At 45.0% G+C, this 53,613-nt stretch carries 49 protein-coding genes and 1 pseudogene; 40 read left to right on the forward strand and 10 right to left on the reverse strand.

Going from position 1 to position 53,613, the window contains the following annotated elements; all coding sequences use genetic code 11:
• Window positions 1-273 precede the first annotated feature (273 nt).
• Window positions 274-1,446, reverse strand: a complete 1,173-nt coding sequence (locus tag PAEAM_RS18475) for a mannitol-1-phosphate 5-dehydrogenase (RefSeq protein WP_100528524.1) — start codon at window positions 1,444-1,446, stop codon at window positions 274-276.
• Between the two features lie 47 nt (window positions 1,447-1,493).
• Entirely contained in the window at window positions 1,494-2,162 is a 669-nt protein-coding gene (locus tag PAEAM_RS18480; protein ID WP_100528525.1) for an HAD family hydrolase, read from the reverse strand.
• A 508-nt stretch (window positions 2,163-2,670) separates the two neighbouring features.
• On the opposite strand from PAEAM_RS18480, the gene PAEAM_RS18485 reads away from it, so the two are divergent.
• Both PAEAM_RS18485 and PAEAM_RS18490 read left to right on the forward strand, forming a co-directional pair.
• Window positions 2,671-3,597, forward strand: coding sequence for an ADP-ribosylglycohydrolase family protein (locus PAEAM_RS18485; protein WP_100528526.1), 927 nt, complete (start codon window positions 2,671-2,673; stop codon window positions 3,595-3,597).
• Window positions 3,598-3,627: 30 nt separating this feature from the next.
• On the forward strand, window positions 3,628-4,875 hold the full coding sequence (locus PAEAM_RS18490) for an MFS transporter (protein ID WP_100528527.1): 1,248 nt from the start codon (window positions 3,628-3,630) through the stop codon (window positions 4,873-4,875).
• A gap of 66 nt (window positions 4,876-4,941) precedes the next feature.
• Here PAEAM_RS18490 and PAEAM_RS18495 read toward each other — a convergent pair whose 3' ends face one another.
• On the reverse strand, window positions 4,942-7,353 hold the full coding sequence (locus PAEAM_RS18495) for a galactose-binding domain-containing protein (RefSeq protein ID WP_133120458.1): 2,412 nt from the start codon (window positions 7,351-7,353) through the stop codon (window positions 4,942-4,944).
• A gap of 652 nt (window positions 7,354-8,005) precedes the next feature.
• Between PAEAM_RS18495 and PAEAM_RS18500 the strand changes: the two genes are divergently transcribed.
• From PAEAM_RS18500 to PAEAM_RS18520, 4 genes are all read left to right on the forward strand, one after another.
• Complete coding sequence (locus PAEAM_RS18500; RefSeq protein ID WP_370511457.1) at window positions 8,006-8,818, forward strand: alpha/beta hydrolase; 813 nt, start codon at window positions 8,006-8,008, stop codon at window positions 8,816-8,818.
• A 219-nt stretch (window positions 8,819-9,037) separates the two neighbouring features.
• The gene (locus PAEAM_RS18505) at window positions 9,038-9,217 is read left to right on the forward strand and encodes a hypothetical protein (protein ID WP_100528529.1); all 180 of its coding nucleotides are present in this window, start codon (window positions 9,038-9,040) and stop codon (window positions 9,215-9,217) included.
• A 130-nt stretch (window positions 9,218-9,347) separates the two neighbouring features.
• A complete protein-coding gene (gene sigK / locus PAEAM_RS18510) occupies window positions 9,348-10,046 on the forward strand; it encodes an RNA polymerase sporulation sigma factor SigK (RefSeq protein ID WP_017687130.1) in 699 nt (232 codons plus the stop codon).
• A 684-nt stretch (window positions 10,047-10,730) separates the two neighbouring features.
• Window positions 10,731-12,092, forward strand: a complete 1,362-nt coding sequence (locus PAEAM_RS18520; RefSeq protein ID WP_100528531.1) for an amino acid permease — start codon at window positions 10,731-10,733, stop codon at window positions 12,090-12,092.
• A 58-nt stretch (window positions 12,093-12,150) separates the two neighbouring features.
• On the opposite strand, the gene PAEAM_RS18525 is transcribed toward PAEAM_RS18520, so the two are convergent.
• The gene (locus PAEAM_RS18525; RefSeq protein WP_100528532.1) at window positions 12,151-13,335 is read right to left on the reverse strand and encodes a serine hydrolase domain-containing protein; all 1,185 of its coding nucleotides are present in this window, start codon (window positions 13,333-13,335) and stop codon (window positions 12,151-12,153) included.
• A gap of 170 nt (window positions 13,336-13,505) precedes the next feature.
• On the opposite strand from PAEAM_RS18525, the gene PAEAM_RS18530 reads away from it, so the two are divergent.
• Window positions 13,506-13,958 (forward strand): Lrp/AsnC family transcriptional regulator, encoded by a 453-nt coding sequence (locus PAEAM_RS18530; RefSeq protein WP_100528533.1) that lies wholly within the window; start codon window positions 13,506-13,508, stop codon window positions 13,956-13,958.
• A 94-nt stretch (window positions 13,959-14,052) separates the two neighbouring features.
• On the opposite strand, the gene PAEAM_RS18535 is transcribed toward PAEAM_RS18530, so the two are convergent.
• The 4 genes from PAEAM_RS18535 to PAEAM_RS18550 form a co-directional block, all read right to left on the reverse strand.
• Complete coding sequence (locus tag PAEAM_RS18535; protein WP_100528534.1) at window positions 14,053-15,258, reverse strand: MFS transporter; 1,206 nt, start codon at window positions 15,256-15,258, stop codon at window positions 14,053-14,055.
• A 125-nt stretch (window positions 15,259-15,383) separates the two neighbouring features.
• Window positions 15,384-16,244: an alpha/beta hydrolase gene (locus PAEAM_RS18540; RefSeq protein WP_100528535.1), complete on the reverse strand. Its 861-nt coding sequence runs from the start codon at window positions 16,242-16,244 to the stop codon at window positions 15,384-15,386.
• A gap of 56 nt (window positions 16,245-16,300) precedes the next feature.
• Window positions 16,301-16,723: a MarR family winged helix-turn-helix transcriptional regulator gene (locus PAEAM_RS18545; protein WP_100528559.1), complete on the reverse strand. Its 423-nt coding sequence runs from the start codon at window positions 16,721-16,723 to the stop codon at window positions 16,301-16,303.
• A gap of 116 nt (window positions 16,724-16,839) precedes the next feature.
• Window positions 16,840-17,904: an ABC transporter substrate-binding protein gene (locus PAEAM_RS18550; RefSeq protein ID WP_100528536.1), complete on the reverse strand. Its 1,065-nt coding sequence runs from the start codon at window positions 17,902-17,904 to the stop codon at window positions 16,840-16,842.
• Between the two features lie 166 nt (window positions 17,905-18,070).
• Between PAEAM_RS18550 and PAEAM_RS18555 the strand changes: the two genes are divergently transcribed.
• Together PAEAM_RS18555 and PAEAM_RS18560 are read left to right on the forward strand one after the other, a co-directional pair.
• Window positions 18,071-19,147, forward strand: coding sequence for a FecCD family ABC transporter permease (locus PAEAM_RS18555; RefSeq protein WP_165789965.1), 1,077 nt, complete (start codon window positions 18,071-18,073; stop codon window positions 19,145-19,147).
• Between the two features lie 2 nt (window positions 19,148-19,149).
• Window positions 19,150-19,917, forward strand: coding sequence for an ABC transporter ATP-binding protein (locus PAEAM_RS18560; protein WP_100528538.1), 768 nt, complete (start codon window positions 19,150-19,152; stop codon window positions 19,915-19,917).
• 149 nt (window positions 19,918-20,066) lie between these two features.
• On the opposite strand, the gene PAEAM_RS18565 is transcribed toward PAEAM_RS18560, so the two are convergent.
• Entirely contained in the window at window positions 20,067-20,699 is a 633-nt protein-coding gene (locus tag PAEAM_RS18565) for a DUF421 domain-containing protein (protein WP_165789962.1), read from the reverse strand.
• Between the two features lie 154 nt (window positions 20,700-20,853).
• Between PAEAM_RS18565 and rnhA the strand changes: the two genes are divergently transcribed.
• The 3 genes from rnhA (at window position 20,854) to PAEAM_RS18580 (ending at window position 23,998) form a co-directional block, all read left to right on the forward strand.
• Window positions 20,854-21,507, forward strand: a complete 654-nt coding sequence (rnhA, locus tag PAEAM_RS18570; RefSeq protein WP_100528540.1) for a ribonuclease H — start codon at window positions 20,854-20,856, stop codon at window positions 21,505-21,507.
• Between the two features lie 332 nt (window positions 21,508-21,839).
• The gene (locus tag PAEAM_RS18575) at window positions 21,840-22,709 is read left to right on the forward strand and encodes an alpha/beta fold hydrolase (protein ID WP_100528541.1); all 870 of its coding nucleotides are present in this window, start codon (window positions 21,840-21,842) and stop codon (window positions 22,707-22,709) included.
• Window positions 22,710-23,008: 299 nt separating this feature from the next.
• On the forward strand, window positions 23,009-23,998 hold the full coding sequence (locus PAEAM_RS18580) for a serine/threonine protein kinase (RefSeq protein ID WP_100528542.1): 990 nt from the start codon (window positions 23,009-23,011) through the stop codon (window positions 23,996-23,998).
• 182 nt (window positions 23,999-24,180) lie between these two features.
• On the opposite strand, the gene PAEAM_RS18585 is transcribed toward PAEAM_RS18580, so the two are convergent.
• Window positions 24,181-26,196 carry a vWA domain-containing protein gene (locus tag PAEAM_RS18585; RefSeq protein ID WP_165789963.1) on the reverse strand — a complete coding sequence of 672 codons (2,016 nt, stop codon included), beginning with the start codon at window positions 26,194-26,196 and terminating at the stop codon, window positions 24,181-24,183.
• Between the two features lie 615 nt (window positions 26,197-26,811).
• Between PAEAM_RS18585 and PAEAM_RS18590 the strand changes: the two genes are divergently transcribed.
• The 28 genes and pseudogenes from PAEAM_RS18590 to PAEAM_RS18710 all read left to right on the forward strand — a co-directional run bounded on the left by PAEAM_RS18590 (window position 26,812) and on the right by PAEAM_RS18710 (window position 53,459).
• Window positions 26,812-28,980, forward strand: coding sequence for a transcriptional regulator (locus PAEAM_RS18590; RefSeq protein ID WP_091013787.1), 2,169 nt, complete (start codon window positions 26,812-26,814; stop codon window positions 28,978-28,980).
• Between the two features lie 183 nt (window positions 28,981-29,163).
• On the forward strand, window positions 29,164-29,589 hold the full coding sequence (locus PAEAM_RS18595) for a hypothetical protein (RefSeq protein WP_056695746.1): 426 nt from the start codon (window positions 29,164-29,166) through the stop codon (window positions 29,587-29,589).
• A gap of 125 nt (window positions 29,590-29,714) precedes the next feature.
• Window positions 29,715-30,176, forward strand: a complete 462-nt coding sequence (locus PAEAM_RS18600; protein WP_100528544.1) for a J domain-containing protein — start codon at window positions 29,715-29,717, stop codon at window positions 30,174-30,176.
• Between the two features lie 42 nt (window positions 30,177-30,218).
• Entirely contained in the window at window positions 30,219-30,770 is a 552-nt protein-coding gene (locus tag PAEAM_RS18605) for an FHA domain-containing protein (protein ID WP_100528560.1), read from the forward strand.
• Window positions 30,771-30,813: 43 nt separating this feature from the next.
• Window positions 30,814-31,347 (forward strand): FHA domain-containing protein, encoded by a 534-nt coding sequence (locus tag PAEAM_RS18610; protein ID WP_091013796.1) that lies wholly within the window; start codon window positions 30,814-30,816, stop codon window positions 31,345-31,347.
• Window positions 31,332-32,213 (forward strand): PP2C family protein-serine/threonine phosphatase, encoded by an 882-nt coding sequence (locus tag PAEAM_RS18615; protein WP_228469530.1) that lies wholly within the window; start codon window positions 31,332-31,334, stop codon window positions 32,211-32,213. Before PAEAM_RS18610 ends, PAEAM_RS18615 begins: the two co-directional genes overlap by 16 nt.
• 40 nt (window positions 32,214-32,253) lie before the next feature.
• Window positions 32,254-34,098, forward strand: coding sequence for a SpoIIE family protein phosphatase (locus PAEAM_RS18620; protein ID WP_100528545.1), 1,845 nt, complete (start codon window positions 32,254-32,256; stop codon window positions 34,096-34,098).
• Complete coding sequence (locus tag PAEAM_RS18625) at window positions 34,098-35,390, forward strand: normocyte-binding protein (protein WP_100528562.1); 1,293 nt, start codon at window positions 34,098-34,100, stop codon at window positions 35,388-35,390. The genes PAEAM_RS18620 and PAEAM_RS18625 overlap by 1 nt, the downstream gene beginning before the upstream one ends.
• A gap of 7 nt (window positions 35,391-35,397) precedes the next feature.
• Window positions 35,398-36,087 (forward strand): iron-dependent peroxidase, encoded by a 690-nt coding sequence (locus tag PAEAM_RS18630; RefSeq protein WP_100528546.1) that lies wholly within the window; start codon window positions 35,398-35,400, stop codon window positions 36,085-36,087.
• A gap of 32 nt (window positions 36,088-36,119) precedes the next feature.
• Window positions 36,120-38,771 carry a molecular chaperone gene (locus PAEAM_RS18635; RefSeq protein WP_100528547.1) on the forward strand — a complete coding sequence of 884 codons (2,652 nt, stop codon included), beginning with the start codon at window positions 36,120-36,122 and terminating at the stop codon, window positions 38,769-38,771.
• Between the two features lie 31 nt (window positions 38,772-38,802).
• Entirely contained in the window at window positions 38,803-39,576 is a 774-nt protein-coding gene (locus PAEAM_RS18640; protein WP_100528548.1) for a DNA and RNA helicase, read from the forward strand.
• A gap of 31 nt (window positions 39,577-39,607) precedes the next feature.
• Window positions 39,608-40,243, forward strand: coding sequence for a hypothetical protein (locus tag PAEAM_RS18645; RefSeq protein ID WP_133120460.1), 636 nt, complete (start codon window positions 39,608-39,610; stop codon window positions 40,241-40,243).
• Window positions 40,244-40,264: 21 nt separating this feature from the next.
• Entirely contained in the window at window positions 40,265-41,680 is a 1,416-nt protein-coding gene (locus tag PAEAM_RS18650; RefSeq protein WP_100528550.1) for a phage baseplate assembly protein V, read from the forward strand.
• Between the two features lie 38 nt (window positions 41,681-41,718).
• Complete coding sequence (locus PAEAM_RS18655; protein WP_100528551.1) at window positions 41,719-42,825, forward strand: pentapeptide repeat-containing protein; 1,107 nt, start codon at window positions 41,719-41,721, stop codon at window positions 42,823-42,825.
• On the forward strand, window positions 42,825-43,340 hold the full coding sequence (locus PAEAM_RS18660; RefSeq protein WP_100528552.1) for a hypothetical protein: 516 nt from the start codon (window positions 42,825-42,827) through the stop codon (window positions 43,338-43,340). The genes PAEAM_RS18655 and PAEAM_RS18660 overlap by 1 nt, the downstream gene beginning before the upstream one ends.
• Window positions 43,341-43,355: 15 nt before the next feature.
• Window positions 43,356-43,790 carry a DUF4280 domain-containing protein gene (locus PAEAM_RS18665; protein WP_100528553.1) on the forward strand — a complete coding sequence of 145 codons (435 nt, stop codon included), beginning with the start codon at window positions 43,356-43,358 and terminating at the stop codon, window positions 43,788-43,790.
• 2 nt (window positions 43,791-43,792) lie between these two features.
• Window positions 43,793-47,266, forward strand: coding sequence for a hypothetical protein (locus PAEAM_RS31610; RefSeq protein WP_133120461.1), 3,474 nt, complete (start codon window positions 43,793-43,795; stop codon window positions 47,264-47,266).
• Between the two features lie 18 nt (window positions 47,267-47,284).
• On the forward strand, window positions 47,285-48,253 hold the full coding sequence (locus tag PAEAM_RS18675) for a hypothetical protein (RefSeq protein ID WP_100528554.1): 969 nt from the start codon (window positions 47,285-47,287) through the stop codon (window positions 48,251-48,253).
• A 17-nt stretch (window positions 48,254-48,270) separates the two neighbouring features.
• On the forward strand, window positions 48,271-48,726 hold the full coding sequence (locus PAEAM_RS18680; protein WP_100528555.1) for a DUF6630 family protein: 456 nt from the start codon (window positions 48,271-48,273) through the stop codon (window positions 48,724-48,726).
• A gap of 314 nt (window positions 48,727-49,040) precedes the next feature.
• A pseudogene (locus PAEAM_RS18685) lies at window positions 49,041-49,133 on the forward strand (HNH endonuclease family protein); the annotation flags it as partial.
• A gap of 20 nt (window positions 49,134-49,153) precedes the next feature.
• Entirely contained in the window at window positions 49,154-49,630 is a 477-nt protein-coding gene (locus tag PAEAM_RS18690; RefSeq protein WP_100528556.1) for a DUF6985 domain-containing protein, read from the forward strand.
• 367 nt (window positions 49,631-49,997) lie between these two features.
• Complete coding sequence (locus tag PAEAM_RS31850) at window positions 49,998-50,165, forward strand: hypothetical protein (RefSeq protein ID WP_165789964.1); 168 nt, start codon at window positions 49,998-50,000, stop codon at window positions 50,163-50,165.
• A 111-nt stretch (window positions 50,166-50,276) separates the two neighbouring features.
• Entirely contained in the window at window positions 50,277-50,351 is a 75-nt protein-coding gene (locus PAEAM_RS32745; RefSeq protein WP_354437613.1) for an HNH endonuclease, read from the forward strand.
• Window positions 50,352-50,412: 61 nt separating this feature from the next.
• Entirely contained in the window at window positions 50,413-50,703 is a 291-nt protein-coding gene (locus PAEAM_RS32525; RefSeq protein ID WP_279303095.1) for an SMI1/KNR4 family protein, read from the forward strand.
• On the forward strand, window positions 50,700-50,888 hold the full coding sequence (locus PAEAM_RS32530; protein ID WP_279303096.1) for an SMI1/KNR4 family protein: 189 nt from the start codon (window positions 50,700-50,702) through the stop codon (window positions 50,886-50,888). The genes PAEAM_RS32525 and PAEAM_RS32530 overlap by 4 nt, the downstream gene beginning before the upstream one ends.
• Window positions 50,889-51,266: 378 nt before the next feature.
• Window positions 51,267-51,740 (forward strand): SMI1/KNR4 family protein, encoded by a 474-nt coding sequence (locus PAEAM_RS18700; protein ID WP_100528557.1) that lies wholly within the window; start codon window positions 51,267-51,269, stop codon window positions 51,738-51,740.
• A 203-nt stretch (window positions 51,741-51,943) separates the two neighbouring features.
• Window positions 51,944-52,525 carry a hypothetical protein gene (locus PAEAM_RS18705; protein WP_100528558.1) on the forward strand — a complete coding sequence of 194 codons (582 nt, stop codon included), beginning with the start codon at window positions 51,944-51,946 and terminating at the stop codon, window positions 52,523-52,525.
• A 37-nt stretch (window positions 52,526-52,562) separates the two neighbouring features.
• Complete coding sequence (locus tag PAEAM_RS18710; protein ID WP_243391402.1) at window positions 52,563-53,459, forward strand: nucleotidyl transferase AbiEii/AbiGii toxin family protein; 897 nt, start codon at window positions 52,563-52,565, stop codon at window positions 53,457-53,459.
• The last annotated feature ends 154 nt before the right edge of the window (window positions 53,460-53,613 follow it).

A 53,613-nucleotide genomic window follows, 5' to 3' on the forward strand; every position in this document is an offset into this window, starting at 1 on the left:
GAGTGAAAGTGACAAATAACACTGAGCCTGAACAGCCCTGCTGTCAGGCTAGCGTCTTTAGGCGCAGTTTGGCAACAGGGGGTTATACCCCAAGAGCAAACCACCCGTTGGACGGGTGGTCCTGATTAACGTTACTACAATATAGATAGGATGTACCGTGCCGTGCATAGACAAATAGCCGGAAGGAGCGATGCAGCTGCATAGGTTCCTCCCGGCTTCTTGGCCGTGCTTCTATTCAGTTTGCAGGATCGAACCCATGCCCTGATCCGTTAATCAGGTTAGTATAGTCGATTCCTTGCGCCCTCTGAGTTCTTGATAACGGGCGATTACATTCTGATGAACGGGATGTTCGTCGGGAATTCCCATGCGTTCACGGATGAAGGCGGAGACGCCATCTTCGCGAATCATGTGTTGTAGCTTCATGGCTTCCTCGTCGCGTTTGTCATTAAACAGCATTGCGGCCGCCATAGCAGAAGTTAAATGAGGAATTTCAATTCCGAATTCACTGGCCTGCAGCGCTGGGCGAACAAGCCGATCATGAGGCGAAAGCTTGCGAAGGGGGGAACGTCCGACCCGGGTGACCTGATCCGTCAGGTTGGGATTGGCGAAGCGTTCCAGTATGGTGTCGATATATTTGTTATGCTTCTGAGCGTTGAATCCGTGCTTCTGGATAAGCATCTGACCGGTCTCTTCCATAACATGGCGCACTTTGGCCCGAAGGGTGGAATTACTCATCACCTGGCGGATCGTCTTGAATCCTTCGAGATAGCCGAAGTATGCGGCGACACAATGGCCTGTATTGACCGTAAACATTTTACGCTCGATATAAGGTTCAAGCGAATCCACATAGTGGACGCCATCTATTTTCTTAAATCCATCCAGAAGTGCTGGACGATGAACGACCCATTCGTAAAAAGGTTCAACAGTGACCTGCAGCGGGTCTTTGTGGTTTTGAGCCGGAACAATCCGGTCCACAGCTGCATTGGGGAAAGAAACATAACGTTCGGCTTTTTTGCGAGTTTGTTCATCCAGAAACGGATAGATGCGTTTCTTCAACCTGGTGCTACCACCGATGGCATTTTCGCAAGCGATAATATGCAGTGGAGCCTGATTATTGTTTTTCATGCGAAGTTGAATGCCTTTGGCGATCGGTTCGGCGATATCTCCGAGTGCAGATACCCCCACCGCGGTTGTGATCACATCGGCTGAAGCGATCTCTTCAGCAACGAGATTCTGCTCATTCACATTGATAGCCGTCACGTTGTTGACAATCGTAGTGTCCTGATCTCTATTGGCAAGTGTAATCGGATATTCCTGCCTCTCTTGAAGCATGGAGATTTTCTTCGGGTTACGTGCGACAAAGCAGACTTCGTAGTCGGAAGCGGACAACATATGACCGATAAAACCGCGGCCTATATTGCCCGCACCAAAATGTACAGCTTTCATGTGTGAACTCCCCCTTTAAGGATTGAATCGCGAAATTCGTGCAGACCTTAGACGGTAGTGACGAGTGGCTTCGAAATCAAATCATTAAATGTAAGGTCGGTCAAGCAAGATAACCGTTGGTGAGGCATATCGAATTCCAGTGTTCCTGTGATGGTATTCGAGATGACTACGCAGTGCATACCAGCCGCAGCAGCTGCACGCGCGCCGTTAGGTGAATCCTCAATCGCTACGGCTTCGTCTGCAGTTACTCCAAGGGCTTCAAGCGCTTGAATATAGAGTTCCGGGTCAGGCTTCACATTTGCAACATCATCTGCCGTACGAATAACTTCAAAATAATCTTTCAGTTTCAGTTGTTCCAGATGTTGTTCAACCCACTCCCGTTTGGAGCTGGATGCTACAGCCAGTTTCAGTCCGGCTTCACGTGCTTGTTCAAGATATTCCTGAATACCAGGACGCACCTTTTCTTTGTTCATCAATGCAGCGTGCTGCAACTGAACGGATTCCCTGAACTCTTCCCGATCGATCGGAAGATTCAAATCTGTGATGAGGTACTCATACGGATTAAATGTTTTCAGACTGGTACCGATGCATTGTGAATACATCTCCAGGGTTAAATCTACGCCGTGTTCCTTGTAAGCATCACGAAAAGCAATATACCATGCTGTCTCTGTATCAATAATCGTTCCGTCGAAATCAAACACCAGTGCCTTAATCATAAATTTGTTCCTCCTGTTTCAGAATTAGTTTGGGGATAAAATAAAAAAATGAAAATTTTCTGCAAATTCATTCCCTGTATTCATTAACCTGCGGGATATTAGTTGACGCAATAAACCGAAAAAAATTAATATTAATTTGGGAAAAAATATGCGTTTGAAGCTAATAAAACCGTAACATAGGACAAACCGAAGGGTCAAGCGCGTCATGATTGTTTACATTGAAAATTTTCACGTGTATGATTTGTTTTCAGAAAATGATGAACGTTGCAAACCGTTAACCCTTTTGCATGTAAGCGGTGTACTGAATAAACTGTTTTTACAGCTCAAAAAAATAAAAATTTTTTTATGAAAATTGGATAGTCTGGCCGTTCAACAGCTTTCGACACTTTTATAATAGAAGAAATGGAGCTGAATTTATTGGATTTTATTAGCTTTACGCCAGATCAGGCCCTGTGGGAGAATGGAAGAAAGATTCTGAAAGTATATGGAGTAAGGGAGGAAGACAAGCATGTTGCAAAAGGACCGTTTCAATGGCTGCTTCATCGGGCTTGCAGCGGGTGATGCGTTGGGAACTACCGTGGAATTCAGCAGCCCGGGCACATTTGAACCCGTAACGGATATCGTGGGTGGAGGTGTATTTGGGCTGGAGGCAGGGCAGTGGACAGATGATACATCCATGGCTCTGTGTCTGGCAGAAAGTTTGGTACGTAAAGCAGACTTTGATCCTGCGGATCAGATGCGCAGATACACCAATTGGTACAAGGTCGGGTATATGAGCAGCACAGGCGATTGCTTCGATATCGGCGGGGCCACACGAAGTGCCTTGGAGAGGTTTGAGATAACTGGAGAAGCCTACAGCGGATCAACTGACCCGATGACGGCGGGCAATGGCTCTATCATGAGGCTTGCACCTGTCGCGATGGCTTATGCTAATCAACCAAACGAGGCGGTTCGTTATGCCGGGCTGAGCTCCCGGACAACACATGCTGCAACGGAAAGTGTGGAAGCATGTGAAGTGCTGGCCGCCATAATTGTTGCCGGTCTGCGCGGAGCGAACAAGAGCGTCATGTTGATGCCGGAGACATGCAGACAGTGGAGGGAAGAACCTACTTTTTCGCCCGCTATTGAAGAGGTTGTTATGGGTTCCTATCAGAGCAAAGAACCGCCGGAAATTAAGGGCAGTGGTTATGTGGTTCGTTCACTTGAGGCAGCACTATGGGCGTTCTATAAGTCCTCAAGTTTTGGGGAAGGCGCGTTGTTAGCTGTTAATCTGGGTGATGATGCGGATACCACGGGTGCGGTGTACGGACAAATCGCAGGTGCTTATTATGGACTGAGTGGTATTCCGGCACACTGGCGGGACAAGCTGGCCATGCGTGGAACGTTCGAACAACTAACAGATGCCTTGTGGTTGAAGGCGATAGAAAATCGTTGATAAAGAGACAGACAGGAGAAAAGAACATCTATGAGCACGACTGGACACACAGTACAACCACAGGTTTCACCGTCAGGTAAACGAGGGGCGTTTCCAATATCCCTGTTATGCCTGACGATAGGGGCTTTTGCGATTGGTATGACTGAATTTATTATTATGGGCTTACTGCCTAATGTAGCAACAGACCTGAATGTAAGTATTCCGCAGGCAGGACAACTCATTACGGGATATGCACTTGGTGTAGCGGTAGGTGCGCCGATATTGACCGTATTTACACACAAGATTCCGCAGAAAAAACTGCTGGTGCTGCTGATGTGCATTTTCATTATCGGTAACGCATTGTCTGTCATTGCTCCCACCTATGGGTTGTTAATCTCGGCACGGATCTTAACGGCATTTGCCCATGGTACGTTCCTTGGTGTAGGTTCAATCATGGCGACGCGGCTTGTTGCGCCCGAGAGAAGGGCAGGAGCGGTATCGGTTGTTCTCGCGGGGCTAACGATTGCCAACATTATTGGCGTTCCGTTTGGTACGTTTATCGGGCAACAGCTTGGATGGCGGTCATCTTTCGGGGCGATTACGATCTTGGGCATCATTTCGTTGATTGGTATCATTCGTTTCATTCCCGTCCTCCCGCAAGGAGCACCAGCGAACCTCGGACAGCAATTTCGGAATCTGGTTCGTCCACAAGTGTTGCTGGTTCTGCTTATTGGGGCGTTGGGGTGCGGAAGTTTGTTTACAGTCTTCACCTATATTACGCCGATGCTTGTGGATATCAGCGGCTTTGCAGAGCAAAGTGTGACCTGGATTCTGGTGTTGTTTGGCTTCGGTGTAACCTTGGGCAATTTGGTTGGCGGCCGTCTGGCAGACTGGAAGCTGATGCCTTCGTTAATCGTCAACTTTGGGATCTTAGCTGTTCTGTTAGCTGCACTTACGATTACACTAGAGAATCCTTATCTCGCGGTAATCACCATATTCTTCTGGGGTGTAGCCGCGTTTGGTATTATGCCGGGACTTCAGATTCGGATTATGAATATGACCCGCGAAGCGCCGCTGCTGGCGACAACCTCAAGTCATTCGGCATTTAACCTGGGAAATGCCGCTGGTGCCTATATGGGTGGGTATGCAATTACGCATACAGGACTTATCTCAGTGCCTTTGTATGCCGCAGTAATTGCTGCACTGGGTTTGTTGGGTTTGTTCATCAGTCTGTTGATGAAAGACAGACTGGCTTCACCCGAGGGTGCAGAGGTAGTTAATCCAGTATCCGTACACTAAACAGATGTCAAGCAAGCCTCAGCCATCCTGTGTAACCAGGGGCTGAGGCTTTTTGGGCATGATGTTTTAATAGATTTCAAGCTCATTGATTCGCACATAGGTTGGCTGATGCGAAGGACCTTTACTCGCTACGACACGGATCTTGGAGGTACTGACCGCTGAAAATGTGTGTGAACGCGTTAACTCTTGATTGCCTGTAATCTGTACAAGATTCACCCAATTTGAGCCATTCCAGTATTGCAGCTCATAATTGGCAAGCGGGTATCCCTGTGTGGTATACAGATCAATTCGCTGGATTGAACTCGATGCCGGCAAATCAATGACGACATATTGGGGAAGTGAGGAATTACGGTTATTGGCCCAGCTATAACTTTCCCCCAAGGCCGTGTTACGATCCCCGTCATTGATTCGGGCTGCTGAATACCCGGGATAGGTGGAAGTTACCGTTATGGCAGCATTTCGTGCCAGGTTCTGTCCGGTTCCCGGATTGGTAGGGGTTTTCACCAGATTCACCAAATTCCAGCGCAGCTCGAAGAGTTTGAAGGACTTATTAAATACAGCTCCTTCTCCTTTGACGAGAGCATCAATCTTTAGAGACATGGTACTGGGCACATTATTGCTGCTTGTCCATTTCCCTGTGCCTTCAATGCCGGCAAAAACACTTACCTCAAGTATTTTTTTGCCGGCAATTTTCAGACCGACTTCCGCTTTGGCTCCTGCCCAAGCAGTGATCTGTCCTTCAATTTTATGGGTTACCGTAAGATATCTGTTCACACTGCTGTAAGGCTGGATCTTCACGGGAATAAAGACACGTGTTTTCCCTTTGACTCCCGCGGTAACCGTGTATCCCTGATCGACCTGAAATTCAAAGGTGACGTTGCCGTCAATACCGATGACCAGAAAAACGCCGACAGATACGGCTCCGAGATTGCCAGCACCAATGTTGAAGCCCATGATTGGAACTTTGACCTCTTTTTTGAACTTGGCATCACCTTTGATATAGATGTTGGCTTTCTCACCAGCAGTAAATTTCAGATCATATTTTCCCCAAAATCCGTATTTCCCCGTAACTTTGGGTGCAATCAAGGTGAGCTTGCCACCTGCTTCAACGAACACTTTGTTACCGTTTGCATTTTGTTGATTTACAAGTACCTTCTTGAAATCACAGACAAACTCATTGCCGGATTTTTTGCAATTGGCAAAATCACCTGCTCCAGCAGCACGAATCACATCATTCAGATCCGTTGAATTAATATCAGTTAATTCCGTGGAGTTTATTTCATTCAGATCCATATCATTTGTATCATTCATGTCCATGGAGTTCACATCATTCAGATCCATGGGTGCGATATCCGTGGAAGCGATATCCATTGTTTCCGCATCCGCAACCATGTCCGTATTTGCATCCAAATCATTTTGAATCGTGTTGTCGATGTTGAACTGTCGCATTTCAGCATCGTCAGTTATATCGGTCTCTAACAAGGAAGGGGTTTCCTGAACAAGCCATTCCTTGCTATCCAATACCATCTCAGGATCAGGCATGACGATATTGCGCTCTTCGAACGAGACCTCCTGCTCGGGAATATCATAGTAATCGAACAATTCCTCCACACCCGGAGTGGTGTAATCTACCCGCATACCACCAGAGCTTCTATTGACGCTTGTAACTTTGATAGCCCGGGCAGAGGACTGATCGAGAAAGATCTGACCAGGAGCTAGGTTATTACCGATCTGGGCAGCCTCTTGGGTGCTAAGTTCTATAGAACCTTTCTCTTCCACCGTTTCAAAGACGGCATTTACCACGGGAAGTCTCTTCACCATGGAAGCAGGCATGGGTTGGGTCGGTTTTAACTGATAATCGACTTGCTCGAATTGACCTGAAGAAGAAATGGGATTGCTAATAGCCAGTCCATCTTCGGAGATGTTAAATGAGATTCGAAAATATGCTTCTGAAACTGGAGCATTCACATTGGTCTTGCCTGCCCAGATCCAGCGTGCACTGGTCTCCTCAGGCATGCCACTAATCTGTTTCCAAGGATCACTGCCATACCGTCCGAAGTCAGTAGCACGTGACCATGACGAATCATCGAAATTGGGTTGCTCCCAACCTTCGATATATCGTTCAGATACTTTCCAGTTGAAATCCGTAACCAGATTCTCATCCCCGTAGCTAAGGTCTGCCAGCAGTCCCGCATAGAGGCCTATATCCTTCGCTTGAACTGCAATCACATTGATGCCAGATTGAATCGGCACAGGGAACGTATAGGCTTTGGCCCAGTCGGTGCCTTTTCCCGTCTGTCTGCCGTTTATAAAAAGTGTGAATTCATCATCTGCGGTTATGGATATTTTTCCTTCATTGTTAGATGCAGCATAGACATTGGATGGCCATAACCCCACAAGTAAAGGCAGCAATAATGTAATAACCAGGAATGAAGCCCATGCTTTTTTGATCGAAAAGCGTACATTGAACATCATCATTTTCCTCCCAGAAAATAAAGTAGTTGCAAAAGATATTGGTGGCCGAAACGTTGAAACTTTTGCGTAAGCATATCTCAGAAGAAAAATATTATGAATCTATTGAAATTGTTCATAGACACCCCCCTATGGAAGCTATAATAAGGTAAAATATTCAATTTAACAACAGTATTTTACAATTTTTAATTATGATTCGAAAATAAAGAAGAAAGAAGAAAAACTCTGATGCTATAAGATCATTGAATTGAATCGCTAGAAATGAAAATATTGTTGCAAAAAATGGATAAATAAGTTTAAATATACTATATAAGTAATTCTATGTCGGGAAAACAGAGTAAAATCTACATGTTTCAGTGTTTTTCTGAAGGGAAGGGAGGTGATCTAACTCGTTTGTTGTAAGGGCTTTCAATATTGGGTTGAGAGGAAGCTTGCTTCACCGCGTTAGAAAAAAGTTGAACTTCAGCATCAAGCGTAATCCAGTGAAACTTCGAGAAACGCATACTTAAGTTTGACAAAATTGAGAGGAGAAATTGAGATGAAAAAACGTATTACAATCCTTTTAAGTCTTTCGATGATCGTTGCCATGATTGCCCCAACAATGGCTTTTGCTACGGATTCCAGCGAGGTTGGTGCTCAGAACACAACGTATGAATCTATGAATGTATCCGGCAATGACGCAAACAATGCGCTTGCTAATACTCCGGTGGTGCCGGCACCACCGGGTTTTGATGGCTATCGAAACAATATTCCGCACGGAAATACCAATCTGATATCCTATTACTCCACAACGGTGGGCAATACACGGAAAGCGACCGTGTATACACCGCCAGGATATTCTCCGAATAAAAAGTATAACGTCTTGTATCTCCTGCACGGCATCGGCGGGGATGAGCATGAGTGGGTCAATGCAATGAAACCCAAGAACATTTTGGACAACCTGTATTCTGAAGGTAAGTTGTCCCAGATGATCGTTGTCATGCCGAATGGCCGTGCCATGAAGGACGACCGTCCAGTCGGTGACATTTTTGCTCCGGACAAAGTGGCTGCGTTTGAACGGTTTGAGCAAGACCTGCTCAAGGATCTGATTCCTCATATCGAGGCCAATTATCCGGTGTACAAAGACAAGAATAGTCGTGCGCTAGCCGGACTGTCCATGGGTGGTGGGCAGTCGCTTAACTTCGGATTGAAAAATCTGAATACCTTCGCTTGGGTAGGGGCCTTCTCGGCTGCACCGAATACGCAATCTGTATCACAGCTGGTTTCCAACCCGGGACAAGTAGCCAGCCAACTCAAATTGTTGTGGATCTCCTGTGGATCAAGTGACGGTCTGTTATGGGTCAGCCAGAACTTCAAAAACGGCTTGAGCAGCATGAATATTCCGCATACCTTTTATCTGGATGTAGGTGGACACGAACCATCTGTCTGGAACAGTGGACTGTATCAGTTCTCTCAACGCATTTTCAAATAACTTAATTTGAATTAGCTTCTTGAAGCAATCGACAGGAGAAACAGGAATTCATATCGATATGTAGCCTCAGTTCTGTTCTGCACAGGGCTGGGGCTTTATGTTGGTTAGTGTGCGAATATGACATGATGAATGAGAGAGAATATGTTAGCATGAAGGAAGCAGATCCACATGGAGCGGGTAGTTAATTACATAGGTAGATACATGAAGGAGAGAAATAGGATGTTCTATTACAAAGGTGCATTCCGGGAAACGGACAATGTGATTTATTTCAAAAGTGAGGTTACCTTAACGGAGAACGATGTCGTTATATTTGGGGAGAAAACATATTTTATCGAAAGTGTGGAAAAAGAATTTCTCCTGCTTCAGCGGGTGGGCTCCATTGTTTCTGTGAGTCTGTGAAATCTTCGCAAGATCATCCCCTTTTTCAAGTGTACGTGCACTTCTGGGCCTCTGCCTACATACAATAGATCGACCCTGTTCCCACATGTGCTCAGGCCAGATCGTTGTAAAACTGCAGGAGGTGTCATCTGTGCCCGGATTGTTTACCGCAATTGCTCTATTCATTAAAGAGTTAACGTTACTCGTCTCGTATGTCAAAAATAATGCGTTCCCCCAGCCACTGGCTGAGGGTGATGAAGCCAAACATTTACGCCTTATGGCTGAAGGCAATGCCCACTCTCGCAATCTGCTCATTGAACACAATCTGCGCCTCGTCGCGCATATCGTCAAGAAGTTCGACAATACGGGTGAAGATCAGGAAGACCTGATTTCCATCGGAACCATTGGTTTGATCAAAGCCATCGAAAGTTTTCAACAAGGCAAAGGTACAAAGCTTGCCACATTTGCGGCGAGATGTATTGAAAACGAGATACTTATGCATCTGCGTTCTCTGAAGAAAACACGCAAAGATGTATCCCTGCACGACCCTATCGGTACGGATAAAGAAGGCAATGAAATTACATTAATCGATATCCTTGGCACAGAAGCTGATGATGTTGTAGATCGGGTACAGCTCAAGATTGAAAAAAGCAAAATTTATCGCAATCTAGACATCCTGGATGATCGGGAGAAGGAAGTTGTAATCGGTCGATTTGGCCTGGAGGCAGGCGGGGAGGAACGAACTCAACGCGAAATTGCGAAGGAACTGGGCATCTCACGTTCTTATGTATCACGGATTGAGAAGCGGGCGTTAATGAAGCTGTATCATGAGTTTTATAAGCAAAAGTAGTTGTTGAACAGACCAGAGGGCGCCTTTATCGGGAGCCCTTTTTACTGTGAAGATACTTAAAACTGGATCTAACTAGTATTAATTATTTGGGATTATGACCTAAATAAAGGAATTTCCATTCCCGTTGAAGAATATCTTGTACACAGACCAATTTAATATATAAGGAGTACATCATAATGAAGCAGCTTTTTCAAAAGATTCCACTGTGGTATTTGTTAATCTGTATCATTGGGATGATTATGATCGTTTATAACATGTTCCAATCGTATTCAAGTGTTCTTAACTATATTGCGCTATCGATGATTAGTGTTGCAAATGCTATTCGAATTTGGAAAAACGAACGTTCATTAGCAATTACCTTTTTAGTCGTTGCCGCTCTATGCTTGGCTTATATTTTAGTATACTTCTATAGATATGTATAATCAGCATGACATGGCATGAGAATAACAACAAAGGAATATACATAGGCTGATGATAGTATGGATTGGATGCAACTTAAGATTAATAAAAGCCAAGGGCATGAAATAGGAGCATATGAAGTGGTCACCTTTTACAAAGGTGGCCTCTTTGCTGTGCAAAAAAATATATAAAAGAGGGATATGTATTCTGGGCAGATTATTATATGATGAGTAATAATATTTTACATCGTAGAGAGCATTTGCAGAAAGAGAGTGGTGGTTGATCATGCAGCAAGAAACGTTAACAAGGGGATTAAAGAACAGGCATGTGCAGTTGATGGCGATCGGAGGTGCGATCGGTACAGGGCTGTTTCTCGGAGCAGGCAAAACGATCCAGCTAACAGGGCCATCCATCTTGCTGGCCTACATTATTACGGGTGTTGTGTTGTTCCTGATCATGCGTGCATTGGGGGAGCTGCTGTTAAGCAACTTGCAGTATCATTCCTTTGTCGATTTTGTGCGTGATTACCTGGGAAATATGGCGGCATTTATTACAGGCTGGACCTATTGGTTCTGCTGGATCTCCATTGCCATGGCTGATATTACGGCAGTTGGATTGTATACACAGTTTTGGTTTCCAAATGTACCTCAATGGATGCCAGGGTTAATTGCGCTGGTCATTTTGCTAATCATGAACTTGGCAACGGTCAAGTTGTTCGGGGAGATGGAATTCTGGTTTGCCCTGATTAAAGTCGTGGCTATTCTGGCACTTATTGTTGTAGGTTTATATATGATCTTCAAAGGTTTTACGACGGATCAGGGTCCAGCAAGTTTCACCAATCTGTGGAGTCATGGGGGATGGTTCCCGAATGGAATGCATGGATTCATCATATCGTTCCAGATGGTGGTGTTCGCCTTTGTAGGCATGGAACTGGTGGGACTCACAGCAGGGGAAACGGAGAACCCGGAGAAGGTTATTCCGAGAGCCATTAACCAGATTCCGATCCGAGTACTGCTCTTCTATGTTGGCGCACTGCTGATTATTATGAGTATTTATCCGTGGAACGCCATTGTGCCTACTGAAAGTCCGTTTGTACAAGTGTTTGCCGCTGTAGGTATTGCAGCCGCAGCAGGTATTGTGAACTTCGTGGTACTGACTTCCGCAGCGTCAGCGTGTAACAGTGCCATTTTCAGTACAAGCCGTATGGTGTTCTCCATGGCAAAGGATCACAACGCACCTGAATCATTTGCAAGACTGAACAAGAGGAAAGTCCCTTCCAACGCGCTGTTTTTCTCCACGATTGTTATTTTGATTGCAATTGTTCTGAACTATATCATGCCAGAAGGCGTATTTACGCTGATCACGAGCGTGTCGACCGTGTGTTTCATCTTTGTATGGGGCATCATGGTCATCTGTCATCTCAGATATCGTCGTACTCAGCCGGAACTGGCGAGTCGCAGCCGCTTCAAACTGCCACTATATCCGTTTTCGAACTACTTGATCCTGGCATTCCTGGCGTTTGTGCTAGTGGTATTGGCATTGGCCGATGACACGCGTGTGGCACTGTTTGTCACGCCGGTGTGGTTTATTCTTGTTGCGGGGATCTACCTTTTTAAAAAGAAAAATTTGAGCAGTAACAGACAGTAGGTCTTACCATCGTTGCCAAATAAATAGCCGCCCAATGATATTGGGTGGCTATTCGTATTTAAATTCTTGCAGCCTCTTTGCCTTCACGAATGCTCGCGTAGATGGCATCACAGATATCGGTGGTATACTGGCCCGACATCCCTTCAAGTGCCGTGTTGGTGAATGCTGCAACACTAAGTTCTTCTTTTGGATCAACAAACCAGGAATGGCCGTAAGTTCCACCCATTCGCCACGTACCCGGGGATTCCGGTGTACCAGCTGTGACAGGATCTTTAAGTACGGTAAAACCAAGGCCAAACCCTCTGCCTGGCCAGTATGGCATCACGAGATCCCCGATTTGATTGGTGGACATCTCAGTCGCAACGGCTTCTGTAAGGAGAGGCTGTCCTCCTTGTCGCAATGCTTCAAGTAAAGTAAGAAAATCTCCGGTACTTCCAACCATACCCGCTCCGCCTGATAAGTAAGCAGAAGTATGATTCGCACGATTGGGTGACAGTCGGAAGCCAGCAGTACCCTCAATAAAAGGAATCAGCTCCAACTCCTTATGAAGGAGACGTGGTTCTTCAGAACCATTAGCATATGCGGTTGTCAATCGTTCCGAATCCACCGCAACAAAGTCAGTGTCGGTCATGTGGAGTGGATGAGTAACCAGCGTTTGGACAGCTTCTCGTAGTGACATCCCAGTTACCTTTTCGATAAGGGCACCAAGTACATCTGTCGCAATGGAATATCTCCACATGTTGCCTGGCTCATACAGAAGAGGAGCAGAAGCCAGTCTTTGCAGATTCTCCTCCAGACTAATTTCAGACCAATCCATTCCGTCCGATACTCCTGCAAGCTCATAGGTTCCCTGATCTTCTTGGAAGAAACGGTATGTCAAGCCTGCGGTGTGTGTCATCAACTGATGTACTGATATTAAAACGTCCTGACCATTGGCAAGTTTAGGCCGGAATGCAGGAAGCCAGCGGGTCACCGGTTCATGGAGACTCAGCTTTCCTTGTGAGATTAATGCCAGAGCTGCTGTCGAGACAATAGGTTTGGTTACGGAAGCAAGTCGAAACAGAGCGTTTTCCGACATGCTGCGCTTTTGCTCCCTGTCCGCGAAACCAGCAGCCCGGCTGTATATCAGTTCCCCTCTTAAAGCAACTTGTACAACTGTTCCTACGATTCTTTTTTCGCTTAGAGCGCGGTCAATGGCTTCATCCACATAATTATGCAATGTCGTCATGTCTTTTTTTCTCATGCTTATCTTCCTCTCACCAACTGATGTATTTGATTTCTCGTGATAACTGTGTTTATTATATAAATGATTGATCTTGTATTACATGGTTTGTTAAAGGCATTATAATGAATTAGCGAATATACTTAAGGTAATTTCTGAATATATCTTATGTATTTAAAGGAGTGGATTACATGGACGAAATAGATCAGCATATTCTGTATCACTTGGAGAATCACGCGAGATTATCCATGACCGAACTAGGCAAATTGGTGGGGTTATCTCAGCCCGCCGTTACTGAACGAGTCAAACGAATGGAAGAAAAGGGGGTTATCGAGGAATATCGAACCGTGATCTCCCCATCCAAATTGGGCAAGCAGAGCACAGCCTATGTTCTTTTTCGTACGCGGGATTGTTATCCTTTCCTGGATTTCTGTCGTGCGTCCCCTGAAGTTGTGGAGTGTTATCGGATAAGCGGAGAGTACAATTACTTGCTGAAAATCCTCACAGATACCATTCAGGGACTCGAGGAGTTTCAGAACAAGTGTGATCCGTACGGTACTTACATGACTTTAATCACCATGTCTTCTCCAATTGCACATAAGAATCTCGTGGAAGGACCAAATCTGTTGGCACAGGCAGAATAAGATTCTGGTCTTTAAAATGAAAAACAGAAGAGGAGTCCACATCAATTGAACTCCTCTTTCCTCCTGCATGTAACTCATGCAAAATGCCTTCCTGTTAATTTGCTCTGGTAAATCCATATTTATAAGCACGCATAGCTACAAGCAACGCAGGAATGAGCAAGATAAACAGTGCCCCAGAAAGGTATCCTGCTCCAAATAGCTCAAGAAGGATGCCCCCGATAATGCCTCCTCCGCCAATCGCCAGATTCCATGCTGTAACCAGCATCGATTGGGCGACATCTGTGCTTTTGCCTCCGGCTTGAGCGATGGCAGTTTGTAACAGTGTGGCAGCCCCGCCAAACGTAAGTCCCCAGATCATGACGCCAAGGATAATAATCATAGGTTGATGAGTAGCGATTCCCATCGCGACAGAGGCCAGAGCGAATGATGCCAAGCTAATGATAACCAATCTCCTCAAAAATCGGTCAATGAGCATGCCGGTTAACCAAATTCCAACAATGGAAGTAATACCGAAAATGAGCAAAATCAAGTCTACTCTGTTAGCAAATACGGTCTGGACAAGGTAGGGAGAAATATAGGTATATAGGATGTTATGCGCAAGCATCCAGGCCAGAACAACAAACAGAATAGGCCTAACTCCCGGAATTAAAAACACCTTATGCAGTGGAAGACGTTCACCAGCTGGCTCTCCGGCAAAATCCGGCATTCTCCAGAGAACCCATACGATTAAAGCTACGGTCAGAAGAGATACAATCGCGAAGATGAGGCGCCAGCCGATATAAGAACTGAGAAAACTACCGATTGGAACACCAAGAGCTAGTGCCACGGGTGTGCCGACCATAGCCACAGCCATGGCTTTACCTTTTAACGAATCCGGGACCATTCGACGAGCATAACCAGCTGTCATGCCCCATAACACACCCGCAGAGACTCCCGCCATGAAACGAGCAGCAAGTGTAAGGATATAATCTGACGATAAGGCGGTAACGGTGTTAAAGACAAGAAAACCACTAATGCATACTAACAGTAGAGGTCGGCGTCTCCATCCGCGTGTAGCAGCAGTCAATGGAATGGCAGCAACAAGTGATCCAATGGCATAAAGAGTCACCAACTGTCCTGTGAGGGCTTCTGTGATCCCCAAGTCTTTTGCGATTTGCGGCAGCAGTCCCGCAGGCAAGCTTTCAGTGAGGATGCAAATAAATCCCGCCATGGCTAATGCAAGAAGCCCAGCCCACGGAAGGCGTTCTGAAGATATGGAAGGTAGCTCCCTTTGCTTTGGGAGGGATGTGTTAATGGCCATGAATAAAAACCTCTTTTCTTATCGTTTAATCCTATCCAGAACTATGCATATAAGCTTATCTAAAAAAAATAAACTTTTGCATACAGGATTAAAGGTAAAAAGGAGGTCTTAACATGGTATTTATTTTATTTTGTGAGTTTTTCCATTAATTCAAAGGGGAACTGTCTGTTCATCCATTCAAGGATGATATCGACAGGTTCCATGTACCGTTGGCCTACCAGTAAACCCGTATGGGTCGTATCCCACAGTCCGGCATATGCAGCATGCAGTTGCTTGGCGGTTAAGTTGCCTCTCTGATCTTCGTCTTCACTGGAGACAGCCTTGATCACCAAGCTGGGGCAGTGGATCAGGTCACCATTAATGGATACTCCATCGGCTCCACAAAGAACAGAAAAGGTAGCAAATGCCTTCGCGGACTCCGTTTGCAGATATTTAAGCTGAAAAGCAATGTCTTCTGCCGTCTCATCTATACTGGTTAGTTCATCACGGACAGGTGCAGGCATGATAATTCCAGGTGTGATACGATTACTTTCCGGGTAGGGGATTAGCTCATGCACTTCCTTGCTCAGACTGGCGTCGATCACAACCAGGCCTGCCAGAGTAACGGTTTCTGCAATCTTTTGACTGAGAATCCCACCCATGCTAAAGCCAATGAGGACGGGAGGCTCGTTGAACTCGGCTAACACTTCACGAATATCCTCTAAATAATCGTCAAATGTAATCATTGTCATATCCATGGCCCGACTCTTGTAGTGACTTCTCAGGTTCATGACATAACAGGTCCAACCGTGCTGGACAAAGTGGGGGATATATTTGCTCCACATCCAGCTGCCTGTGTATGCACCGTGAACGAACAGCAGTGGGGGCTTCTGGGTCGTTGTTTTTTCGTCATGAGGCGGGGTTCCTGCGAATATCTCCAAGTGTAAATCATGTTCTCCGATCTTCTTTACTTCATGTTCCGGTAACAATTGAGTGTAGTCCGTCATACCAAAAACCTCCTCTAAATTATTAGTTTGATATCAAACTATTTCTTCAAAAAAAATTAGAAGTTGCTATGGATTTTCATTAAAATTCGTAGCAGTTCTTTTTTCTCCGCTTCCGTAACGTCCGCATAGAACACGTTCAGCATGCGCTGTGATATCTCTTCGAAGACTGGCTTTAATTGTTCGCCTTTGGCAGTCAAAGCCACATGAACAACTCGTGAATCTGTTGCATCACGCTCCTTGAGGACGTATCCTGTCCGCACCAATTTGTCCACAAGTGCAGTCACCGTGGATTTATCCTTGCCAATTTTTTTGGCGATTTCAGCCATGGTCATCCTGTGATTGTTGTACAGGGCATAGATGATATCCCCATGGGACGTGGCGAGATCCTGGATTCCCTGCTCAGCCATCTCAGTAAGGATGAAACGGTTGACCTTCTCTTTAATTTTGGATATGAGTGAAATAGCGTCTCTTGTTTTCATATGTGTAATATAGTTTGTTATCAAACTAATGTCAAGCTTTGATCCATCGTTTATTGCATGCGCGGTATAAAAAAAGAGCAGTGAGAATGTCTTCTCCTGCTCATTGGCTCAAGTCATTACTTCATCGGATTAGCTTTCATTTCCTGTCCCATTTTCTCAATACCGTCCAGAATTTGATATCCATAACCCCAGAACTGGCTGAAATCTGTCACATAGATTTGTTTGTTCTTGATCGCGTTCATGCTTTGCAGGGCAGGGTTGGCATACAGGTTCTCAATTAGCTTATCGATATCCGGTGAACCGGCATACGCGGACAAGAGCAGGTAGTCCGGATTCGCTGTGATCAGTTGCTCAACACTTACCTCACCTTGCACACCATCAAACGTATTTTTCAGCTTCAACAGGCCAAGTGCATCAAGCTGATACGTATCGTTCTGCATGCTGCTTACCGTAATGGTGTCTTCCGTAGCGGGTACGATATAGGCAAAACGTTGCTCAGGCTGATCGGCTACACTTGCCTTAATAGCTTCAACACGAGTCTTCAGACTTTCGGTGAATGTTGCGGCATTATCCTGAACGTCGAAGATTTGTCCAAGTTGTGCAATATCGCTATAGAGGGTTTCGAGTGTGCCTTTGTGATTCGTCGTTTGCAGAAACGTGCGGATATTCATGTCATTCAATCCATCGACGGTACCCACGCCCCAGTCTGCATCAGCGAAAAGGTCGCCCCGTCCGAGAACCAGATCCGGGCTTGCACCTACAACCAGCTCTTTACCTACATAATCCTTGGACAATACCGGAATTTGGGCGAAATCATCAGCCACATCCGGTGTAACGGAACCATATAGAGCAGCAACACCGACCATTTTATCGGTCAGACCTAATTTGATGAGCATCTCAGCCGCAGATTGGGTATTCGCAACAACACGTTCAGGTGCTTTATCGAATACTTGCACTTTGGGTTTCCACTCGCCGCCCTCACCCGAGATCGTGAAATTCTCAATGGTGAGCGGGTACGTCGTTTTATTTGTATTCTCAGTAGGAGCTGAAGTTTCTGTCGTGTTAGTAGTTGAAGTTGTTTCTTCGGCAGGGGAAGAAGTTGAAGCGTTCGAACAGGCTGCAAGCAGCAGTAACAGGAGATTTAGAGCAGCGATGCCAATGGTTCTGGATGTGAATTTCATTAAATGATGAACCCCTTTTCTATGTGTTTTAAATTGACAAAGATAATCATTCTCAATTATAATCCGAGAAAACACATTGTAAATAGCTAAATTTAATTTGTTCTACATTTTACGCGAATTGATGGGGGAAGAGATGGCACAGACGGTTCAGGTTCAGACACAGCGTATGGGGAAAAGAGAGTCTCTGATTCATAGTAAATCCGGGTTTGCTTTACTGATTGCAGTTTTAATCATGATTACGCTTATATCCGTAGGTATTGCAGTTTCCATTGGACAGGTACAAATTCCACTGGCGGAGTCATATCGTATTCTTTTATACAAATTAACGGGATTTCAGTGGGGGACAACACCCATTGAGGCAGGTTCCTTTACCGATATCATTTGGCAGATTCGTTTCCCGCGTGTGCTGATGGCGATGTTTATCGGTGCAGGCTTGGCCTTGTGCGGTGCTGTTATGCAGGCTGCTGTGCAGAATCCGCTGGCTGATCCTTACATACTGGGTATATCCTCAGGCGCTTCGCTTGGAGCAACCTTTGCAATTCTTATTGGATTCGGTGCGATTGGGTGGCTAGGTCAGACGGGGGTGGCTTTCTGGGCCTTTGCCGGTGCGATGGGTGCGTCCTTACTGGTCCTGACTTTGGCAGGGATTCGGGGGAAAATGACGTCGGTCAAGCTGGTGCTTGCCGGAATGGTGATTAACGCGCTATGCAGCGCTTTTTCGAACTTTATTATTTATTTTGCCAACAATGCTGAAGGTATCAAAACGGTGACGTTCTGGACCATGGGCAGCCTGGCGGCTTCCGGATGGAACAAGCTTCCACTCGTGGGTATCGTCGTGCTGGTGGCGATTCTATTTTTCCTTTTACAGTCCAGAGTTCTTAATACGATGTTATTGGGGGATGAAGCAGCCGTTACACTGGGCATTAATCTGAGTGTGTACCGCAGGGTGTACATGCTGTTAACCGCTTTGGTGACAGGTGTTATGGTGGCGAGCTGTGGCATGATTGGTTTTGTCGGCCTCATTATTCCGCATATCGTCAGAGGTCTCGTGGGTTCCGACCATCGTAAGGTGATGCCTGTATCTGTGCTGTTTGGAGCCATTTTCCTCATCTGGACGGATGTTATTGCACGATCCCTCATATCCAGCGTGGAGTTGCCAATCGGTATTATTACGGCCATGATTGGTGCACCAATGTTTATGTATATGCTGGTCAAAAAAGGCTACGGTTTTGGAGGAAATTAAAGATGAAGCTGAACGTAGAAAATGTATCCATCTCTGTGCTGAACACGGACATCATCAAGGATATTTCATTACAGGTGAACGGTAAACAGTTCGTTGGACTGATCGGACCCAATGGTTGTGGCAAGTCAACACTGCTCAAGAGCATTTATAAAGTGATCAAACCGCAGCAAGGTAAGGTTTTTCTGGACAATACCGATATTCTCAAATCTAGTCCAAAGCTTGTTTCCAGACACATGGGCGTTGTTGGCCAGTTTAATGAATTGAGTTTTGATTTTACGGTGCGTGAGATGGTCATGATGGGCCGTACCCCACACAAAAAAATGCTGGAGACGGATAATGAACGGGATCATGAAATCGTAGAGCAGGCTTTGGAAAAAGTACATCTGACTGGACATGCAGACCGCAATTACGTGTCTTTGTCTGGTGGAGAGAAACAGCGTGTGGTCTTGGCGCGTGTCTTGGCACAGCAACCCCAATTCTTGATCCTGGACGAGCCAACGAACCATTTGGACATCAAATACCAACTTCAGATTCTAAATATTGTCCGTGGACTCGGCATTGGCATACTGGCAGCGCTGCATGATCTCGAACTCGCCACAGAATATTGCGATTATCTCTATGTAGTGAAAAAGGGCCAGATTGTGGTCCATGGCAAACCGGCAGATATTCTGACTCGCGAGATGATTGGTGAGGTATTTGATGTCGATTGTGAAATCTATACAAATCCAGTTACGGGTGGCCTGGGTATTGCATACCTGAGTACACGTTGATTGGGGCTATATCTTTGTTTGGATGACGTGGAGAAATATTCGAAATAATCAATTGAAATGAACATAGACCGTACCTGTTGGAGCGATGTTGTTGTTGTTGTTGATTGCTCGCAGGGCCGGTCTTTAATTTTTGATGGGGCTAGGAGCGTCTATTGAAGCTTAGGATCAACGGGATGAGCATGAGCACCTTTGCTGACTTCTTGGAAGACATCTGAGGAGTTATCGATATGCGTTGAAGACTTACTGCTCTTGTCTTGTTGGGAGTGTTCTCCCGGTGCTGGGCTACTACCTGTAATCGCATAACTTCGTAAGATCTCTTCCAGATCTCCAATCGTCACAGGACGAGCATGTCGTTTCAGGACATAACCGAGTTGACCATTGGGTTCCACCGTCGCCGTCTCCAGATCATCTACACTTGTAATTCCGTGCTGTCGCATATGCATCTCAAGCTGATCCATCGTATAACGCATGCGTTTCAGATTCGGGATAATGACCTTTCCGTCCTCTACCACGATTTTGGAACTGCCACTCATTAACCGTTCAAAAATATTAAATTTCAATTGCAGTTGTTCCACTACAAGCAATGTCAAAATGAAGACCGATGCTGATCCAATCGCTTTGCCAAGCTCATGATTTGCGATGGGTTGTACAATCGTTGTTCCGATGGAGATCATGATGACGGTTGTGGCAACACTCATCTGTGAGATCGACTTGCGTCCTGCAATTCGCAGCAGAATCATGCCGATAAGTACAAGTAAAACAGATTTCCATATCCAGTCCATACGTATATTCCTTTCTATTCCAGTATGCGCTTTGCTTCTATGGCTGTTCTGGAGTTGGAGGAATTATACAGTTGGCTAAATCCATAGCTTTCATTCCGCCCACCGGATCGTTTACAATAGGGTATTGATTAAGTAAACAAAGGAGCGGGTTACAGTGGCAAAACAGAAATACTATGTTGTCTGGGAAGGCAAGAAGCCGGGTGTGTATAACACATGGGCAGATTGCAAAGCGCAGACGGATCATTATACCGGAGCAAAATATAAATCCTATGAGTCCAAAGCAGCCGCAGAAGAAGCGTATCGTGCTGGATGGAAAGGGAACTGGGGTTCAAGTGCAGGCGGAGCGTCGAAGACAAAGTCGGCTACTAGCGGAAGAAGTGCTGGCATGGAAACGTCAGAGGAAGTGGATTACGACAGCATCTCTGTTGATGTGGGCACACGAGGTAACCCCGGACCTGTAGAATACAAAGGGGTAGACACCCGCACTGGTGAGGTTATTTTCTCCGTCGGACCGATCTCCAAAGGCACGAACAATCTGGGCGAATTTTTGGCCATTGTACATGCCCTCGCACATCTGAAAAAAGAAGGCAGCACCAAAACGGTGTATACCGACTCGGTCAATGCCATGAAATGGCTGAAGCAGAAAAAAGTAGCCACGACCTTACCAAGAGACAACTCCACAGAAGAAATCTGGCTGATGATTGATCGTGCGGAGCAGTGGCTCCAGACGAATACGTACAGCAATAAAGTGCTAAAATGGCAGACCAAACAGTGGGGCGAAATCAAGGCAGATTACGGCCGGAAGTAGGTATTTATCCGTATTAATTTCATAATACCTTTCGCTGCTTCAATTAAGGCTAGATATAGATCAAAGCGGTTTAATTTGTCTATATCTAGTTACAAAAATCCATTTTTAGTGAGTTATGAAATTGATTTTTCCAAAGGATGCCTCCTTTATTTCTTGTCTATTAGAATCGATATTTACAATTTCCAGTTTCCGCTCTATAATCATCTGAATATGATTAGTTAAACATATGGAGGAGCCTGTCATCTGCAGGCCCTCTTTATCTTTTTGGTCCATTGATTAGCAAGTCCGTTCAATAGAATGGGTTATTTGAGTATATATTGCAGGAGGCAGACATGAGTTCCATTTATAGAAGTGAAGAAGGCAAGAGCAGCATACTTGCAGAGTATGAGATTTATTTGAATGAGTTGGGTGAGAAATTTACTCGAGAGTATGTAGAGACGCGTTTTGGAAAGACACATGTTTTACTGACGGGTCCTCTAGATGGCAAGCCGTTATTTATTCTCCAGGGCGGTAATTGTGTGAATCCGATGACGTTGTCATGGTTTTCTTCTTTATTTAAAGAATACCGGATTATTGCTCCTGATACGATTGGTCATCCTGGTTATAGTGAGGAAGCGAGTATCTCGACACGGTTTGATAGCTTGGCATTATGGGTGTCGGATCTGCTGGATCACTATGATATCAAAAAGAGTGCATTTATCGGTCCATCGTTTGGAGGAGGCATTATCCTCAGACTGGCTACCTATATTCCGGAACGCATCTCGTGTGCCGTATTGGTTGCTCCTGCGGGTCTTGCGGTCAATTCCAAAATTAAAACGGCTCAGGATATCACGCTGCCACTCGTCAAGTACCGCATGACGTCTTCACCATCTTCTTTGCAAAAAATTACGGACAACATGTCGTGCAACTGCATGAAAGAAATGGATAAAAACATTATCGGTAAACTTTTTAAATATGTCAGCATAGATCAGGATCTGCCCAAGCTCACAGAGCGAGAAGAACTGGTGAATTATACGTCACCAACCTTGTTATTGGTAGGGGAGAAGGATGTCTTTTTCCCTGCGGATAAGTGTATTGAGCGAGCTCAAAAGATTATTACGAATGTAAAAGCCATCAAGTATGATACAGGACATTTTCCTTCACAGGACGTATTGGTTCAGATGAACGAGGAAATCGGGCGTTTTTTACAGAATAATTATTAATAAAAGCTGTAAATGAAGGATGAGAAATGTTTTTCTCCAGTTTAATAAAGTAATTACATCCATCTGTCGATACTCTATATAAGAGAATCCTTTTCTTCTATAGAATAGTGTGGATAGGGATTAGCGGTATATCGTAGAAGGCTTGATATCATTAATATTTAAATATTTCGCGTGAAGGTGTTTCAAATTGCATCATTTGGTTTATATGTATAGTTGGCGATGAATTGCTGACTGGTTGAACCAAGTGATGCATTTACGCGGAAAGTCTTCCGATCGACAAGGTTGAAAAGAGGTCTGTTATGAGAAAAGACAATTGTAAAATGGCATTGCAGCGCAATGTGATTATAAATGATACATATCAGGTAAGACAGGTATTAGCCAGCAGTGAGTTGGCTATTGTATATGCAGGGCGAGATCGTAACACAGGTGCCAAAGTAGCCATTAAGGAATTTTTCCCACAGAGAATGGCTGAACGGCAGGCAGACAAGCGAGGGGTGTTCTGCTCTTCACGAGGATACGGTGGGCAATATCAGGAGTTACTGGCTGCATTTCTGCTCGAAGGTGAACTATTATCGAAACTAGATCATCCCCATATTGTATCGTATATGGATCATTTTGAAGCGAATGGTACGGGGTATCTGGTTATGGAATACTGCACGGGAATCACATTGACCGAGTATTTGAATGAACATAATCATGCTCTTGATGCTGCTTTCATAACGGAGACGCTGCTTCCACTGGTGGATACATTGGATTACATACATAAGCAAGGCATTCTTCACCGGGATGTGAAACCTTCCAACATTATGGTTATGGAGGATGGTACACCCAAACTTCTGGACTTTGGCTCAGCTACCCGTTGGCCTATGCAATCCGGAGAGAAACAGGTGATATTTACATCGGCAGGTTATTCTCCACTGGAGTTTTATTCGGAGAAATCCAGTCAGGGACCGATGTCGGACATCTATAGTTTGGCGGCTCTGCTCCATTATTGGACATGCGGGCAACCCCCTATGGACGTGAAACAGCGGTTGTTCCAGGATGAATTGCCATCTGTTCGCTCACATAATGAGTATGTGAATCCTTGGCTCGCTCGTGTTATTCATTGGGGGTTGACGGTTCGTTCTGAGAAACGCTGTGCTTCCTTAGCTTGGGTCAGAAGCTCGCTGCGAGTTCAAGCCTGGGTATGGAAAGTGCGCAAGCCAGGTACAGTGGAGTGGTCTTTAGCCGAGAATGAACATACGCAGGTCTATGAAGTGGAGTCGAAAAAGCAACATGAGACGGCGTAAGCAGTCATGACCTATGTTGATAAAGTAGACGTTTCAATGAAAGCATAGCCGTTAAATAGGTGTAAAATAGAAACAAGCCAGTTCTTACCCGTACATATGGGGCGAACTGGCTTGTTTCTTTTATATTTTCAGAGAGAACATACATCAGCGTGCTTCATTTCCACTTAGTTAACACACAATGTTTACTGTGGATCTCTCTTTTGTCCTACATAGATATTGGTACTTGGTTTGATGGCTTTGTAACGAATTTCGATCTCCGTAACACCATCCTCAAACGTGATATACAACTTTTCATTGTACTCCATAGCTTCCGTGTGTCTGCGTTTCACTGGCGTTCGGCCTCGGACAACCGTACAATTCGTATCGTGCCGTACCAATAACGTTTCTTTTTTACCCGCTTCCAGCCAGATTCGTCCCGCTTCTAGTACTTTGACCCCGATGTCCATGCGATCAAACAGTTCACTGAGACTTACTTTTCGGCGTTCCAATGAAGTGAGAGGCCAATTGGTCACTGGTATATCCTCGCCGTTCGCTGTCGCTAGAAAGTATCCTTCCAGTCTTCCCCGGAATACGGGTTTTGGCTTCATTACGAACCAATACAGTGCGAAAATACCACCAGCAAGAAGCAGGCCCAATCCTGTATATAGCAGTACCTTTTCACGTAAAGAATGAATTTGCAACGAAATGTCTGTAGTTATACTTGCTCCCTCAGAATCCGTTGCTGTCACCTTGATCGTTGAACTTCCGGTGTGTAGAGAAGACCATCGCAACAGGTTGCCTTCAATGATGGCATCTCCAAGTTTGCGCTCACTTCCACCGTCTGCAAGGACATACGTTAATGGATCATTATTGGCATCCTTAAAGTAGTTGTTCAGGTCGACATCTGTATTGCTGTCATCTTTGGATAACACCATGGATTCGCCGGTGGCTACGGGTGCTTGATTCGTAATGTCTACTTCAACCGGAGTAATTTCCCGATAAAAGTCCGGACCGTCGATTCGTAGTCCCCATGTGTACAAATCCGACTTGGGAAAAGTGTATTTTCCCGTAAATCCGCTACCTGTATTGGTCAAAGGGATACGTTCTGTTTTTCCATCAGATGGAGTTACAATGAGTTCCGCTTCCAGTCCCTTGTACACATCCAAGTCCTTAATGGGTTTAGGGTCCACAGCCTGATCGTAGAGTGATGCCTCAAATGTGATGCTCTTCCCCTTGACGGGCTGCTCCGTTGCCATATTTGCGACCGCAGAGACGTTGTAGTTCCCTAATAGGTTAATCTTCACCAGATCACCGCTACGGCCTTTGAATTTCAGTTTAAACTGTCCTTTGACCGGACGAATGATCTTCATCAGAGCATATTTATCAGACCGTATGAAGCTGACATTGCTCGATTGATAATAGAGCTGAGCTTCCGAGACAGCATGATCAGATAGCATGATAATGTTGGCATCCGCCATGCTGGAGTTAGGAATATCCACGGTTACTTCCTGCATTGCTCCTGTTGCAGTTACAGCCGCTACAGATACAAGAACGGATTGAATCTGATCTGCAAAAATCCGATTGAAGATTTCAGGCAGATCGTCCGCACTTCCGGTGATAAAGGAAGAACCACCCGTTTCTTTGGCGATACGCTCCAGTTCTGCCGGGTTAACGGTACCGTCGCGGTTTAGTCCCACAGTATAGATGGGATAACCAGCTTGTTGTGCCATCTCAATAACTTTGTCCACATCTTTGGAGGAGTCAGCAGGTGTTCTGCTCGTCGATCCTCGCAAATCCGTTTCTCCGTCAGAGAGCAAAATCATAAATGGTTTACGTTTGTCCGTCTGCGATTGTTCGAGCAGGCTAGCCCCTCGGCGTAAGCCAAGTCCGAGATCTGTATATCCCGAACGTTTTAAGCCATCCACACGGCTACGAAGATTATTGCGAGCTCCAGAGGATGAAATCTCCATCAGTGGTACGGATGAAGTGATCTTGTCATTATAAGCTACGAATCCCAATCGGGTCTTAGGTCCACTACTCATATCCATAAACATATGTATAACTTCTTCGGCAATGCGATCTTTGTCGGTCTCATTCATGGAGTAGCTAACATCCAGGACAAACATGGCATCGAGGCCTTCATACGTCTGGGTCTTGACGGATGATTCAGCGTATATGCTCCCCATGTCCCATGCTGGAATTAAAAAGCTGATTACCAAGATAGAAAAAAATGTTTTTTTGAATTTTGTTAATATCATACGATGCTTTGAATCTCCTTTCTGTTTTGGGCACTGCAATTGTTTTTAGAGGTCAAACTGATTTTTGTTGAAAAACTTTTGTTTCTACTCGACAAAACCCCGTTATGCGTAGTTTTGATAAGCGAAGAATATTGCAACACCGCATACGTTAAGGCGATTTCCTCTTGATTAGGGGGAAAACTCCACTAGTTTTAAATCATTGAACATCATCCAGATTATAGGATATTCTTTATCATCGGCATGATTCGATGGGAAGTGAAGCGGAAATCGGAAATTAGTTCTATAGGTATATCGAAGTCACAAAAATGAGCTTTTAGACCTATATAGGGTAATATTGACAAAACATATCACTGATGATTAAGATGAATTCCATAAATCTCCAAAGCAAACGGCATAATCTGGTACATAAGTTCCAGTCATATGTTGACAGCTCGTTCTATTGGACTTGTGATCGCCTGAGAAGATGATTCTCTTAGATCATGACCAAAGACTGATAGAGCGTGCGGAGTGTCAAAAATTGATGGAGGGGGGGAAGCATTCGCCCGAATGAACCATCATTAGGGGGATGTTGCCTGAATGGATATTATTAATCAAACGAACCGAACGATGCTTTTCGAAGAGATCAATCCTGAGAAAATGGATTTGATTACGATTGTCGGTGACGTAAAAGGGATCGACAGTCTGAATGATGACAAGATCAAGGAGATCAATGAACACCTGCTTGTACGAAGCTTCGATGAGTTTTTGGACAAGTTTTCTCCCAGTGTGTATTCCTTTTTCAATGCGGTAAACCAGAAAGTCATGTATACGCTCAAAAAGCCCGAAGGGATTCCGGATGAAGCAATCTCTGAGATCAAAATTGATCATAGCAATGACTTCCTGAGAATGCTCTTTACCCTGATTGATACCAAACGTAGTCAGGGGATTACGAATGTAGATTTCAAGTTTGAAAATTTGCTGGATATGATTTCACCGAAAAAGGTTATGGATGACATTCGGCAGGTACGAAAAGAAATTCATTACATGTACGGCCAGCATGAGAAGCTGGATGACGGGGACCCGAAGAAGTTGGATATCGGGGATAAACTTAATGTCATGTTTGAAGATGCTAGCCGGAACTATAACAATGTTATGGCAATGCTGCCACTGGCCATCGAAGATATCAAAACCCGCTTGTTGCTGGGCCGTGCTCAAGAAGAAACTTCTTCCGAAGCGATTCAGGTAGGACAACTCACAATTGGTGAGAGCGGAGAATTGAAAATTATCGAAGCTCCAAAGAGTGATAACAACGAGTTGATGCTCCTGGATGAGTCGACAAGCACAGATTTGACTCAGGTGTTTGCCGAAGATTATGATTCACTCTCCGAGGCACCTTCACCGTATGTACAGGATCTGGTCGTTCGTACATTCTGCCCACTGCCTGCAGTTCAGACGGATGTTGATACGGCAGTTGAAGTACAGAATTACAATACATACCTGGAATTTTACAAGAACGCCAAGGATGACTTTGTAAAAACCGTAAAACCGCTGGTAGAGAAAATTTTGGGTGTCAAAATGTTCTTTGATCAATATGCGACCAAAAACAAAGGCATGCTTCCTTCCATGCTGATTGCCAATGCCAAGCTGGATATGCTTGTTAAGAGCAGTAATATTCCGCGGCTGGAGACCTATCTCAACACAGTCAATGCGAAGAATGATTTTACCGACACTATTTGGTTCGGAATTGTTCCTTCCGTTGAACTGGAGAATACGGGACAAGTTCAAGTCAGTCGAGCCCGTTTCCGTGGTAACGAGAAAGTGGTTAAACAAGACGGAAACAGTATGGAATCTCTGTCCATGCTTCTGCAAGTCGTTAAAGACTACAAAGTACAAGTATTCTTTAGCTTTGAATCTGGAGAAGAGACTACATTCAGCAGCATGGCTACTGCGGGCATCGATAAATATATTGATAAATGCGCGGTATTAACTCGCAAAGACTACAGCGAATTCGCCATTCCAAGTGCTCCGAATTTCACCATCATTCCGAAAGAGAAATCGGGTGTCGTTATCGACAGTCGTATGCTCCAGACGGAGAATGGTGTGGAGCTTTCCAAGGAGAAAGAAGACATTCTGAAGCTGTGGATTGAAGGTGTGTATGTCGGTGCGTCTTATGTATCTGCCGGAATTGTGGCTGCATATCAGTGCCCCGAGTATCTACGAGGCGCATTCAAAACCGTGAACCGGGATTATCCAGGTGTGCGTTTTGATATTGAGGCAGGCGATAACAGTCTGCGTGTAGTGACTACGATGACCAAAGAAATTTCCGGATTCACGAACACCATCAAGGATTCGATTAACCGCAAAAACTTTGGATTTATTTTCTCATCGGAGAATGCCCAAATCCAGGATAGCGACATCAAGCGGATCACGGTATACAAAGCGAGAAGCATGGCGATGTCCGAAGATGGTTTTGATTCCTTGTATAAGACACTCGTAAGTACTTACATTGAGCGCTTGCTCCGTTTCCAGACGGGTGATTTCAAGCATGAAAATATCGTCAAATTCTTCAGCAACAATCCGAGCAGTCAGAAGAGCCGGTGGCTGGGAACCCGAGGGTCGATCAATTCGATCATTCAAGAAGGTGACGACATGAGCTTTATCATCGATGAGAAGAGCAATATGTGCCACATTGACCTGGTATTCAACGGCAACGTGAAGAACCTGGAGGTCATGATTACTAAAGGCACCAGCGCGATGAAGGTGTAAGAAACTGGAGTGGGTACAAGTTTTAGAAATGTCTATAATTCTTCAAACAACGAATTATAGACATTGATTTTGGTGTTAGAGGCGGCCTTTATTGGCTGACCTTATACATATATTTCGGTACCTCTCCCCAGATGGAGAGCATGCCGGGCACATTGTTTTTTAATCTTAAGGAGGTTTTTATTAATGGGTTTTGTATTGAAAGTAGAAGGCGCAGAAACAATCGAATTGGGAATGGATAATATCCGCACAGTAGTGTATGACACAGATACACCGGATGATTCCAACGCTAGATCCACAGATGTAGGTGCAACACTTCGCATCAGTGGCAAAATTATTACAGCAACAGACGGTGACAATGCGGATGACACGATGAAACTTGCTCTGTGGTCACTCGTTCCAGCTGAAAAAGCAGATTGCTACCGTAAAGTGACCCTTGAAGTGGTTGCGGCGGATCAAGTGGTACGCAAAATTTACATGCCTAACGCGTTCGTTGTGGATTACACAGAACGTTTCGGAGATACCGAAGGCGTAGGTGAATTCAGCCTGTTCATCAAACAGAAAAAAGACAAAACGGAATTCACTAAAATTGAAGGCGGCTTCCCTGTATAAAGGGAGAAGCTGATGTTCCGGGTCAGTTATGGCTGGCCCAGAATAATTCTGTCAAGTTAAGGGGCCTTGGTGCCCCTTAATCTTTATTTACGCCCGAATACGGCAGGGAGGCAGGTACGAATACCATGAATGATTATTATGCCGTGCTTGGTGTGGAACGTGAAGCTTCTCCGGAGCAGATCAAGAAGGCTTATCGTCAATTGGCAAAGAAATTTCACCCGGATGTTAATGGGGGAGATGCGCAGGCAGAAATGCGTTTCAAGCAAGTCCATGAGGCCTACAGTACACTCGGAAATCCCGAGTTAAGGGCTGCATACAATCAACAACCTCGATCTACAGGGAACCCAGGAGGGGCAAATGGAGCAACATCCAGTACTGCACGAGAAAAGAGTGGACAAGCCCAAAATGGACCTATGAATACCGAGAAGGTATGGTCTGATCCATCACGAATGCAGGAACAATTTGAACAATTTTTTGGCTATCGCCCCAAAGGCAAGGACAGCTCAAACAGTGGCAAAGCCGATCCCAACAAAGGAATGGATATGTCCGCCATGTTTGACCGATATTTCGGAGTTCGAAAAAAGTAAGCCGGTGGCCTGTAATGGATCGTGCCGGTTCAGGCGGAGGTTATGGAAGTGAAACGAGGAAGGTCGGTAATGACGATAGGGGTTGACGCATGCGTCGCCATGATTTCGTTAGCCGTGCTGTATTACATATTCATCATTAACCGGGACATGAGTGCCCAGTGGATAACTGGAATTATTGTGGTCCTCTCCGGGGGAGCATACTTGTTTTTTAAATACTTACCTGCCAGCAAGAGGGAAAAGAAGAAGTTGTCTTCACGTGTTGTGAAACTCGTACTGTTGGACGATGACGGTACAAGTGTGAAGGAATGGTACATTCAGGGTGAGACAAGTGTATTGATCGGAAAAAGTTCGAAGAGCAGTGAGGCGGACATTGATTTGTCCGATACTCCATATGCTTCCCTCATCAGTCCGCAACATGCTGTGCTGAACAAAGCCTCGGGCCAATGGTTTATCGAGGATATTGACTCCGCCAGCGGCGTGGGCGTACGTAAGGGAAATCAAAGCAGATCATCCAAATTGGAAATCGAAGAACCCAGCCTGATTGAGGCAGGAGACTTAATTTATATTGCCAATACCCGAATTTTGGTGAAATAACGTTGGCATACCATCATACAAGCTTACGGGGGAATGAAAAGAAATGAGTCTGACAAGATGTGGAAACGGACATATGTTCAGCACGAGACGGCACGGAAACACCTGTCCATATTGTAATCTGGCCGTCGAGTCACCGCCTTCCGGCAATAGTGAAGCAGGGGGAGCAATCCCACGCGCGCCTCGCACGGCAGAGGATGACAGAACGATGCCATACCTGGGAGAAACGACAGGAATTGAACCGGTAACGGGATGGATGGTGTGTATCGAAGGTCCACAGATGGGCCAGGATTATCGGATTATGGCTGAAAAGAACTTTATTGGACGTTCGGAAGAGATGCATGTTCGAATCCTTGGGGATAACACGATTTCAAGGCGCAATCATGCGGTGATTGTATATGATCCCAAAAAACGGAATTTCTATCTGCTGCCCGGCGATGCTTCCGGCCTTGCCTACCATAACAACGAAGCGGTCTATTCTCCGGTGGAACTGGCTGCCTACGACGTCATTCAATTGGGACGCAGTAAATTTATTTTCATCCCATTATGTGGTGTGCATTTTGAATGGGAGCAACAGTGAATACCTTCATGATCTTGTGGAACGACAAGGAGCTAACGCCTTATTGGGTTCTGGCAGCAGGCTGTTTGTCGATCTGGTTGTTGTTATTCGTCCGAAGCCGGATTCCGGTAAGGCAACGTGACGATAGGCCGGTTGGCGTTCAGATCGGGAATGGACAGACCATTGGTGCTCGCAGTGAACAGGATGATTATTTTGCCTGTGCCGTGGAGCCTTATGGTGTGCTTGCGGTACTTGCCGATGGAATTAGCGGATTATCTGGTGGGAAAGTAGCCAGTACCACTGCGGTAGAAACATTTATCCGTGAGTTTGAAGAGTTGGAGCGGTTTCCTGATCCGGAAGAGTTTTGGGATGCTTCTTCCCATGCAGCAAACCAGGCGATTCTTCGTAACTTGCTTGGCGTTCCGGGTGGAACAACGTTGGTATCGGCCATGATCAAGGGCAGAGAGTTATATTGGGGCGCGGTAGGAGACAGTATTTTGGCCGTATTTCGTAAAGGAGAGCTGCTTGCTATCAATCATAAACATACACTGGAAACCCAACTGGAAGAACAGTATATGTCTGGAGAAATATCGGAGCAGGAGGCGTTGGATAATCCGCAGCGCAAAAGGCTGGTCAACTATTTGGGGTACGACCATTTTAAACAAATGGAAATCGCGGACGAGCCGTTTGCACTGCAGCCGGCGGACAAGATTGTGTTATGCAGTGACGGGGTATACAACTCTCTTACTGAGATGGAACTGGAAACTATACTTGCGAAAGACATGTCGCCATTTGATGCAGCTCAGACCATCATTGATTTGATTGAAGAAAAACAGCTCGTGCATCAGGATAATGCCACGATTATCATTTTGGAGCAAGGATGGTAACGGATCAGGCAACGCACAGGGAAGGGAAATGGGGAGACGGATGAGGAAGGAGAACAGTGAATTCAAGACGGCTTTTGTCTCGGAAGCGGGATCTTTCCTGAAAAATCGGGATTTCTACGGCTGCGTTGAGCTGGAAGATTGGGCCTGTTATGTCATTGCAGATGGCCTGGATACAGATACGGAAGTGAATAGCGCACAGATCACAGTGCAGACCATTCTGGAATCCTTTTTGGAAAAGCCAACCATGTCCAAACGCAGACTAACGGAGTATATCAAGATTGCCCATGAATGGTTGCAGTATGAAAGCCGCCGAGTCAGGCTCAAAGCGGGATTTGTCATTGTTGTGACAGATTATACACGTATGGTGTGGGCATCTGCTGGACACAGCCGGTTGTATCATTTTCGTGGAAATCGGCTTGCACTAAAAAGCAAAGATCATAGCGTTGCTGCCCAGTTGGCAGCCGAAGGCCAGATTGCAGAGGATCGTGTGGATCAGCATGATGAACGCGGTAATCTGAATGAATATGCGGGCAAACCTGGCATGATCAGGCCGTATGTATCGGATAAGATCAAGCTAGCCGATGGCGACGTACTTGTGCTATGCACCCCTGGATTGTGGGAGGGGGTTCAGGATGCCGAGATGATCGATGCGGTTGAAGGTGCCAATGACCCACAGACGCTAGCGGATACACTTGAAGAAGTGATGCTTAGCAAGCAGCGTGCACGTATCGAGAATTATAGTGCGGCAGCCATATATGTGAACAAGATTTTTCATGAAGAGCCCAAGAACCGTAAGAAATGGATTAAGCGGATTGCCATCATGCTGGTTATGCTCCTGATTTTTGGTGGAGCCGGCATATTCTACGCGGTGAAAAGTGCAGCCAAAAAAGCTGAATTGGCCGTAGATATGCTGCAATATGAACAGACCGCAGACCAGTACGTCAAGGAACAAGAGTATGCCAAGGCGGTCTCGGACTACAGCCTGGCGCGTAATAATTCCATCAAAATCAAGGACCCGATACATAAAAAGCTGTTGACCGCGAAGATGTCTGCTGCCCAGACGCTGGTTGATGGGGAAGCTCACCTGAAAGAAGGCGACATTACCAAAGCAACCGCGAGTTACACCAAAGCATTGGAATTGTCTGAATCCTATAGCATGTTCAACCGGGAAGTTATTCAGGAGCGACTGGAGCAGATGACCACTTTCCAGCAAGTGCAAGACTGGATCACCGAGGGCGATCTGAAACTCCAGAACGGAGATTACAGTGGAGCAATCATTTTGTATAAACGGGCCAGAACGGCCGCTACGGAGACAGCTTACAAAGATGCGCTGAAGGAGATTGCTACGCAACTGGAGACGGCCGAGACCAAACGTGCAGATATCAAGCGACAATCCCGGCAGCTTCAGGCAGATACGCTGGAACAGAAGGGTGACCGCTTCAATGAAGCCGGAGACTACAGCGGAGCCATGGATGCCTATGCTTCGGCACAGGGAATTTATCAAGAGATCGATATGCTGGAACGTGTGCTGGCCATGGAGCGGAAAATAAACAAACTGGATGAGAAATTAAACCCACCGGTACCGGCGGCTGATCTTACGCAGGATACGGCAGGATCAGACTCACCAAATACATCGGGCATAACCTCGGATATGACCGGGAGTACAGGAAGTGTGAATACAGGCAATACAGTGGGGAATGGTTCTTCCACTGCTAATGGCACCTCGGCTGGAAATGGCAATGCGGATGCTTCCGGCTCAGGTACTTCTCCTGGAAAAACGACAAGTAATGCTGGCAGTAATTCTGCCTCCAAGGCTGACGGAAGCACCGATACCACGGAGGCTGACGTGAACGAACAGGAATCATCGGAAGGAGGAGATTCATGATGAAAGACATGATTCGTGACCGTCTTAATAAGATGGAGGATCTCGAACAACGCCGCATGCTCAAAGATCTCATGACAGGCGTTTTTCTTAATCTTGTGGAGTATCAGGAGACGCTGAACAAACAGATTGAGCAACGGGTTTTTGATGAGGTGTTGCCGCAGGAGGAACGTCATGATGTATATGTCACATTATGTGCGCGGGAAGATCTGGATCCCATTCATGAATTTCTGTACCCGATCATTCCTGAGGATGCTGAATCACAGTCCGTCTATTTGAGTGAGGCTTCAGAGGCACTGGCGCGTCAGGAAGAGATGAAATTATTCACGTTCTACATGGAATGTGGGCAACAGGAACTCCAATCTCTACTGAACAGTAATCGGACATTTCGCGGGGAGATAGTAACCAGTGGAGGCAGGCATGCCATAACGGTTCGGTTGAAATCAAGTGCAGCGTATATCTCCAAAGTTGAAGAATTGTACCGGGTCTTTCGTAAGAACAGTCTGCCATGGAAATCGATCAATGCACCCTATGTGTTCAAATTCGTTGATTGTGTTCTGGTCAGTTCGGACGATGGAGAAGCATGGGACAAACAACATGCTGTCAAGGAACTTTCCATCCATCTCGAAGAGTTTGAGTCTTATAAAAGAACCAATATGATTCCGCTGTGGAACATTCAGAAGCTGGATATGAAAACGGGTGGATTCCCTGTTCCGGCTTCGGACCGAATCAATTATGAACATGTGTTGCCACTCCGCAAAACCGGAACGGAACACGGATATTTGGTGGATGGAGACGAATCGCATATTCGGTATATCAAAAGATCGGAAGAAGATATCACCATCGTATCACCACTGGAAAAATCCGATTCATGGACGGTGCTGAAAATAGCGGGTCCCGTCGCAACCCACATTGGCAGGATGGACTATCCGCTGTTTTCCAATAACAAGCGGGAAGGGTTTGCCGGTAAATATGCTCGCCAGGAAGGACGTTCTGTACGATCCAAAGGAGAGATTTCCCGCATGGTTCACGCTTTTCAGGCAGCAGAGGGGTTGGAACTGGAAGATGTGCAAGTGGTGGCGCCAGGACCCGCTTTGGGCATTACGTATCCACTTAATGCATTTGTTAGCGATCATGTCCGTGTTGAAACAGATAAACATCGAATGATTTTAAGGTTCAGCAGACACGGAAAGCAGCCGGGACAGGCCATTTTTCTGGATGATCTGCTGAGCTTTCTGGTATCCGAAATCCAGCTGGCTTTCCCGGAATACTGCTGCGAAGGGGAATGGGTGTGAGTACAGCATGAATTACATCTGGGATCTGATTATTCGGGCCAAGCGTAATGGAACCGATCTGCGCGACGTAACCTTTGTGCCAGCACGTGTATATTCGCCTTACATGGAACTTAGCCAGACAAACCTGAATGCTTCAGGCGTGGAAGGCACGGTTGAAGTCAATCCGTATTATCGCTTTTTTGATATTTTCCGGGACCTCTTCGATATCAATAATGAAGAGCAGGTGGAGTTGCGGGAAGCACTCTTTGATCTGGTTATTCATTTTCTGGCGGATATGGATTTGATGCAGGGGATGAACAAGAGGGAGTATTATATTCGCTTCATTCTGAAGGATATGCATTCGGGTGTATACGGGGATCGGGTTCGGCGGCGACTGGAGCTGTTCGGACAGGAGGAGCAGGAAGTGATCGCCTGCAATATGCTCCGTTTGTATGATACGGGAGAGGCGGTTCATCTGCTGAGGGATACCCTTGTTCGAATGTTCCCGCGTTCAACCCTATATGCCAATTGTGAGGAAAAGGATGAATTGCTTTTGTATATTGGTCAGGTAGAGCGTACGGAAGCGAAGGAGAAGCTGGAACTGATTCTTGAACTCTTTCTGCCGGTTCGTTTCGACACGGAAATATACTGGGGGCATCATTTTGGCATTCTGGATGTGGATTATACGATGATACAGGACGGGATTGCCCTATATTAAGCAGCACCAGCAGTTGTAAGGAGGAAGTATAGATGAACGGCTATTCATACCGATTGTATCCTGATGCCACGAGCAGGGAACGTTCCAGAGGAACCATGCGTTATACGCGTGAAGAATTGATGGACATGACCACGTTCCAATTACGGAACATTTGCTACAAGGAACGGTTAATCGAGGGATTGGGCCCTCGGACGGAGCGGGAAGAACTGATTCGGATTATTTTAAAATTTCTGGGAGCGGACGATATATTGTGGATCAATCAGTCTGTTGAAGGTGGATTCGAGCGGATACAAAAGGCTATTTCTCGTCATATGACGGCGCCCATGAGCAGTGATGGAGGCATTAGTGTACCTGCGCGACTGATTCTGTACGAAGGATTGAACGTGGACAAGTTGGATCGATATGTGGTTACGGCACCGGGGGGACTAACCGAATCCAACGTACTTTTAGTCAATGAGAGCATGGAGCTGTGCGGCATCTTCAACCTGGTTAAGGACGACTCCGTATCGGGAACCTTTTATTTGACCGCAGGAAGTGGGGCGACCTGGAAGAGATCTAGAAACAGACAGTATAGTCTTCTCTTTTTCCGTAAACGCGACTCGGAGTATTTATATCAGACCTATTATTCCAGTAGACCGCTTCCACCGGTTCATATTCAATATACTCAAATCCCACTGGCAGATCTGGACATCCGGGAGCTTGAACCGACAGAAGCAGTGCTTGCAATTGATTTTGGCACCTCCAATACGACGGCAGGCGCCTATTTGCATAACGGTTATATTCAGGCGCCGAGCAGCCAGGATTTGCTGAATGGACGAGTTCGTATGGATGCCATCAACTACGTTTCTTTTCCCGATCCTACATACAAAGATACGGATTGGATCGAGGTCTTGCCTACGGCTATTGGGGTGGCGGAGTGTTCGGATCCAGCGAACATTCGTTACGAGTTCGGCTATGAAGCGCTGCGAAGTATGCGTCGGGGAGGGTACAGCAGCCGGGCGAGTGTCTTCCGCAGCATGAAGCGCTGGGTAAACAATTACAACAAAATGGAAGAAATCGTCGATGTTCATGGCAATGCGGCTATGGTTTCTCGTATGGAACTGCTGCGTGCGTACATGAATTACATCATCCGAACGGCAGAGCATCAGTTCAAGTGCAAGTTTCGCCATGTGCATTTTACGAGTCCCGTGAAGATGAAAACACAGTTTTTGCAGATGTTCGGCGAGATGCTTCCGGATTATCGGATTGAGCAGACGTATGCGCTGGATGAGGGGATGGCTGTGCTCTATAACACCCTTGCTGACGGAATGGAACGTGGTGCTTTCATGGAAGGGCAGACGTACCATGCGCTCGTGATTGATTGTGGAGGTGGAACGACCGATTTGTCTTCCTGTGCCTTTACGATCGAGGACGGACATATGGCGTACAAGCTCGATATCCATACTACCTACGAAAATGGGGATACGAACTTCGGAGGTCACAACATTACCTATCGTATTATGCAATTCATGAAAATTGTATTCGCCGACTACTATAGCGGACGCCGTCAGGTGACGGATATTGATAGCCTGATTGAGGCACCTGGTGCGGATGTGTTCCGTCAGGTGGACGAAGAGGGTGTGAAGTCCGTTTATCAGAAGCTGGAGCAACGCTATGAGGAGGCAGAACACATCATCCCGACTGCGTTTGCGCGCAGAGAGAACCGTTCACGGGATGAGTATTTGCGGGTAAGAGGAAACTTCTACTTCCTGTGGGAAATCGCAGAAGAGATGAAGCAACAATTTTTCCGCAAAACCGGCATCTTGCGTAACCGATTCCACTCGGAGATGGAGGGCGACGGGGACAGTGATCTGCAGATCACCACCATGGAGCGTTGGTTCCTCTCGGTAGAACGGAATGGGGAGTTGAAGGATGAATATGAGTTCCCCGATGTGGTGTTCAATATCAAGGAAATTACCCAGCTGATTAAGGCCGATATCTATGAGGTGGTTCGCAAGTTTTTGGATGATTTCTATCGGCAGGGACGGATGAACCAGTACTCGATTATCAAGTTGACAGGTCAGTCCTGTCGCATTGATGTATTTCGGGAAGCATTGAAAGAGTTCGTTCCAGGCAGAAGCATTGAGTTTCGGCAAAAACCTGCGGAAGGGCGTGTGCCTGATCTTAAACTTGCCTGCCTTCGAGGGGCGATTCGTTATCTGAGTGCGCGCAAAACGGGAAGCGTTCAAGCCGACATCACGCATGATGCCGCTGTAATTCCGTATACCGTAAGTGCCTACACGCATAATGGACGTGAAAAAATGCTGATCAGCAGTCTGGATCGGAGTGATGGCATTCCGGGTAGCATTTCCCGTCCATTCGAGACGGCAGAAGTGGAGTTATACCTTAGCGGAAGTGATGGCCAGCTGAGACAGAAGTTCGTATATGCCAACCGTCCGGATTTCTATAAAGAGGTGATTTATGAAGACATTCGGGATCGATACGGAGATAAAATTCCGCAGGATGATACGGATTCCATCGTGAATGGAGAGACGAAGTTTTTTGTCTTTCCGGATGATCGTCATTGGGGCTTCCATGTGTTGCCTGTAGCTCGTAGAAATGAACGGCTGTATCTGGGATCGCAGAAGCTGCTTCCGTTTGAAACAGACTTATCGGAACTGGACTTCTTTGACGGAATGAAGTGAGGATTACGAGCAGAAAGGAGGAACACCGCTCATGTTCACATATTCGTATCCGCATTTTAACAAGGGAAGAATTCTGAAAACATCCATGTTGGAGGGACTACGCGATTTCCCCAGAGACTTCATCGAACTGTACTATCGCGGTTATGCAGATGGCATTCTTGCAGGTGCAGAGGTAGAAGTGTTCCCGGACAAGCTGGTTGTTGCTCCTGGGATGGTGCTGCATAAAGGAAGGATTTATATGCTGACAGAACCTATGGAACTGGCATACCAAGCTACGGGCCGGGTCAATGTGCTAAAGCTTCGGTTTACCGCGGAGGAGACCGTGAGTGACATGACGATAAGCCATTCGGAACTGCTCTTGGATGAAGAGACAACGTGCACATCGAGAGAGTTGGAGCTGGCTCGATTCAAGCTGAAGGAAGGGGCGCGGCTGCGGCGGGACTATCAGACCTTTGCCGACTTGGCAACGGAGTTCAATACGCTGCATGTCATTCATGTTCCTTATGCAGCCGAGGGGGCGAGCACCTTATCCCCTGTTGTCATGAAGGATTATGCCGAGAGGTTGCTTCGAAAGGGGACCTCTGATCCCCAGGATCTGGTCTTCGCCATGATGTGTCTCAATGAAGGAACGGTTGCACGTAGCGTCATTTTGCATCACATTGCCAGTCGATTGGGGCTGGAGCACAGAGAATACGATAATGCGCAGATTCATCGATATCTGGATCGCATACTCGCGAATGCAGGTCGGGGAACGGGACGTTCGGGTATGCCGGTGGGTGGACCACATCGTATGATTGTGGATTGATTCAGCACAAGGAAAGGAAGTTGTTTTTCATATGGAATATCTCGATCGCAAAGTAATTCCCATATTATATAACCATCGTGAAAATGAAGAGAATGATCAAAACAGTGAAGTAGAAGAGGCGGTTAAATTAGCACATAAATCCCAGGCTATTGATTCAACAGAGCTGCCTGCGAGGCTCCGTATTGGAAAGGAAAGCGTATTTCTAAAACGAACTGAGCTGTACGATAGTAGGGTAGCCATATCCCTTCCACGTTCATTGCGTTTAATTTCAGAGAAGGAAGCGAGCATGAAGTATCCTTCGTCTCATCGGCCGGAATGGATATATACCAATGATTCAGGGACAGTCAATTTTACGTTTAACAGACTGGAGCATCGAATTTCGGAAGAGGAGCTGACTTCCTTTACCGAAACGATGGCCAATGTCATTCGCGGAACGCAGCCAATCAGACAATGGGAGAAACATGGCGTTCGAATTACTGAAACGGGACAGTTCACGGGCTACTGTCAGTTTTCCGTTCAGGGGTTGAATAATCAGATTTATAACCATATAGGTTTTTCGATTTTAGACCAGTCAGTTCTTGTTTACGGATTTAATTGCACGGATGAAGAAAAGCGCGATTGGCTGGAGCCTGGCGAGACGATTCTAAATTCACTTGCGATCCATTGAAGTTGAAGGGAGATGGGCAACATGAGTTTGACTTATGAGAATCTGATTATTGAACCATATGAACTGGTGCATTTGCAAGAACTGACGATCCGGAAAAAAATGAATGAGCACACTCGGCTCGTGTTTAAGGGCATGGTGTCTGAGGAATGGAAGGATCGCTATGTCGATGTTACGGATCAAAATACCCCAATTGAAGTGTGGCAAAAAGATGAGGATGGCAATAAGAAGCCTCTGTTCAAAGGCATTCCACTATCTGTTGAAGTGCAGGTTGTCAGAGGCGTATATACGCTCCACGTGGAGGCCATTTCACATACATACCGGATGGACATTACAAAACGAACGCGTACATTTCAAAATGTCAAAATGAAGTTACCCGATTTGTTAAAGGAACTGGATCAGGATTATCCGGGGCTGGACGTGATTGATGAGGGAACAGGGGGGGCCAAGATCGGGAAGGTTGCCGTGCAATATCAAGAAACGGATTGGGCATTTCTCAGGAGACTTGCTTCTCGCTTTCACACGAGCTTAATGCCGGCCGCTCAGTTTGACAGCCCCAAATTTTATTTTGGCGTCTTTGAGCACGGAAACTCAATCGATCTGGACAATACACGTTATACAATCCGCAAAAACATGGCACCATTCATGTACTTTACCGAAAACGATACGTTAAAGGTCAACGAATCAGATTTCATTATATATGAAATCGAGACAGATCAGGTGATGGAGCTTGGACATCATATTACCTTCCGAGGCAGAAGCCTATATGTGACTGAGGCATATACCGAGCTTGTGGGAGGAATAGTGAAGCACCAATATGTACTTAGCCTTCATAGAGGACTACGACAAAAGACATATTACAATTCGATAATTGCCGGAAGCTCATTACTTGGTCGCATCCTTTCAGTGCATGGTGGTCATGTAAGAGTTCAGCTGGACTGTGATGAAAAACAGGAGGAAGAGGAAGCGTTGTGGCTGTTGTATCAGTCGCCATACATCGCAGAGGGGCAGACAGGTTGGTATGTCATGCCTGAAGTGGGTGATCCGGTGGCCGTATATTTTCCAACGCAAAACGAAGAAGAGGCCTATGCGACAGGAGCACCCCGTCTGGATAATAAGGTAACTGGAACAAACCAATTAAACAAACCGGATCATAAAATTTTCCGTACGCCTTATGGCAAAGAAATCAGACTGACCCCAGATTCCATCTCCATTAGCAGCAAAGAGGGCGAGGTGTTCATTCGTCTCAGCGGGGACGAGGGCATTCAGATCATCGGAAGCCAGCAGATTCGGATGTCTGCCGGGGGCAATATCTCGCTCAAAGCCGGGAAGAAAATAACGTTGTCTGCCGATTCACAATTGTTGCTGGAAGGCGGGGGAGGGACATTCAAATTGGATGGACAGGCAAAAATGAGTGGATCAGAAGTGAAAGCCAACTAGCATGATACGTGACGTATGGGCAGGAGGGATAATTTCCAATGGATCGCAAGGAATCTATGTTGCATTTTTATACCCATCAGGTAAAACCTGCGCGGGCCAAACTTATGGATGATTTGCAGCATACGTTGCATACAAGGTATACGGAATTGACAGCCGAGTTCCTAAGTCATTTCAGGTTGATGATTCAGGAAGTCAGCGACGCCCAAAAGCGTGGGGCGAAAGGGCCGATCGCTTACATTCAATATTCTATGTTGCGAACAGAACTTCTTGGAGGGGCGATGAATGTCCTGGTCGAAGCATATGATGCTTCATGGTTGCTGGATCGAACACCCATCCGTTCATTCTATTCTTCCCACTGGGCCTATGAGTGTCTTGAACGGATGCTCAATGGATTAAGAGAAGAACTTCCTCACTATCAAGGAACCGTTACAGCGGTAGAACTGGACCGAATCATGTTACAGGAAGCGGCGTTGGTGAATCGATATCTTGTACATTTTATACGCCGTAGCTGTCGCGCGCTGGAGGACTTCGAATGGAACTCTCTTATGGATCTGGAACAGATATTCGAAGTACGTGTAGGAGAATACTTGGATGCTAGTGAGTGCGTATTTCGTCTTGATCGAAGGAATAGGAGCATTGAGGAGATTGGTGAAGCATTGGAAGAAAGTGATGGTCTTGAGGTCGTGTACGCGCACTTTCAGGGACTGGATATGAGCGAAATGGAATGTAGCGATCTGGATTTTCGTTACAGCCGTTTTGATCGTATCGATATGCATTCTACCGATTTTCAACGCTGTATCTTGATAGGGACACGTTGGCGCAATTGTAGTCTGGAGAATACCGATTTCACCGGAAGCATTCTATATGGGGCAGATTTCAGCGGGTGTTCTCTGGAAAGAGCTGTTTTCAGGGAGATCATAGGGGAGGTAGGACATCCGGAAGGACTCGCTCAGGGTCCAGAATACGATGCGCTTAACTTCGAGAATTCAAACCTTTCAGGTGCTGACTTCCGAGGGGCACACCTTCGTGGAGCCATATTCCGTGGAGCTAATCTAACAGATACGTTATGGGAGGGTGCTGATGTGGAGGGTGCGATTTTTGACGATGACGAGAGGAGGCGAGGGTTATCCGATACTTTCGTCTAATGGCCGATCCCAGATGGATACACCGGGTAGAGACTGAGCCTGTTGGTGAACTGCAACGCAGGACCTGGAATCAGGCTTTTCATGATTCGGGCAGTGAGCATACAGCCATTAACCTTTATGTGCGAAGCGGATTCCATGTGGATTATACGGATTATTTGGAACAGCCGGTTCCCTTGGTTTCAGATCAATTGCTTGAAACACTTATTTTGTATTGTCCTCAGCTCAAGCGAAGGGCTACCGTATTAACGGACAAGGAGCGAATGACCCAAGAGACGTATTGGGCCATTCACCCTCCTGCACTGGCAAACGTATTATCTCCTCATACCCGTCGGCGCATGGATGGAAGTCTGGAGCGGATCGTACTGAAGCGAGATTTCCCGGAGTTACCCCTGTTCCAATTAATGGAGCTGCGCGAAACCGTGATCATTGTCAATCTAGCGTTGTCGGAGAGCATTCTGCGGCGAGATGTTGCAGGAGTACAATTCATTCCGTTGGACTTGGAACAAACGAATTAGAAAGGAGAGGTTATGATGGCGCGAAGTCAAGATCATGATCCCCAGATTCATACGGCTGGAGAAGCCTCTAAAAGCTATGTCGTTGCAGGAGCAATACTTAAATGCAATTGTGGGACGCAGCGTACACGATTGAAGATACCATTCAGTCATGGCGTATATATCAAGGGAAAGGCGAAGATGACTGTCGAGGATTATGTTCCAGGTATTCATATTGGATCGTTCGGTAACTGTTCCAATCCAGTTAATCCAGTAGTGGCGGCAAGCACGATGGTTGACATCTATGGGGTTAAGAAAGCGCCTTGCGTTCCCGTGCTGACCATGCCTTGGCTTCATGGAAAGGGAGATACCAAGGTGGAAGGGAAAGCTGCACTGCTCAGTCACTGTACGCACAAGTGTCTGTACGGCGGAGATATCGTCATAGAGAATGACGGACAGCAATTGGACTTTTGACGATGAATGAAATTACGGAGAAGAAACTCGACCAGATCGGCTATGAGCAAATACGTCTATATTGGCCTTATCGTGCACAGTCGTTAGAAGGCGTGCAAATTACCCGCCAAGTGAACGAGCATGCGAAACTCTACGTCAGCGGTATAATTCCGGAAGAGGATGGGCCGGGCATTCTTCAAGTTCAGGCTGAAGGGGAATCTATCGTACTCAGACAAGTCGATGAAAATGGTAGATCAGTGAGGAGACTCTTCCATGGCGTAATGACATCGCTCTCGGTTCATTTGTCGGGAGGGGTCTATCGATTCGAACTTGAAGCCTTGTCCAACTCCTATCAAATGGATATGCGAATTGAGGAACGAGCCTTTCAAAACAGAGGGTGGACGTTCAAGGAACTCATTCAATTCATTATGAATTCTTACCGCTATTCGGATGTCATGGATCAGGTTACCGGAAATACCTCATTGAGCGGACTTGTATTACAATATAAAGAGACCGATTGGATGTTCCTACGCAGGCTTGCCTCGCGATTCGGTACAGTGCTGGTCCCGGAAATCACAGCGGCATCACCCAAACTGTATATCGGTTTGCCCGCAGGCAAGTTGTGGAAATGGCCAGAAGACCAACCTTATCAGGTTCGTAAGGAACTGGCTGGAATCGACTGGCACGGCTCCGGAACGGAAGATCGATATATCATTCAGGGCTCCAAGGGATCGCAAGGCGTATTGCAATATACGGTGGAAAGTGTCGAGACCTATTCGCTCGGAGACAAGGTCGAACTTCCGGATGGTAGAGAGCTGACCGTGGTGTATGCCCATTCGCGACTGGAATCCGGGTTGCTCATGACGACATACCGCATGGTACTCGAAGACCACATTCGTGTACCTAGATGCAACCTATCGGACCTGATTGGGTTATCGCTGTACGGCGAGGTGGTCCGCGTGATTCATGATCACATTCAGATCAAATTACCCATGGATGAGGGCCCGATGACGCCAGGCTCCGCCTGCCCCTATCCGGTCGCGCCAGTTTATGCTGCGGAAGGGCATAGCGGATTATACATGATGCCGGAGATCGGGGATCAGGTGGAATTATATTTTCCAAGTAGTCTTGAATCCGGAGCGTACATTCGTCATTCCATCTCTGAGGGTAAACGTTCCACTAACGGAGGGACAGACCATAAAGTCTGGGGGCATCCTGCCGGGAGCTCTATCGGGATGTCGCCTGAGGAGGTTACACTGCAAGCCGGATCCGGGTTAACGATTACCTTGAATGATCAGGGGATCGTATTGAATAGTCCAGGCAATCTGTCCATTCAAGGTAGCAATATCCTGCTTGCGGCCGGACAGATCGAAGCTACAGCACCAGAAGCGATTTGGCTTCTTGGCGGGGGTGGTAGCTTCATTTTGGACGGGGAGGCCAACGTACGAGCAGGTCTATTGCAACAGGAGGGTAGCAACAAAGCGCCTGTTCATGTGGCGGATCTGCCTCCGGAGCCGGAGCCACCGCTGATGCCGATTGAGGAGTACGAAGCGGCTCAGGCCGCAGCAGCCGCAGAGGCTGCTGGAGTGACGCAGGCATCAACGACGAACCCGAAAGATGGATCGTTGGCTGGAGCTGCATTGGCCATCACTGCTATGATTCCGATCCTGGGAGCTCTAGGGGGGATTGCTGCCCAGACAGCCATCGGCGTAGGCATTGCTGCCGTTGCCACGGGTCTCATCGCGAGCGTGCCGAAGATAGGCTCCTTCAAGCCTTCGGCTCTGAATTTGCTGGACCGATTTACGAATGGTTTTGCTGAGCTGCAACAGCAGGAGAACGAAGCAAAATGGACGATGTTGGGTAAAATGCTGACGGCCGCCAAAGAGTTGACTACATCGACTTCGGTGACCGATTTCTTTAAGAAGTTGGAACAACAGAACAAGGAGATTAGCCTTGCTTATGAGCAGATTCCGAGTTACTTCCGTGAGAAGTGGGCGCATGAAAAAGCCCAACGTGACCTGCAGAAGTCGCTGGAATTTTTCAAGAGTGTGGAGAAAGACGATGTTCAACATCAAACCTTCTTTTCGCCCTATTACCAAGAAATTTCATGGGCATTAGACAGGGCTGGCATATATCATAATATTACCGTCGAGGAAGTAAAAGATTACGATTTTTGGTTGCGTCAGGACCTGACATTGGAACAGATGAAATATCTGACACAGTTGATTTACAATCCGATTAGCGATGAGAAATTCGTAGAGATGATCTACGATTATGAAATGCATCGCGATTTAATAGAGAACGGAACGATGATTGGTGGTAATCTAAGGGTAAGGACGCCAGACATTGAAGGAAAGGTCATGCAAGTTGTTGGTAACGGATTAAAAACAGCAGCGACATTTGCAAAGAAGAAATGGACAGACGGTCAGAAAATGAGGATCGTTTCTGGTGGAGGAAGCGATTGGAGCGGGGATAAGTCGAAAAAAACGGGACAAGCAAGTTCTGGTGGTAAAACAGAAGCTGAAACTGAAACGAGTCCTAACTCTGGGAACCCTCCCAAGACTGCAGCTGAATCTTCGAAGCAGACTGTAAAAACCGGTTCATCTGGAAATAACAAGCCAGCAAACTCAAAACCAAGTTCTTCAAGTACAGGGACTAAACAAAATGGTTCAAGTACGAAACTCAAAGATGCAAGAACAAAGCCAGAAAGTTCGAATTCAGTTAACAATAAAACACCGAATGAAGTGAACACTTGGAAACCGTCTACAACCACGAAGAAGGACGAGGGCAGCCCTAGCGAACAAACGAAGAAACCAAATGATACAAAAGAACCAAATACTAATGACAATCTGAAAAAGAAAAAAGGAAAGAGTCAAAAGCAAATCCAACAAGAACTTGACGATCTGGATCAGAAAATTAAAATTAAGGAAAAAGTAGGGGCCAGTGAAGAAGAAATTAAGAAGTTAAAACGAGAACGAAGTAAGCTGGCCAATCAACTAGATACTCCAGATGATATAAGTAGTAAATTTGATTTATCCGGTGTAGAAGGGTATGAGCGAAAAATCGATAATAAAAAATATTATGATCATGATAAGGGTGACTTTGGCGAGGAAGTTGCGAAAAAAATCGCAATAAACAACAATCTGGGTAAGGATATTTCCGATCAATTTCAAGTTGGTAGGAACGGAATAGATGGAGCCTTTTTGTCCAAAGGTCCGCCTCCTAAATTAACCATGATTGAGGCTAAGACTTCCGAGTGGGGAAATTTCAACTATTCAACAGAGCAAAAACTCGGTGGTCCAAAATATTTTGAAGTGATGTCAAGCCGTAAAAATAAAAGTTTTTCTGTTTTTCAAGAGAAACTTCAAAAGCTAATTGACGATTATCCTGGATTGAAATTTGATTATATTAGGGTTGAAGTGGATATTTCTAAAACATCCGTAGGTTTTGGGGTAGATGTCGTCAAAGTAAAAGATTGGAGTAAGGAAATAAATTGAAAATTAGGGGGACTATAAATGAATGTGAAAAAAATGAAAATGGCATACAAGCGCTATGTCAAAAACTTTGATGACGGTTTGAATGATGTTCAAGCTAAATATGATGAAGCTAAACTTGAGATTGTTTCTTTGGTAGAAAGTAATGCAGTAGATCAAGATCACAAATTGTTGAATAGAATGTACAAAATATCTTCTTATTGGTTGGAAGTATGGAAAAATGAAGTGTTAATTAAAGAAGGGGTAAATCCTATGGGGTTGAAACACATACAGCAAGTAACTTTTTATCAATGTATGTGCAGGCACATTTATAAAGATCGTTATCCTGAGATGAAAGTAATTGATTATTCTTTTCAAAATAGCATCGTATCATTAGTTCACTTCAATTTATTTGGATGGGCGAAGGAGGAACAGATATTTTTTGATTTTATAGTCAAATATATTGGAGATAATTTAATGGAAGCCAATGATTGGAATCAACATATCTGGTTTTTACTAGAGTTATATCTCCAACATACCAAGCAAGAAATTGAAGGAACTAATAAATATGTTCACTTGGCTGTGAAATCCGCATTAACAGATCGGGAACAGCCATGTGGCTTGATTCCAGAAGAACTTGGAATCTACAGAGAAGTATTGGAACAATGGAATACGCCTGAATTGGATGAAATTACACGTTTAATTGGAAGAATGTCCGAACATCATTCCATGCTTGCATCGGAGTTAGGGAAATCGCTTGAATTTGGTAATTATGATTACGCTTTCTATCCTTATGAAATTTTGTATTTGCTTCATGTGAGAAAAAAACAAGGTCTGCCCAATCCAAGTCATTTTGATGATTTCCTGATGAACTCACCGGAGGCTAAAATGAATATTCAAGATCCTGAACCGTATCCAGAGTGGGACCCCGTTCTACGAATGATTGATGATTTTTATCGGAAAAACTATCCTGAGTATATCCCGAACCACCATGGAGTTCTGTTTGAGTAGGAGAGGAGGAAGATTGCATGGCAGATGAAGATTTGGTGCCGTTAATATTTGATAATACAGAGGATATCGACATGATTTTGAATGATCCGGATGAATCACTGGCGTATTATAGTATGCTGAATCATGGCTTAGCGACCAAACGGTTTTTATTTCTGGACTACAAAGGAGAAGTGGATCAGGAAATCGTCAATTACATTTTAGACTATGAGTATGCCTATGATATCGAATTGGGAACTGCAGATCAGCTAGAAGAGTTAGGAGAGTTTGACTACAAATATCTCCCTGAGAAAATAAGGGAAGTGAACAAGTTAATTTCTCGAAAAGGATATGGTTTATTCTCCTATCCGACAGCAGGAGACTTCTATGCATTGTTCATCGCTGAACTTAAGCATGAGGGTGCGCTAACTCAAGTGGATTTATTAGAAGATGAAGATATTCCTGAAAAAGAGCGTCATATCCAGTTGTATATTTAGTTCAAAGATAAAACAAATAAGCTCCAGTTATTTGTCTGGAGCTTATTTGTTTTGAGGTTTTTTAGAAAGGGTTAATCTTGCGTTTTAAAAGTCAAAACTTTGATCAACCATATGATACATAAAGTCATTAAGAATTATATGAAAAATGACAAAAAAATTGGATGAACAGCTAGGAGTCCGGGTTTCTCATGACTACATATCGTATGATGTGAAAGATAAAATGATGCAATGCAAAAGAGGCCTGGATACGGAATTTAATTTTAAGGGCAAGGCTGAAATGGCAATATGGAGAACAAAAAAACAAGTATACTTAGTATGAACTTAATGATGGGAAAACCATACAATTGGTTCCGAGTAGTGTTAATTCTAATTTTGGACACCTTGGTGGTGTAAGTGAAGTTAAATAAGAAAGGACGATACTCTAAAAATGAAAAAAGATGAGTTGTTTGGAAAAATTGTTTATGAAGATTTATGGATAGGGACGACAGAGATAACTATATTTGGAGAAAAACGAAAAATACTTTTGAATATTTATGGCGAAGAGAATGAAGAAATTACTCCGAACCAACGGGATGCTTTTTCGCAATTCAAAGCGAATATGCCTAGCATAGTAAAGGAAAGCGAAGATAAGATTTTAGAGTATTATTTAGAGAACTTTGAAGATTATCGAGCAATGCAAAGTGATAGTGAAGAAGTTGAAAAAATTGCTCCAAAGATTTCATCAATAGACGAGTTAGGGAGACTTGTTACGCCTACAGGTTTGCTAATAAGATATGATTTCGAGGATGGTATTAGAAGAGTAGGGATATTATGTGATTGCACTTGGGAACAAGAACACGGATTGGGTATTGGTGTTGAAAATGAAGAAGTAATAGAAGTGGGTCTTCAAGATATTGTACTTTAACAGGGGCTGTCAAAGACTTAGTGTAAACTTGGTTTATAACCCCAGCAACAAGATCGTATAATGCCACAATGCGAGTTAGCCGCCCGTGTTGTGGTCTTTTTCATTCTCTGATATAGATGGCGGCGATTAATGAAGTAACCCCCACCCAGTACCAAATGAAGCCATCATTTAACTAATCCCATACTTAACCTATGTAGTACCTGTATAGAGATTTCTTCATTTTGTTTGTACGCACATCAACGCTTAAATTTTATCCCCTACTTAACTTAATAGCATCAAGTTGAACGGGTCGATTATGTTCAGATACCACCATAATGGATCTGTTTTTTGTTATGTTCGCTTTCTCACCCATTTTGGAGGGGAGGCCATGGTACGAGCTGGCCTATTGCAACAGGAGGGCAGCAACAAAGCGCCTGTTCATGTAGCGAATCTGCCACCAGAGCTAGAGCCACTGTTCATGGCGATTGAGGAGTACGAAGCGGTTTTCCCGACGGTTAAAGTGAAGAAATTAAAAGGTTTGAAATCTCCGATATGAAGTGTAGTATTGTAGAAGATATATTACCAAGGAACTTTTGAAGGCAACAGAGGTTGTACAATTCAAGTGACTGAACGCTAGATTACCAAATAAAGTACAACCAGAAGAACAATTTGTCACCATAATGAGGAAAGCGGATTGATGCAACTTGTACCTTTTGGTATTCATAATATTGCAAAAGCATAATGGAGGAAGAACAAAGGGACATTGAGCAGACGCCCCAAGACATTAATTTGAGAGGTGAAATATGTTAAAAATAAAAAATAACAGTATAATTTATCCGCTTCCAGGTAGTAATTTAATTAAGCGTGTAGAAGAGAATTTTGAAATCGAGTTTCCTAAAGATTTTATAGATTTTATATCGGAAAGCAATGGATTTATTCCAATAACTCGATTTTTTGAATTTAAATCGAATAGATATGTGGTTGATCGTTTTCTTTGTTTATTGGACAAGCCAAGCGAGCATGATAAAGGTATGTATGATATCAAGGTTGTTTCAGTCAATTGGATGAAAGGATACTCTTTGATGGAGATATGACAGGTGCTGAATTAGTACCAATTGCAGCTCTATTTGCAGGAGAATTTGTTTGTCTAGACTATACTGAAAGTAAAATCGATCCAGTTGTTTGTATATGGTATAATGAGGAATCAGATGAGTATGACCCAGTTACAGAAAAAATTGCAGATAATGTTAATCGTTTTCTTGATATGCTAGAAGAATAGGTTCTTCCTATAATGCAATCATATGAGAAAAATTAAAAGGCTTACTCCTACTCGAACAATGAGTCAGGAGTGAGTTTTTTATAGTTTGATGAAATGGCTATAGTTGTTACATCTGTTACCTAAAGGTGTGCTTGTTTGAGCTGGGAGTTCACCCCTATACAGGAGAGCCTGTTTCAGATTCCTATGCCAAAATGATGACGACAACACTCAAATGGAATCGAGTTATTTTGAGTTTCCAAATGGTAGAAAGAGCATCATATCCAGTTTTATACTAATGGTGTGTACGAAAGGAAGTTGTTGTTAGGGGATTCTGATCTTCCTGGTTAAAGTCCATGTGGTGGGGCATGTGTTAAAAGATGAGAATGGGAAGTGAAGCATATGAGAATGGATGTTAATACGATTGTCGTTCCATTACCAGGCGATGATTTATTAGATGCAGTTGAGCGAAGTTTCAGAGTTTCATTCCCTGAATCTTATAGGCACTTTATTAAGGAACATAACGGAGCTGTACCAATCACAAATATGTTTAGTATGAATCAGCAAGAATACATAATAGAAAAATTTCTATGTATATTGGATGACAGTGAGTCTGATCCTATTAATGGATGGTATGATATTGAAGTTACTATTACGCAAATAGGTGATAGATTAACTGATAATGAAGATTTAGTGGGAATGAATGTAGTTCCTATTGCAGCGCTTTTTTCAGGAGATTTTATTTGTTTGGATTTTAGAGAAACAGAAGAGCCTACTGTAGTTATTTGGTTTCATGAAGAGTCAGAGGAGTTTTCTCCTGTGACACAAAAAGTCGCGACCAATATATTAGAATTTTTTGAATTGCTGAGTAAATAAAGTTCTCCTAGTTCATGTTAACGAATGCCCCAGTTGTCAGTATCTTGTAGAGAAATTAGGGGTGCGTTTTGAACGTGAATTCTAAAACTTAAAGAAGATCTGTGGAAATATTTGAGTTGAGCGATGTGAGTGGAGAATTAACAGAAGATAGAAGAGAGATCTGTCTAATGAGAGATGACAAAAATCAGTAAGGAAGTGACCTGATGGAATTTGAATATCATGTAACCATGCGTGATCTGAAGCAGAACGAGAAAGAGACCTTTATCAACATCTGTAATCAAGAGAACGTGAAGCCCGTGTTGATCGTCTTGGACAAAGGTGAATATATTAATCAGCCAATGATTACAGGCATTGTACATAGCACGAATTACGAAGAAGTGAAGAATGTTATTGAAGAAGTTGGGGCGAAGTTTCGGGATAACGGATTCACAGTTGTTCGGACGAAGGTGGAAATTCCGGCTAAGGAAGAAACGTATTTTGATCAGCCGATGCTGGCACAGTCCAAGCCTTATTTCGAATGGCACGGAAAGGTATGTGTGGATGATGTGGCCGTATTTAAGCAACTGTGCGCGGATTCGGGCGGACATATCTCACGGAACTCACTTAATGCAGATGGCAAAGTGAGATTCGTAACGGTCCGTGAATATGAGAGTGCAGAACATTTTTATCGTAAAGTGGGAGAGATCCATGCCATTTTGCATACGAACAAGATCGAACTGTTAAAACAGCAATATGAACTGTGCATCTATGACAGCCGGGAAGAACTGGATCGTGGATGGATCTAATTGGATGTTGAGTACGATGAATGGAGGAGGAGAACGAGTGTCAGAAAAAAACATAAAAATGCACCTCCTAAATGAGGATGAGAGATTCATTGTTGTGTTAGAAGCTCTATTAAAACGCGCTTCTCTAGTGAATAGTCCATTTGTATTAAAAGGAAGCTTATTAACAAGACAGTATTTGGAGAATCCCAATATTCGTTATGTGGATGACATCGACTTTCTGTATACAGGTCGAATTGAGACTGAGGATCAGGCCAATGCAGTATTTACAGACTGGATGATCCGGGTAACGGAGATGGACCTGAATGACGGTATCATATTCCGAAGCTTTCGGGAGAATGCCTTCTGGAGAAGAATAGACTACGCGATGGCGGATGATTTTCCTACGGTGAACACGGAGCTTGCCTTTTATATTGATAGTGAACCAAGGAATGAAAATGAGTATGAGGATGAACTGCATCTTGATATATCTTTTAACCTCGACTTGGATGAGAAGCCTGTTACTCTATCCTACCAACCCATGGTTGGTGAAGCTTTTGTCGTTCCTTACACTGTACCACTCTCCATCCAAATTGCATGGAAGCTGCATCAAACGATAGTGAGGCCCAGGTTTAAAGACTTGTATGATTTGCAACATCTGTTGTCTAACCCGTTATACGATCAGCAGGCGCTCAAGGAGACAATGCAGACCCTGGCCAACGAGTGCAGCATGGACCCAGCTATTACGAGAGAGGATATGAAAAAGATACTGGTTGACGATCTGCATGATGTATTTTCGAGGTTAAATTACGATTATGACTTGCAGTATTATGCCGGAAGCCGTAGTCCTGAAGTGTATTTTATGGAATTTGTATCGGAGCTGCGCCAAACGATGAATTACGTTGGTATTAACAGTGACGCATATGAACATTTACCAAGTTGCCCCACGCATACATAAAGATCTTCGTGCACTGAAGAAGCAGACCTATATAGATTGAACTGAAAATCTTTACGCCCGAACCAGTAGCCGATCAATTAATTCAAAAGGACTCTGATTGACCCGTTTCATGAAAGCTGCAACATGAGTACGGATGACGTAATACTTATGAAAA

Source organism: Paenibacillus sp. GM1FR (assembly GCF_002803315.1).
Classification (GTDB): Bacteria; Bacillota; Bacilli; order Paenibacillales; family Paenibacillaceae; genus Paenibacillus; species Paenibacillus amylolyticus.

Coding starts and splice junctions, on each gene's coding strand:
- PAEAM_RS18630 (WP_100528546.1), top strand. CDS start 35,398: ATGAATTACATCTGGGATCTGATTATTCGGGCCAAGCGTAATGGAACC.
- PAEAM_RS18590 (WP_091013787.1), top strand. CDS start 26,812: ATGGATATTATTAATCAAACGAACCGAACGATGCTTTTCGAAGAGATC.
- PAEAM_RS18505 (WP_100528529.1), top strand. CDS start 9,038: ATGTTCTATTACAAAGGTGCATTCCGGGAAACGGACAATGTGATTTAT.
- PAEAM_RS18475 (WP_100528524.1), bottom strand. CDS start 1,446: ATGAAAGCTGTACATTTTGGTGCGGGCAATATAGGCCGCGGTTTTATC.
- PAEAM_RS18545 (WP_100528559.1), bottom strand. CDS start 16,723: ATGAAAACAAGAGACGCTATTTCACTCATATCCAAAATTAAAGAGAAG.
- PAEAM_RS18575 (WP_100528541.1), top strand. CDS start 21,840: ATGAGTTCCATTTATAGAAGTGAAGAAGGCAAGAGCAGCATACTTGCA.
- PAEAM_RS18635 (WP_100528547.1), top strand. CDS start 36,120: ATGAACGGCTATTCATACCGATTGTATCCTGATGCCACGAGCAGGGAA.
- PAEAM_RS18595 (WP_056695746.1), top strand. CDS start 29,164: ATGGGTTTTGTATTGAAAGTAGAAGGCGCAGAAACAATCGAATTGGGA.
- PAEAM_RS18555 (WP_165789965.1), top strand. CDS start 18,071: ATGGGGAAAAGAGAGTCTCTGATTCATAGTAAATCCGGGTTTGCTTTA.
- PAEAM_RS18490 (WP_100528527.1), top strand. CDS start 3,628: ATGAGCACGACTGGACACACAGTACAACCACAGGTTTCACCGTCAGGT.
- PAEAM_RS18650 (WP_100528550.1), top strand. CDS start 40,265: ATGAGTTTGACTTATGAGAATCTGATTATTGAACCATATGAACTGGTG.
- PAEAM_RS18700 (WP_100528557.1), top strand. CDS start 51,267: ATGAGAATGGATGTTAATACGATTGTCGTTCCATTACCAGGCGATGAT.
- PAEAM_RS18625 (WP_100528562.1), top strand. CDS start 34,098: ATGAAAGACATGATTCGTGACCGTCTTAATAAGATGGAGGATCTCGAA.
- PAEAM_RS18540 (WP_100528535.1), bottom strand. CDS start 16,244: ATGACGGACTACACTCAATTGTTACCGGAACATGAAGTAAAGAAGATC.
- PAEAM_RS18690 (WP_100528556.1), top strand. CDS start 49,154: ATGAAAAAAGATGAGTTGTTTGGAAAAATTGTTTATGAAGATTTATGG.
- PAEAM_RS18640 (WP_100528548.1), top strand. CDS start 38,803: ATGTTCACATATTCGTATCCGCATTTTAACAAGGGAAGAATTCTGAAA.
- PAEAM_RS18485 (WP_100528526.1), top strand. CDS start 2,671: ATGTTGCAAAAGGACCGTTTCAATGGCTGCTTCATCGGGCTTGCAGCG.
- PAEAM_RS18560 (WP_100528538.1), top strand. CDS start 19,150: ATGAAGCTGAACGTAGAAAATGTATCCATCTCTGTGCTGAACACGGAC.
- PAEAM_RS32525 (WP_279303095.1), top strand. CDS start 50,413: ATGTTAAAAATAAAAAATAACAGTATAATTTATCCGCTTCCAGGTAGT.
- PAEAM_RS18705 (WP_100528558.1), top strand. CDS start 51,944: ATGGAATTTGAATATCATGTAACCATGCGTGATCTGAAGCAGAACGAG.
- PAEAM_RS18655 (WP_100528551.1), top strand. CDS start 41,719: ATGGATCGCAAGGAATCTATGTTGCATTTTTATACCCATCAGGTAAAA.
- PAEAM_RS18480 (WP_100528525.1), bottom strand. CDS start 2,162: ATGATTAAGGCACTGGTGTTTGATTTCGACGGAACGATTATTGATACA.
- PAEAM_RS18660 (WP_100528552.1), top strand. CDS start 42,825: ATGGCCGATCCCAGATGGATACACCGGGTAGAGACTGAGCCTGTTGGT.
- PAEAM_RS18675 (WP_100528554.1), top strand. CDS start 47,285: ATGAATGTGAAAAAAATGAAAATGGCATACAAGCGCTATGTCAAAAAC.
- PAEAM_RS18665 (WP_100528553.1), top strand. CDS start 43,356: ATGGCGCGAAGTCAAGATCATGATCCCCAGATTCATACGGCTGGAGAA.
- PAEAM_RS31850 (WP_165789964.1), top strand. CDS start 49,998: ATGGTACGAGCTGGCCTATTGCAACAGGAGGGCAGCAACAAAGCGCCT.
- PAEAM_RS18500 (WP_370511457.1), top strand. CDS start 8,006: ATGAATGTATCCGGCAATGACGCAAACAATGCGCTTGCTAATACTCCG.
- PAEAM_RS32530 (WP_279303096.1), top strand. CDS start 50,700: ATGACAGGTGCTGAATTAGTACCAATTGCAGCTCTATTTGCAGGAGAA.
- PAEAM_RS18610 (WP_091013796.1), top strand. CDS start 30,814: ATGAGTCTGACAAGATGTGGAAACGGACATATGTTCAGCACGAGACGG.
- PAEAM_RS18680 (WP_100528555.1), top strand. CDS start 48,271: ATGGCAGATGAAGATTTGGTGCCGTTAATATTTGATAATACAGAGGAT.
- PAEAM_RS18565 (WP_165789962.1), bottom strand. CDS start 20,699: ATGGACTGGATATGGAAATCTGTTTTACTTGTACTTATCGGCATGATT.
- PAEAM_RS18530 (WP_100528533.1), top strand. CDS start 13,506: ATGGACGAAATAGATCAGCATATTCTGTATCACTTGGAGAATCACGCG.
- PAEAM_RS18535 (WP_100528534.1), bottom strand. CDS start 15,258: ATGGCCATTAACACATCCCTCCCAAAGCAAAGGGAGCTACCTTCCATA.
- PAEAM_RS18645 (WP_133120460.1), top strand. CDS start 39,608: ATGGAATATCTCGATCGCAAAGTAATTCCCATATTATATAACCATCGT.
- PAEAM_RS18525 (WP_100528532.1), bottom strand. CDS start 13,335: ATGAGAAAAAAAGACATGACGACATTGCATAATTATGTGGATGAAGCC.
- PAEAM_RS18580 (WP_100528542.1), top strand. CDS start 23,009: ATGAGAAAAGACAATTGTAAAATGGCATTGCAGCGCAATGTGATTATA.
- PAEAM_RS18495 (WP_133120458.1), bottom strand. CDS start 7,353: ATGATGATGTTCAATGTACGCTTTTCGATCAAAAAAGCATGGGCTTCA.
- PAEAM_RS31610 (WP_133120461.1), top strand. CDS start 43,793: ATGAATGAAATTACGGAGAAGAAACTCGACCAGATCGGCTATGAGCAA.
- PAEAM_RS18605 (WP_100528560.1), top strand. CDS start 30,219: ATGGAAGTGAAACGAGGAAGGTCGGTAATGACGATAGGGGTTGACGCA.
- PAEAM_RS18600 (WP_100528544.1), top strand. CDS start 29,715: ATGAATGATTATTATGCCGTGCTTGGTGTGGAACGTGAAGCTTCTCCG.
- PAEAM_RS18550 (WP_100528536.1), bottom strand. CDS start 17,904: ATGAAATTCACATCCAGAACCATTGGCATCGCTGCTCTAAATCTCCTG.
- PAEAM_RS18620 (WP_100528545.1), top strand. CDS start 32,254: ATGAGGAAGGAGAACAGTGAATTCAAGACGGCTTTTGTCTCGGAAGCG.
- PAEAM_RS18520 (WP_100528531.1), top strand. CDS start 10,731: ATGCAGCAAGAAACGTTAACAAGGGGATTAAAGAACAGGCATGTGCAG.
- PAEAM_RS18615 (WP_228469530.1), top strand. CDS start 31,332: ATGGGAGCAACAGTGAATACCTTCATGATCTTGTGGAACGACAAGGAG.